Genomic DNA, 57,671 nt, shown 5'->3' on the forward strand with positions numbered 1-57,671 from the left:
TTATCAACGCCGACTTCTTCGAGTACCAAGGCGGACGGTACGACACGCTCCTGTTTCTGATGAACGGCATCGGTGTGGCGGGTAGCATCGATGGACTAACAGCCCTGCTCAACCACTGCAAAACGTTGCTGACCCCAGGCGGCCAACTGCTTTTCGACTCGTCTGACATTGCTTACCTTTATGCCGACGGTACCGTGGATAAACCCACGGGCTACTACGGCGAAATCCAATACCAGTATGCCTACAGGGGTGCACGCAGTGCACCTTTCGGTTGGCTGTTTATCGATCAGGAAACCCTTATCAGCATTGCGCAGCCCTTGGGTTGGGTGGTACAGATCCTTTTTGAAGACGGGCACGACCAATACCTGGCCCGGATGGAGATGATTGAGTGTTAACGTCTGATTTAGTCGATCCACTCGAAGCCAGTATACGGCACCAATACATCCGGCACTTTGATGCCTTTATCCGTTTGGTTGTTTTCCAAAACGGAAGCGACTATCCGGGGCAGTGCCAATGCGCTTCCATTAAGGGTATGGGCCAGTTGCGTTTTGCCACCTTCTTCCTTAAACCGCACTTTGAGCCGGTTGGCCTGGTAGGTTTCGAAATTCGACACCGAAGACACCTCCAGCCAGCGTTGCTGCGCCGCACTCCATACCTCCATATCATAAGTGAGTGCGGAGGTAAAGCCCATATCGCCGCCGCAGAGCCGCAGTACGCGGTACGGCAGCTCAAGTGCCTGCAACAAGGACTGCACGTATAAGCTCATTTCTTCCAGCACGGCATACGATTTATCGGGATGGACAATCTGCACCACCTCTACCTTATCGAACTGGTGCAGGCGGTTGAGCCCGCGCACATGGGCACCGTATGACCCCGCTTCGCGGCGGAAACAGGGGGTATAGGCGGTATGCTTAATCGGGAAATCACTTTCCTTAACGATGGTATCACGGTACATGTTTGTAACGGGCACCTCGGCCGTGGGGATGAGGTACAGGTCGTCCACACCCACGTGGTACATCTGCCCTTCCTTGTCGGGTAGCTGGCCGGTGCCGAAGCCCGAGGCTTCATTGATGAGTATGGGGGGCTGCACTTCCCCATATCCGGCTTTTCCGGCTTGGTCGAGGAAATAATTGATCATGGCACGCTGCAACTGCGAACCTTTGCCTTTATATACCGGGAACCCCGATCCCGTTATTTTGGTGCCCAACTCAAAGTCGATGATATCATACTTGGCCGCCAACTCCCAATGAGGTAACGCACCCTCCGGCAGATCCGGTTGCCGGCCATGCTCCAGCACTACTTCATTGTCATCGGCCCCCACCCCTGCCGGCACCGACTGGTGTGGCAGGTTGGGGATCAGCACCAGCTTTTCGTACAGTTCGGCTTCCACCGCAGCCAGCTCATCGGCCAATTTCTTATGTTGCTCCTTATAGCCGCCCGATTGCGCCTTTGCGGCCTCCGCCTCTTCGCGGTTGCCCTGGCGCATCAGCTCACCGATGCGGCGCGCCGCCGCATTTGCTGCCGCTGCGATCGAGTCGGACTCGGTCTGTACCTGCCTACGGCGTTCATCCAACGCAATCACTGCATCCACTAGCTCCAGCGGCTGGAAGTTGCGGATGGCCAGGCGTTCAATCACTCGGTCGCGGTTTTCGCGGATATAATTAACTTGCAACATATTTTTATTTATTTTGTACCGGCAAAAATAGTAAAAATGCTCTATCTCGTACCCACCCCTGTCGGCAACCTTGAAGATATGACCATGCGGGCCATCCGCGTGCTCAAAGAAGCCGACTTCATCCTCGCCGAAGATACGCGAACGAGCGCTCCGTTGCTGAAGCATTTCGGCATCGCCGGGAAAGTGTTTGCCCACCACCAGCACAACGAACACAAGGCCGTAGCCGAGATCGTCCGCTTCTTGCAAGCCGGCAAAAAGGTGGCGCTGATATCCGACGCGGGCACACCAGCCATCTCCGACCCGGGGTTCCTACTGGTGCGGGAAGTGATCAAACATGGCTTGGAGGTGCAATGCCTGCCGGGTGCAACGGCTTTCGTACCAGCCTTGGTCGCCTCGGGCCTGCCGTGCGACCGGTTCTGCTTCGAGGGTTTTCTCCCGGTAAAGAAAGGACGGCAAACGCGGCTGAAATCCCTCGCCGGGGAAACCCGCACCCTGGTGTTTTATGAGTCGCCCCACCGCCTGATCAAAACACTCGATGAATTCATACAGGTATTCGGCGCAGAGCGCCCGGCCTCGGCCTCACGCGAGATCAGCAAACTGTATGAGGAAACCCGGCGCGGCACCCTACTCGATCTCAAGCTCCATTTCGGCACACACCCGCCCAAAGGCGAGTTCGTGGTCTGCGTACAGGGATACGGTGTGTAACCTACGATTACAGTTGCAAATCCCCGCAACTTTAGCTAAATTTGTGCAAACGAGATATAGGCCGTGTTCAAACCCATTACCATCAAAGATATTGCGCAGGCACTTGATTTATCACCATCAACGGTGTCGCGTGCACTCAGCGACAGCTACGAAATCAATGAAGAAACCAAGAAGCGGGTATTGGATTACGCCGAGCAGCACAACTACCGGCGCAACCCGATGGCGTCCAGCCTGCGCCATGGGCGCAGCTATTCCATCGGTGTGGTGGTATGCGAGGTAGCCAATAGCTTTTTCTCACAGGCGATAGACGGTATCGAATCGGTAGCCTACGGCAAGGGGTACCACGTCATCATCTCGCAGAGCCACGATGCCTACGAGCGCGAGGTGGTGAACATCCAGCACCTGGCCAACCGCGCTGTGGACGGCCTGCTGATTTCCATGTCGGCCGAAACGAAGGATTTCTCCCACATCGTGAAACTGCATGAGCAGGGGCTGCCCATCGTATTTTTCGACCGCATTATCGACACCTTCGAAACACATACCGTTACATCCAACAACAAATCGGGGGCACGGAGCGCGACACTATCGCTCATCGGCCGTGGCTTCAAGAAAATAGCCCATCTCGCCAATGCGCCGCACCTTTCCATCACCTTGGAACGTATGGAGGGGTATGAAGAGGCCTTGGAAAGCAACGGGATACCCCTCGACGAGTCGCTCATCCGCTATTGCCACCACGGCGGCCGTGTGCAGCAGGAAGTGGAAAATGCCGTTAAATACTTCCTCGATCTCGATGAAAAACCAGACGCCATTTTCGTGGCGAGCGACCGGCTGAGCATGGGTTGCCTCAGCGCTTACAATAAATTGGCGCCCGAAGAAGTACGTCCGGCCATCGCCGGCTTCTCCAATTCGGACGTGCTGGACCTTTTCCAGCCCGGCTTCACCTGTGTGCGGCAGCCAGCCTTTGAAATGGGACGGGTAGCCATGGAGATGCTCATCCTGCTGATAGAAAGCCGGTATCCCGTGTACGACTTTGAGAACGTCGTGCTGGATACGGAACTGATCGTACGGTAACCGCCGCCCGGCCTCGCAATTTCGCTTTTTAAACCGTACCTTTGCGCCCATGATTAATGTATCGAATCTTTCGCTCCGCTACGGTAAGCGGGTATTGTTTGAAGACGTCAACCTGAAATTCACCCCCGGCAATTGCTACGGCATCATCGGTGCCAACGGTGCGGGCAAATCCACGTTCCTCAAGATCATCTCGGGCGATGTGGACCCCACGACTGGGTCGGTAAGCTTCACGCCCGGCGAGCGCATGGCGGTACTCAAGCAAGACCACTACGCATTCGATGAGTATTCGGTCCTCGAAACGGTAATGATGGGCCATCAGGAGCTCTATGACATCATGAAAGAAAAGGATGCCATCTACGCCAAGGAAGATTTTTCGGATGCCGACGGCGAGCGCGCCGGTGAGCTGGAGGCCAAATTTGCGGAAATGGACGGCTGGAATGCTGAGAGCGATGCAGCTACATTGCTGAGCAACCTGGGCATCGATGAGAGCCTACATTATAAATTGGTAAAAGAACTGGACGGCAACCAGAAAGTACGCGTACTCCTGGCCCAGGCACTTTTCGGCAACCCAGACATCCTGCTGCTCGACGAGCCCACCAACGACCTGGACATCCACACCATCGCGTGGCTGGAAGACTTTCTGGCGGGCTACGAAGCTATCGTGTTGGTCGTATCCCACGACAGGCACTTCCTCGATTCCGTGTGTACCCATGTAGTCGACATCGACTTCGGCAAGATGACCATCTATACAGGAAACTATACCTTCTGGTACGAATCGAGCCAACTGGCCTTGAAACAACGTGCCGACCAGAATAAGAAGATGGAAGACAAGGTGAAGGAGCTGCAGGAATTCATCCGCAGGTTCAGTGCCAATGCGTCGAAATCGAAGCAAGCCACCAGCCGGAAAAAAGCACTCGAAAAGATCAACCTGGAAGAGATCAAACCTTCCAACCGTAAATACCCGGCCATCATGTTCAACACGATGGCGCGGGAAGCCGGCGACCAGATCCTGCACGTGGAGAAACTCGGTAAAACACTGAATGGGGAACCGCTGTTCAGCGACGTTAATTTCATGGTAAACAAGGGTGACAAAATTGCCATCCTTTCACAAAATAGCCTGGCCACCACAGCGTTATACGACATCCTTACTGGGCGCGACGGCGATTACGCCGGCAGTTTCAAATGGGGGGTCACGATTAGTGTGGCCGATATCCCGATGGATAACAGCCCGTATTTCGAAGGCAAATCGGAGAACCTGATCGACTGGCTTCGCGACTATTCCGCGGGCGACAAAGATGAGCAGTTCATCCGCGGCTTCCTGGGCAAGATGCTCTTTTCAGGGGAAGAGGTACTAAAAAAATGTTCCGTGCTATCCGGTGGTGAGAAAATGCGCTGTATGTTTTCGCGGATGATGCTGCAACAAGCCAATATGTTGCTGTTTGATGAGCCCACCAACCACTTAGACTTGGAGTCCATCACGGCACTCAACAATGGCATGGTCGATTTCCGCGGCAGCATCCTCTTTACCTCGCGCGACCACGAGCTTACGCAGACTGTGGCCAACCGCATCATCGAGCTGACGCCGAACGGCATCATCGACAAGCTGATGAGTTATGACGACTACATCAGCAGCGAGGCGGTGAAAGAGCAACGGGAAGCGATGTACGCCTAACATACCCGCTTTTAGTGCACAAACAACCCGACGGTAAGGAAAATACTGTGCTGGTAAAAGCCGTTGCTGCCCTGAAATCGGGAGTCGAACTGCTGGAAGCCATAGCCGGCGCTGAACAATAAATCCGAGCCATCCACCAGCATGTGCCCGTAGGTGACGCCTGCTTTGGCTACGAACCCCTTGAAATAATCAGCACCGATGCTGGGCGCATAACCCACATTGGCGAGCACACCGAACGTACCTAAGGGCGATACTTGCGCAATGGGGGCCCTGAAATCCGCGAATATCGGCAGTGTGTTGACCCGGCGGGTAGACCGGCTGCCATCTGCCAATGTACCCCGGCCACGGTAAACATCATTACCAATACCAAGCCCAAGATATTTACGGTCGAAAAAATTGCGGCCAAATGCAAATTGGAACTGGTACCCGTGCATCACGGATTGATCGCCGGTGGTGGCCATTCCGAAAATGCCGCCTGCCTGCAACAGCGTATAGGTGCCGCGGCGCTGCCCATGGGCGGAGAAACACATGCACGCCATTACAAATACGGCCAGTAAGGTATATTTCTTCATCATAATTCTTTAATAGAGAATCTTGTAAACCAACTCCTTCAACAGATCGCCCTGCTCCAGGTTGACCGCGTTCAGTCCTTTGGATTTCAAATCATATTCGCGTAGATGGCTCATGATATCAAACGTCTTCCGCCTATTGTAACTACGGGCGGCTATATCATATTCTCTTGTGAAAAACGGATGCACGCCCAGCTCGCGCGACAGTGCTTGGGGCGACTTATCCGGCAAATAATGGTACTTCAGCACTTTGGTGAAATAGCTTCCCATGGCACCCAATACCACAGGCATCGGGTTGCTCCGTGGATTGGCTGCAAAATAATCCACGATACGGAACGCCTTGACTACGTCCCGTTTAGCCAACGCTGTGGTGAGCTCAAAAACATTGAAATCTTTACTGATACCGATGTTGCGCTCGATGTCTTGCACGGCAATCTCCTGTTCTTTGGGCACATTAAGCATGAGCTTGTCGAGCTCATTGACCACTTTCGATAGGTCTGTACCGAGGTATTCGGCAACCATGGCCGCCGCTTGCGGGTGGATGCGCCAGCCCCGGGTGGTTACATAGCTATTTATCCAGGGTGCCACCTTATCGTCATACAGCTTTGGCGACTCCAGCACAACCCCGGCTTTCTCGGCCACTTTATAGACCTTCCGCCGCTTATCGAACTTACCGTGCTTATAGGCCAGCACGAGTACCGTGCTTTTCATCGGATTCTCCAGGTAAGCTACCAGCAGTTCGTCTTCCTTCCATTTCAGGTTCTGCGCCTCCTTGATGATAATCACTTGATAGTCGCTCATCATCGGATAGCGCCGGGCTGCACTCACAATCGTAGCGAAGTCGGTGTCCTTGCCATATAGCACCGTTTGGTCAAACCCCTTCTGCGCCTCTTCAAGCACGTGGGTTTCTACGCAGTCGCTCACCAGATCGATAGCATAAGACTCTTCACCGTGCAGCAGGTATACCGGCACGAGCTTCCGGGCTTTTATATCGGCTATGATTTTATTGGTATCCATTCTTTCGCTATCGATTTAGCACGCGGGCGGTGCGGATTTTACGCAGCTCTGCGTTCCATCCTTTCGCGTTGCCAAATTACACATTTAAACCCTACTTTTGCAAGATGTTCAAACCCATACCGCTCAATTTGCCAGCTTATGCTGCCAACATCCAACGGGACGGCACGAAGCTACTCATATTTGATGAATTGCGGAAGAAACAACTCGTGCTGACACCAGAGGAATGGGTGCGCCAGCATTGGATACACCACCTCATACATGTGAAACGGTATCCCCGTTCGCTGATTAAAATCGAAGGTGGCCTCACACTCAACAACATGCCGAAACGGAGTGATTTGGTGATATACGATACGCAGGGCTCCAAAATACTGTTGGCCGAATTCAAAGCACCCTCGGTCAAGATCACCCAAGCCGCTTTTGAACAGATTGCCCGTTATAATATAGTCTATCGGGTACCGATTTTATTGGTAAGCAATGGCCTGCAGCACTATTACTGCCGTATCCATTTCGAAACCGGGCGCTTCGAATTCCTTGCCGAGCTACCCGATTATGACTGCTGACCCACAGTGATGTGCAATAGGCCAACCGACAGGGTGGCAGTGTATATATGCGGCATTTTGGCAGACAAACAGCAACTATCACTGATGGCGCGATGTTTGTTTAAGGCACAAATACCACGCAGGTATTTAATATTCCAACGAAATCACATATCTTAGCAATATAATAGAACAAAAACCATGAGTATTGATAAAAACGAATTCAGGAAATACGCTATAAAGCACCACCGTATCGGCAGCCATCATGTAGACGGTTTTATCGGTCGGGCAGAACGCAAAATGCCCACATCGCTTACGCCGTATATTATTGAGGAACGACAGATGAATGTTGCCCAGATGGATGTGTTTTCGCGGTTGATGATGGACCGCATTATTTTCATGGGCGACCCGGTGAGTGACCAAGTGGCCAACATCATCCAGGCACAGCTCCTGTTCCTCCAATCGGCAGATGCCCAACGCGACATCCAAATCTACATCAACTCACCGGGAGGCAGCGTATACGCCGGATTGGGTATTTATGACACCATGCAGTATATTACCCCCGACGTGGCTACGATCTGTACCGGTATGGCCGCATCTATGGCGGCTGTACTCCTCTGTGCCGGCGCGAAAGGAAAACGTGCCGCATTGACCCACTCGCGGGTGATGATACACCAACCTTCAGGGGGCGCCCAAGGGGTGGCCGCTGATATGGAGATCAACCTCCGCGAAATGCTGAAATTGAAGAAAGAACTATACGATATCATTGCACTCCATTCGGGCAAAAGTTACGAATGGGTAGAAAAATCGTCAGACCGCGATTATTGGATGGTTGCTGAAGAAGCAAAAGAGCATGGTATGGTGGACGAGGTACTGACATCCAAAAAGGAAAAATAACTATGGCAAAGACAACAAGGGAAGTGACCTGTTCTTTCTGCGGAATCCGGAAGCAAGACGCAATGATGCTCATCGCTGGCGATGGGGCGCATATCTGCGACCGCTGCATCGCCCAAGCCAATGAGATATTGGTCGAGGAGATGAACCTTCGTAAAAGCAAGGCCCTTCAAACGACACTGAAACTCATTCGCCCTATCGAGATCAAGGAGCACCTTGATCAATACGTCATCGGGCAAGACGATGCCAAGAAGGTGATGGCCGTAGCGGTGTACAACCACTATAAGCGACTGAACCAGAAGATGGACAAAGATGAAATCGAGCTAGAAAAATCGAACATCATCATGGTGGGTGAGACCGGAACGGGCAAGACGTTGCTTGCCAAAACCATCGCCAAAATCCTGAATGTTCCATTCTGCATCTGTGATGCCACGGTATTGACGGAGGCGGGGTACGTGGGCGAAGATGTGGAAAGCATACTCACGCGGCTCCTGCAAGCAGCGGATTACGATGTGGCCGCTGCCGAACGTGGGATTATCTACATTGACGAGATTGACAAGATAGCCCGAAAAAGTGACAACCCATCCATCACGCGCGACGTATCCGGAGAAGGTGTACAGCAAGCGCTGCTGAAAATCCTCGAGGGTACGATCGTGAACGTACCACCCCAAGGTGGGCGCAAGCACCCCGACCAAAAGATGATCGCCGTGAACACCAACAACATCCTGTTCATGTGCGGTGGTGCATTCGATGGCATCCAGAAAAAGATCGCTAACCGGCTGCGTACACAAACCATCGGCTACAAGGTAAACGCCGATGAAATGGAAGTGGACGTGAACAACCTATATAAATACATCACGCCGCAGGATCTCAAGAGCTACGGACTCATCCCCGAGCTCATCGGCCGCTTGCCGGTACTCACGTACCTCAACCCGCTCGATAAAGAGACACTGCTGAATATCCTTACCGAACCGAAAAATGCACTGATTAAACAATATCAGAAGCTATTTGAATACGAGGATGTGGAACTTAAGTTTGACGATGACGTCTATCAGTTTATCGTAGATAAAGCCAATGAATTCAAGCTCGGGGCGCGGGGGCTCCGATCTATCTGCGAGGCGATCATGCTAGACGCGATGTTTGAAATCCCATCCGATAAAAACGAGCAGAAAACGCTGTATATCTCGCTCGAATATGCCAAGCATAAGTTCGAGAAGTCGGATCTGAAGAAGCTGAAAGCAGCATAACGTTTCTCCCCCCGCCGCAAACGGGGGGATTTTCATTTTTACGCCCATGGCAAAAGACAAGAATACCCCAGCAGAATCGCCCATCAAACCAGGCTTGAAAAACAAGGAAGATATTGTGGAAAACTGGTTGCCGCGATATACGAACCGGCCGTTGGACGAATTCGGCAACTACATCCTGCTGACAAACTTTTCCAACTACGTAAAACTCTTTTCGGAGATGCACGGCAACGCCCCCATCCTTGGGCTGGATAAGCCGATGCAAAGTGTAACCGCCGAGGGGATTACCATCATTAACTTCGGGATGGGTAGCCCTATGGCAGCTACCATCATGGACCTGCTCTCGGCCATATCGCCAAAAGCGGTACTGTTTCTGGGCAAGGCGGGAGGGTTGAAAAAGAAAAACAAAATCGGTGACCTGGTGTTGCCCATCGCCGCTATCCGTGGCGAGGGTACGTCTAACGACTATTTTCCGCCCGAAGTGCCAGCACTGCCCGCTTTCGCACTGCAGAAAGCAATTTCCACAACCATACGCGACCATTCTCTCGATTACTGGACGGGGACCGTTTATACCACTAACAGGCGCGTGTGGGAACACGACAAAGAATTTAAGAAATACCTCAAAAGCATTCGGGCCATGCTGGTCGATATGGAAACCGCTACCATCTTTTCGGTAGGCTTCGCCAACAAAATACCAACCGGGGCCCTGCTGCTGGTGTCGGATCAACCCATGATACCTGAGGGGGTAAAAACCGCGGAAAGCGACTCAAGCGTCACGGCACAGTTCGTGGAAACCCACCTGACGATTGGCATCGAGTCACTCCGCCAGCTGATCAACAATGGGCTGACCGTAAAGCACCTGAAATTCTAACCCGCGAAACCATCACATCATGTGGCACGACAACATACTGGAAACAATCGGAAATACACCGCTGGTGAAACTCAACCGCATCACCAAGGGCCTAAAGGGCACCATCTTGGTAAAAGTAGAGACCACGAACCCGGGCAACTCCATCAAAGACCGCATGGCGGTGAAAATGATCGAGGATGCCGAGGCAGCGGGACTTCTTAAACCCGGTGGCACCATCATCGAAGGTACGTCGGGCAATACAGGTATGGGCTTAGCGATGGCCGCGGTAATCAAAGGGTACCGCTGTATTTTCACCACAACCGACAAGCAGTCGAAAGAAAAAATCGATGCACTCCGGGCGTTCGGTGCCGAAGTGATTGTCTGCCCCACCAACGTGGAGCCCGAAGATCCCCGCTCCTACTACTCCGTTTCCAGCCGGCTGGAACGCGAGATTCCCAATTCGTGGAAGGCAAACCAGTATGACAATCTCTCCAACATGCAGGCCCATTACGAACAGACGGGACCTGAAATCTGGGAGCAGACCGAAGGGAAAATCACCCACCTGATTGCCGGTGTGGGCACCGGCGGCACCATCAGCGGGGCCGGCAGATACCTTAAGGAAAAAAATCCTGGTATTGTCGTTTGGGGTATCGACTCATACGGGTCGGTGTTTAAAAAATATAAGGAAACGGGTATTTTCGACAAGAGCGAGATATATCCCTACATCACCGAAGGTATCGGCGAAGATTTCCTCCCTAAAAATGTCGATTTCGACATCATTGACCATTTCGAGAAAGTAACCGATAAAGATGCGGCTTTGATGACCAGGGATCTTGCGCGGAAAGAAGGTATCTTTGCCGGCAACTCGGCAGGTGCTGCCGTGGCCGGCCTGCTTCAACTGGGCAGCCATCTCAATGACGACTCGGTGGTGGTAGTCATCCTGCACGACCACGGCTCGCGCTATATGGGCAAGATGTACAACGAAGACTGGCTGCGCGAACGGGGGTTCTTGGAAGATGAGAAGTTGACCGCCCAGACCATCCTCAAGAAGCGTGGCGATGTGCCGCTGGTGATGGCCGATGTGGAACAATCGGTCATCGAGACCTTCAACAGCATGAAGACACTCAACATCTCCCAGATACCGGTAACCCAACAGGGGATGATCATTGGCAAAGTGACCGAATCGGACATCCTCACCGCCTTGTTGGAAAACCCATCGTTGAAATCTGCCCAGGTCCTGGAGATATGCACGGCGCCATTCCCCTTTGTAGAGCTACGCACCTCCATCGACAAGATATCGTCACTCATCCACAAAGACAACCAAGCTGTATTGGTGGAGGACGAATACGGCAAGATTGCCATCATCACCCAGTACGACATCATCAACGCCATTTCTGGATAAAAAAAGTCCTGCCTCGTAGAAAACGAGGCAGGACTTAATACCTGTTGCTTTCTAACCGTGCAGTTTATACGCCTGCTACTAACGTTACTTTAAAGTTGATCTCTTTGCTGATCAGGTCATCGGCTTGGCCGGCATAATTCACGCCCCAATCTTCGCGCGCGATATTGAAATCGGCAGTGGCCTTTACAGCAGTATCGCTAGCTTCCTGGACCTGCGCGTCAAACGTGATATTCTTGGTTACCCCGCGGATGGTGAGGTTGCCCGAAACAATAATATTACCGGCTTCAGCACCGTCTTGTACATTCGTGATCTCAAAGGTAGCATGCGGATGGTTATCCACGTCGAAGAAATCGGCCGACTTCAGGTGCCCTTCCAGCTTGCCTTTGTATTCGCCGTCCAGGTCGTGGTTCGCGATGGTACTGAGGTCGATAACGAAATTACCGCTTACGAGTTTCCCGTTGTCAACAACAAGCGCGCCGGACTCTATTTGCACGTCACCGTGATGTTCGGCACTCACTTTCCTAGCCGTCCAATGCACCATCGACAGTCCGGTATCTACCGTCAACTCGGTGCCGGCTTGAGATGTGGCAGCCTCGGCAACGTCGTCCGATACTTCCGCTCGCTTCCCTTCGGGATTACCTACACACGATGCCAATACCAACGCACCGGCTACCATTAACAATGTTACTTTTTTCATTTTTTTTTAAATTAAGTAATTTAAAGGTTAAACATTTATTCGAGTTATACAGCATATATACTTTTCTTCCAGTTATAGTTATATAGGCAAATCAACAAAGGTGCGCTAAAAATGTTTTCAGTGAAGTTTCGGATCAGCTTGGACACGTTTGATGTCGGCACCGATGGCCCGTAGCCTTTGTTCGATATCCTGATAACCACGCTCGATCTGCTCTATATTGTGGATAACCGATTTCCCCTGTGCGGAGAGCGCCGCGATCAACAATGAGACACCCGCCCGGATGTCGGGAGACGTCATCTCGATGCCGCGGAGCTTGAAAGCGTTATTGAGGCCGATCACAGTGGCCCGGTGTGGATCACAGAGGATGATCTGCGCCCCCATATCTATGAGCTTATCCACAAAAAACAGCCTACTTTCGAACATTTTCTGGTGGATCAGTACGTTCCCCTTAGCCTGCGTGGCCACTACCAACACAATACTCAGCAAATCGGGCGTAAAGCCCGGCCAGGGGGCATCCGCAATGGTGAGTATGGAGCCATCGATAAATGTATCTATCTCATAGGTATCCTGTGGGGGTATGTGAATGTCGTCGCCACGGAGTTCGAACTGTATCCCCAGCTTGGAAAACACCGTTGGGATAATGCCCAGCTCGTGGAAATGTACATCTTTGATGGTCAGGTCCGATCCGGTCATCGCGGCTAGCCCGATAAAAGAACCTACCTCGATCATGTCGGGCAGCATACGGTGCTGGGCGCCTCCCAACCGGTCCACCCCTTCGATGGTGAGTAGGTTTGAGCCGATCCCTGAAATCTTCGCCCCCATACGGTTCAACATCTTACACAGCTGCTGGAGATAAGGCTCGCATGCTGCATTATAGATGGTGGTAGTCCCTTTGGCAAGCACTGCTGCCATCACAATATTGGCCGTACCCGTTACCGAGGCCTCTTCCATGAGGATATAGGTCCCGGTGAGGTTTGTTGCATCGACATTGAAAAAATGCGTGTCGGCATCGTACTGGAAGCGGGCCCCCAATTTTTCAAACCCGAGGAAATGGGCATCCAGCCTGCGGCGGCCTATCTTGTCGCCACCCGGTTTGGGTACGGCGGCACGGCCGAACCTTGCAAGCAGCGGTCCCACAATCATGATGGAACCGCGCAAACCGCTACCTTTCACTTTGAACTCTGGCGACTTGAAATAATCGAGGTTGATATCCTTGGCACGAAACGTATAGGTATCTTTCTGCTGCCGGTTTACCTCTACGCCCAAATCAACCAATAACTCGATAAGCTTGTTGACATCCTTGATATCCGGGATGTTACTGATGGTCATCGTTTCCTCGGTGAGCAGTACCGCCGATAGTATCTGGAGCGCTTCGTTCTTTGCCCCCTGCGGAATAATTTCCCCCTTCAGCGGTTTTCCACCGTGTATTTCGAATGCATTCAATGCTTCTTCTTTTTCTTTTGCGGTTGTTTTTTATTTTTTCCGTTACCGTTTTGCGGGATGCTGCTCCCCCCTTTTGTGCGGCTGCCCGGCGGCGGTGTTTTGAAGTCGAGCTTCGTCAGGACGACGTCAGCAGGCAGTTGCAGTTCGCCATCCGAGAGCTCGCGGAGGTCGGCTATGATAGCCTCATCCTCTACCGAATCTTTATTCCAAGTGAGGTAGGCCATCTTCATGAAATTCGCTATGGAAAGCGTCATGTTCTGCTTCTTTTCCGGGTCCCTCATCATCTTGGCCCGTTCAATCATCCGCTCGATGGTATGGCCATAGTGTTTGTACCGGATGCGGTGCTGCGGGTAGTTGAGCATCTCCGGTTTATGGCGGATGGAACCCTTCTCGGGTACGGGGTACGGAGAGTCCACATCGATTTTAAAGTCGGATATGATGTAGAGGTGGTCCCACAGCTTATGCTTGAAATCAGCCACATCGCGGAGATGGGGATTGAGGAATCCCATCATATCGATGACGACCTGGGCATGGCGGTTGCGCTCTTCCTTGCTGGGCAGCGTGCAGATGTAGTCTACCATGTTTTGCACGTTCCTACCATATTCTGCCAAGATCAGCTTCGGCCGCGTGCTATTGTAATCAAAGTTAATTTCCATAGTTTTTTCGTTCTTATCGCGCTTATCCCACGATACGCAATTTTGCAAATTTAAGCAACAATTGTTTCTGGCCCAATTCTTTGAAGAAAATAGTTGCTTTCACGTCGTTTTTACTCCCTTCCACCTGGATTACCTTCCCGAACCCAAACCGTTCATGCTCAACTTCCATGCCTACTTGCAGGTTGCTGGTGTCGGACGGGACAAACCCTGGCGTGGGCGTATGCGCCTTGGGCAGTAGTGTCCGCGTTTTGGGCATCGTCTTCGGTTTGGGTTTGGTAAAGACATCGCGCTCGCCCCAGGCAGATCGCTCATCTTCAAACGATTCCGCGCTCTCCGCCACCGGCCGCGGCTTGAAATCCAACTCCAAATAAGCCGGGTTGAGCTCATCGAGAAAACGGCTCGGCTCGCAGTTGTTGAGTGTGCCCCAACGGTAGCGTGATGTGGCATAGCTGAGCACGAGCTTTTTCTCGGCGCGGGTTACAGCCACATAGAATAGCCGCCGCTCTTCTTCGAGGTCGCTGCGCGAGTTCAACGAAAGCTGCGAGGGGAAGAGGTTCTCCTCCAGTCCAACGATGAACACGTTGGGAAACTCCAGCCCCTTCGATGAGTGGATGGTCATCAACGACACTGTATCGGCATTAGGGTCTTTGTCGTTATCGTCATTGGTAAGTAGGGCCACATCCTGCATGAATACATCGAGCCCCCTATCTTCGATATCCTCCCGCTCGCTGAACTCCTTGATGCCATTGAGCAGTTCCTGGATATTTTCATACCTGCTAAGGCCTTCCACGGACTTGTCGGCATATAAGTCTTTCAGTATACCCGCATGCTGGGCGATGTGCATAGCGGCATCATAGGCCGTATGGTTCTTGGCCACCACTTGGAAACCTTGGATCATCGTGGCAAACACGCCCACCGGGCCCGCACTCCGTCCATCGAGGTAGGTAGCTGCATTACTGATCACCTCCCATAAGGTCGCCTGCCGCTGGTCGGCGGCGACAAAGATGCGGTCGAGGGTGGTATCGCCGATGCCACGACGCGGATAGTTGATTACCCGTTTCAGGGCCTCTTCATCGTTCGGGTTGAACGTAAGCCGGAAGTAGGCAATCAGGTCTTTGATCTCCTTACGTTGGTAGAAAGAAGTGCCACCGTAAATCTTATATGGGATATTGATTTTTCGGAGGGCTTCTTCCATGGCTCGCGACTGTGCGTTGGTACGGTACAAGATGGCGAAATCGCGGTAGGCACCACCGTGCAAGGCACGTTCCTGGGCGATGGACTCTGCCACAATCTTTCCTTCTTCATTGTCGCTGAACGCGCGGTGCACCTTGATTTTTTCACCGGTTTCATTTTCGGAGAACACATGCTTCTTCAGCTGGTTCTTGTTATTGGCGATGATGCTGTTGGCCGCGTTGACGATATTCTGGGTAGAACGGTAGTTCTGCTCTAATTTAAAGACCTTGAGGTCGGGGTAATCTTTCTCGAAATTGAGGATGTTCTGGATGTTTGCCCCACGGAATGCATAGATGCTCTGCGCATCGTCGCCCACCACACAGATATTCTCGTTGATGGCCGCCAGCTTACGCACGATGAGGTACTGCGAGAAGTTGGTATCCTGATACTCATCTACCATCAGGTATTTAAACTTATGCTGGTATTTGTGGAGCACATCGGGGTATTCCCGGAAAAGCACGTTGGTTTTGAACAGGAGGTCATCGAAATCCATAGCTCCCGCCTTATAACAGCGCTGGGTATAGGCAAGGTATATCTGCCCCAACTGCCCACGGCCGTTGGAGAAGTCGTCGGCCTGGATCTGCTCGTTGCTGTTGTATTCCTGCGCTGAAATAAGGTTGTTTTTAGCGGAGGAAATCCGGTTGTACACGAAGCTTGCGTTGTAAAGCTTGTCATCCAGCTGCATCTCTTTGAGGATACTCCTGATGAGGCTCTTGCTGTCGTCGGTATCGTAGATGGTAAAATTGCGGGGATAGCCGATATGCTCAGCCTCAACACGCAGTATTTTGGCAAACACCGAATGGAAAGTACCCATCCAGATGTTCTTGGCCTCGTCGCCCACCACGCCCGTGATGCGCTGGCGCATCTCTTTTGCCGCCTTATTGGTAAAGGTAAGCACCAAAATATGGAACGGGTCTACGCCGTTACGGACCAAATGGGCTACACGATAGGTGATGACCCGCGTTTTTCCCGACCCTGCACCTGCCACGATCATCACAGGCCCCTCAGTTTGTTCCACGGCAGCCCGCTGCGAAGGGTTTAAACCAGCTAAATAATCCAAAATCCTTTTACGCTAATTATCTTTCTCGATTGCGGTGTAAAGGTACGAAATCTACTGTTAAAATGGCGAATCATCGTTCATGTCGTTCATGCGCGACTGGCGTGTGATGCTTCCCGGCTGGTCGAAGGATGTAGACGGCGCCATACCCGATGAGAACGAGCCGGAGTCGCCGAACGTCGGTCCGCCTCCAAAAGAGAAGTCGTCTTCGAGGTCGGCAAACTTTACGTATTTGCCGATAAACCTAAGCTGAACGGTGCCGGTTTCACCATTCCGGTGCTTGGCGATGATAATTTCGCCGACGCCAGCAGTGGGACGCCCGGCTTCATCTTCGGTGAGGCCATAGTATTCAGGCCGGTAGAGGAACAGCACCATATCGGCATCCTGTTCGATGGAGCCCGACTCCCGCAGGTCGGACAGCATGGGTCGCTTGCTGCCACCGGGGCGGCTTTCCACGGCACGGCTGAGCTGTGAAAGGGCGATGACAGGGATATTCAACTCTTTGGCTACCGACTTCAGTGAGCGGGAGATGCTACCGATTTCCTGCTCGCGGTTGCCCCCCTTTCCGTCGTTCTTACCGTGCATCAGCTGCAGGTAGTCTACAATGACCATCTGGATATCATACTGCGCTTTCAGCCGCCTGCATTTCGCCCGAAACTCAAATATATTGAGGGCCGGGGTATCGTCGATGAGCAACGGCGCCTCTGTAAGGCGCCCGATGCGGGAATGGAGCTGTGTCCATTCGTGGTCGGCCAGATTGCCCTTGCGGAGTTTTTCCTGCTCGATTTCGGTCTCGCCGGCAATCAGCCGGTTTACCAGTTGTACGGACGACATTTCAAGGGAGAATACCGCTACAGGTTTACCGTGGTCTACCGCTGCGTTACGCGCGCAGCTAAGCACGAATGCAGTCTTTCCCATAGCCGGCCGGGCGGCCACGATAACCAGGTCCGAGGGCTGCCAGCCCGACGTCATCCGGTCGAGCTCGGTAAAGCCCGACGGTACCCCTGTGAGGCCGTCAGTGCGGTCGCGCAGCGTTTCCAATGCTTCCACAGCCTCACGCATGATGTCGTCCATCTTGCGCGTATCCCTACGGAGGTTGTTCTGGGCGATATCAAATAGGCTTTTCTCGGCATGGTCCAGCAAGTCGAAGATATCGGTAGTTTCTTCGTAGGCGTTATTGATGATCTCGGTAGAGATTTTGATCAGCTCACGTTGGATGTACTTCTGCGAGATGATACGGGCATGGTATTCGATATTGGCGGCTGAGACGACGCGGTCTGTCAGCTGCGTGATGTAGTAAGCCCCCCCTACCAGTTCCAGGGCCCCCATCCTGCGTAGCTCGGCCGTTACGGTGAGTAGATCGATAGGTGATGTCTTCTGGAACAGGTTATAGATGGCTTCGAAAATCTTCTGATGGGCCTCCACGTAGAAGGTCTCCGGCTTAAGGATATCGATAACCTCGCTGAGCGCATTCTTTTCCAGCATGAGCGCCCCCAATACGGCTTCTTCCAAATCTCCGGCCTGCGGGGGCAGTTTCCCCAATCCACTTACCAAATTATTCAACCGCGTACGGCGCTCAGCATACGAGCCACGGCCGGAAGTGCCTGTTGGATTGGGATTATATTCATTCTGGTTTGTCATTCTTATTTACAACAACGTTTCTCCGTAATCTCTTTAAACTAAAACTATATCGTTGCGGTGGTTTATCACCGGTCGCCATTAAAAAATAGCGTAACAAAAGTATGCAATTTTACCTCCCGCTTCCGCACAAGTTCTGAACAACCTTTTCACATCGTGTTTTTGGCCAGCTCTTTTCCGCTTGAAACACGTACAATTAGCAATATAACTTATTAACACGAATTGTGCAAAAAATGTTAATAAAAGATTATGACCACTGACATCCAACAACATATAAAGATGTTAACAACTTTAACCATTGTTAATGTACCAAAAACCACACCAGTAGAACTTGATTCAAACCACTTTGATTTCGGAACGAATGAGTACCAACTGATTAGCAATTTAGGAGGTCGAAAATACCGAAAAACCATCGCCGCCGCCCCCCTTCACCCGGCTGTCAGATATGCTGCGCAATGGCATAGCCGCTTGCCCACGCCCACTGGAAATTGTAACCACCCAGCCAGCCGGTGACATCCACCCCTTCACCTCCGAAATACAGCCCGGCTACCCGTTTCGCTTCCAATGTTTGTGGCACCAATTCGTGGGTGGCCACCCCACCGCGCATCACTTCGGCTTTATCATACCCTTTGTCGCCGGCGGGTGTCACGGTAAACCGGTGAATGGTATCGTCGATCCGCCTGGCATCCGCCTTGCTCAACGACGCAATCTTGGTAGCAACCGGCAGGAACTTGCCGAGTGATTCCACCAACCGGCGCGAATAAAAATCGCCAAGCAGTTGTCCCACCATCCGGGCTCCCCCGGCCTGCCGCTCACGCTTGATAAGCTCATCGATTGCTTGGTTGGGGAGCAGATCGATAACAATGGACTCGCCCGGCCGCCAGTACGACGACAGTTGGAGTATGGCGGGGCCGCTTAGGCCCCAATGCGTAAAAAGGATATTCTCTTCAAAACTCGCACGCTCGTTATACACGCGGCAGTACACGCTGTTGCCCGACAGGGCCGAAAACCAGCTGGCATCCTTGCCGGTGATGGTAAGTGGTACCAATGCCGGGGCCGTGGGTACCACGTCAAGGCCGAACTGGCGGGCGGTGCGCATCGCGAAATCGCTGGCACCCAGCTTGGCCACGGGCAGCCCGCCGCAGGCCATCACTACGGAGTCTGCGCTAGTGCGCTGTATCCTACCCTCATATTCATACGACACGTCAAAGTGGCCGTTTGCCATTTTCACCACAGATATTACTTTGCTATTCAATCGTATCTGTTGATGCTTCTCCTGTATCAGTTTAACAAATACATCTACTACATCTTTCGCTTTATTGCTTATGGGGAAAAGCTGGCCCAGTGTTTTCTCCTTTCCCGAAATACCGTTTTGTTCGAAAAACCGGATCGTATCGGCCACGGTCCATTGGGTCAAGGCGTGCTGGGCAAAGCTGGGGTTGGCCGATATGAAATTCGCCGCGGAAGTGTACAGGTTGGTATAGTTGCAGCGGCCGCCTCCCGAAATCAATATCTTGGCTCCTGGCCGGTCGTTACGCTCCAACACCAACGTGCGCCGGCCGCGCATACCCGCCTGCACCGCGCACATAAGGCCGCAAGCCCCGCCTCCGATGATGATGGCGTCGTAAGTCATAGCCGTAAGTCGATGGTCCTCCGCTCATCCCAGCTCCGTTGGGCTAGCTCGATGATACGGATCACGTCGCGTGCTTGTTCGGGTTTCACCTGCATTTCGTTCTGGCCGTTGATGGCTTGGTATACATTCTTGTAGAATGCGGGGTAATCACCCTTTTCACTGGCGACATATTCGATGTGTTCCCGGCCGTTTTCCGATATATTGAGTTTCCCCCATATTTCCCGGGGCTCGCGCCCCCAATCCGGGTCGCCCTTAGGTGATTTCCCAGCTTTGAGCGCCGCCTCCTGTGGGTCGATGCCGTATTTCACGAAGGCCCCGCTCTCACCATATAAGGCATACCTTGGCGACGGCTCTTTAACGAGCATGGCGCCTTTGAGCGAAACTTTGAGGCGTGGGTAGTGCAGGATCAACTCGAAATCGTCCACCGCCCGCGCCCCGGTGCGCTGCTTGCGCAGGTCGGCGTTGACAGCCTCTGGCATACCGAATAGCTGGATGGACTGGTCGATGAGGTGGGCACCGAGGTCATAGAGTATACCTGACCCCGGGAGGTCGTCCTCACGCCATGCATTTTCCTTCAGCGTATTGCGGAATCGGTCGTACCGTGCCTCGAAAGAAACCAACCTACCCAGCCGGCCGCTTTCGATTACCTTCTTCACGGTCAAATAATCACTGTTCCACCGTGCATTATGGTGTACGGTAAGTAATCGGTCCTTTTCTTTTGCCAGTGCGATGAGTTCGTCGGCTTGGGCGGAAATAATGGTAAACGGTTTTTCGACCACAACATGTTTACCCCGCTGCAGGGCTGCTTTGGTGAGGGTGTAATGCACATCATTCGAGGTAGCCACCACTACCAAATCAACATCGTCGGCCAGTATAATCTCCTCAACATGCTGTGCTGGCAGCGCCCCGGGGTATCGTTGACTTAATAACTCCCGCTGTTCGGGCCGCCGCGCGGTAACACGGTGCAGCCGCAGGCCGGCCACCGATGTGATTACCGGCGCATGAAACACCTGTCCTGCCGCGCCGAATCCTATCAGGCCTACATTGATTGTTTTGTCCATGATCGTCTGTAATTAGTTACATGCGGTCTGGCACGGCTATACCCAACAACGCCATTGCGCTCGCGATGATGCGAGCGGTAGTAGCAGAGAGATGGAGCCTGAAGTTCCTGACCGCCTCATCCGATGCCTTCAGGATGGTCTCTTCGTGATAAAATTTGTTGTATTGTTTGGCCACTTCATAACCATAATTTGCCACATAGGCCGGACTGAATTCCTTGGCTGCTGCCTCCACGGTAGCGGGATAGTTACTCAACAACTGGATAAGGTCGCGCTCGCTCTCCGTCAGCACCTCGGGCACCACTATTGCTTGCTGTTGTGTGTACCCACCCTTTGTGAGCACCGATTGGATGCGCGCGTGTGTGTATTGGATAAAAGGTCCGGTATGCCCTTGGAAGTCGATAGACTCATTGGGATCGAAGAGGAGCCGCTTTTTAGGCTCCACCTTTAGCAAGAAATATTTAAGCGCCCCCATACCGATGATATCATATAGCGCTGCCTTTTCCGGCTCGGGCAAGCCTTCCGTCTTACCGAGTTCTTCCGTACGCTTCCTCGCGGTTGTCACCATCTCGTCCATCAGGTCGTCTGCATCAACCACCGTGCCTTCGCGGGACTTCATTTTGCCCGACGGCAGGTCGACCATTCCGTACGACAGGTGGAAGAGCCCCTTCGCCCATGGCTTGCCCAGTTTTTCCAAGATGAGGAACAGTACTTTGAAGTGGTAGTCCTGCTCGTTCCCCACCACATAGATAGACTCGTCCATGCCGAAATCATCGTATTTGAGCTGGGCCGTACCCATGTCCTGGGTGATATAGACCGAGGTGCCGTCGCCACGTAGCACCAACTTTTCGTCGAGGCCATCGGCCGTGAGGTCTATCCAAACCGAATTGTCGGGCTTCCGGAAGAAGACACCCTTTTCCAGGCCCTCTTGAATGATATCCTTGCCTAACAAGTAAGTGTCCGACTCATAGTAGTACTTGTCGAAATCGACACCCAGGCGCCCGTAGGTCTGTGCAAACCCATCGTATACCCAGCCATTCATCGTTTTCCACAGTGCGATTACCTCCTCATCGCCTGCCTCCCAGCGTTGCAGCATCTGCTGCGCCTCACGGATTATCGGGGCCTGCTTTTTCGCGTCGTCCTCAGTATGCCCATGCGCCCTCAGCTCATCGATCTCCTTCTTGTATTCCTTATCGAACAGCACATAATATTTACCCACAAGGTGGTCGCCTTTCATGCCGCTGGTGCCGGGGGTCTCACCATTCCCCCAGCGCTGCCAAGCCAGCATCGACTTGCAGATGTGGATACCGCGGTCGTTTACAAGGTTGGCTTTGATCACCTCGTAGCCATAAGCTGCTAGGATCGACGCCACCGAGTACCCCAATAAGTTGTTGCGTATGTGGCCCAGGTGGAGGGGTTTGTTCGTGTTTGGTGATGAGTATTCGACCATGAGTTTATGGCCATTGGCTGGAAATCGGCCAAACTTTTCGTGCATCACCGCTGTTGTAAACAACGAGGTCCAATACGCGTCAGACAAGCTGAGGTTCAAAAACCCCTTGATGGTATTGAATGCGGTAAGCTCGGGCAGCTGCCTGAGTAGGTAAGCGCCGATATCATTTCCGGTTGCTTCGGGCGACTTCCTGGAGAAACGGGTGATCGGGAAAACCACGACGGTGAGTTGCCCATCGAATTCTTTCCGCGTTTCCTGTATGGTTATCTGGTTGTCGGGCAAATCGGCCCCATATATTTCCTTAACTGCTTGCTTCGTATGGTAGGTGAGTTGCTGTTGTATTGTACTTGCCATGTAAGTGTTTAAGCATTAATTTTTTAGCATCGGTATAATGAACAACAAATTTACAGTAGATAACATTTTTTATACTGGTGTATTCATACCGAAAACATATCTTTGCCAAACTTAGACAAACGCCCTATTATATGCAAACGGATGTTAGTCTAATTCGCCGCATTGGCGGCGACAAATTTAGTATTTGGATTAGAAGAAAAACATAAAAGAGATGCAGAGCTATCAGGAGTTTCTTGACCTTAGCGTGGGTTTTCCACAAGATGGGTTTGAAATCATCGATGACGAATTGTACTTCCACGACCTTAACCTGATGGAGATGATCGAGACGTATGGTACGCCGCTCCGGTTTACCTACCTGCCCATCATCAGCAAGAAAATTCAGCAGGCCAAGATTTTATTCCAAACGGCCATCCTGAAGCACAATTACCGGGGTTCGTACAAATACTGCTATTGCACAAAAAGCTCGCACTTCAAGCATGTGGTGGAAGAGGCCCTAAAAAACGACATCCACTTGGAGACCTCATCGGCCTTCGATATGCCGATGATCGACGCGCTGGAGAAAAAGGGCGCGGTGACCAAAGACATCACGGTAATCTGCAACGGGTTCAAAACCTATCAGTACAAGCAGTATATCCTTGATATGTTGCACGACGGCTTCAAGAACATCATTCCCGTATTGGACAACAAAGAGGAGTTCAATATTTACGACGACGAGGTGGAGTTGGACGTACCGTGCAACCTGGGTATCCGGATTGCAGCGGAGGAGCAGCCGGATTCGCCATTTTACACATCGCGCCTGGGTATCCGGATAGAGGATATCCTTGATTTCTACAACAACAAAATCGCTCCGAACCCGGCATTCCGGGTTAAGTTGTTACACTTTTTCATCAACTCGGGGATTTCGGACACTCCATACTACTGGAATGAGCTGGAGAAATACGTCACGCTTTATTGCAAGTTCAAGAAAATCAACCCCGACCTGGATACGCTCGATATCGGTGGTGGCATGCCTTTCAAGGATTCATTGGTTCACGACTTCGACTACGAGTACATGGTCAATGAAATCGTGAACCGCATCAAGCAGATCTGTGCGGTGCATGACGTGATGGAGCCTGATATCATCACCGAGTTTGGCAAATACACGGTGGCCGAGGCATCCGGTATCCTGTACAAGGTAATTGGCCGAAAACAGCAGAACGACCGCGAAAAGTGGCTGATGCTCGATGGATCGTTCATCACCAACCTGCCCGATGTCTGGGCGCTCAACCAGAAGTACGTTCTGGTACCGATCAACAATTGGGATGCTGAATACGAACGTGTGAACCTCGGCGGGATCACTTGCGATGGGCAGGATTACTACAGCCAGGAGGCGCATGTGAACAGTGTATTCATGCCCAAAACACGCAAGCTGCAATACCTGGGTTTCTTCCATACCGGCGCTTACCAGGAAGTACTCAGCGGATATGGTGGCATCCACCATTGCCTGCTACCGTCGCCCAAACATGTGTTGATCCGTCGCAACCGCGACGAAACATTCAACTTTGAGGTGTTCGGTGAGGAGCAGAACAGCAAGCAAGTGCTGAGGTTGTTGGGATACCAGTAGGTTACATGTCGGCCACCGCGTTTATATTTACATTTGAAATACTAAAATAAACGCTTACTTTTGCAACCCATCTGGAGAGGTGTCCGAGTGGCTGAAGGAGCACGCTTGGAAAGCGTGTGTATCGCAAGGTACCGTGGGTTCGAATCCCACTCTCTCCGCCACCCAAAATGAAGCCCGGCAATAGCCGGGTTTTTTCGTTTTCAGGCTTTTGTGAGCTTGCTCAGACAAAAGCAGAAAATGAAAAAGGAAATGAGCGTAGCGAATGGCTTCATTTTGGGTGAAGCCTCCCCCACTCGGGATGGCTGCGGCCTTTGCGTGCGGGGCCGTGCGGCGCAGCCAATCCCTTGACGTCAATCCCAAGTGCGCTTGAGCGAAGCCGGTTAAACAGAAAAAAGAAATGAGCGTAGCGAATGGCTTCATTTTGGGTGAAGCCTCAAATGCGTAAAACGACATTTTGATATTAGGCCTTAATTTCGTCATCTTTGTTCTGTTATGGTTATCGAGCGTACAGACAAAGAAATCATTTTCCGTTTGCCGGTAGACACCGACATCCGAGGTTTGCAACGTATTGTCAATTATTTCAAGTATAAAGAGGCAGTCAAATCAAGCAAGGCGACGGAAGAACAGGCCAACCTGCTTGCTGACGAATCTAAAAAACGCTGGTGGGAAGAGAACAAGCAACGCTTCATTAAGTGAATGTCGTTGTAGACACCAATGAGGCCCAGCCCGCTACGGGCTGGAGCCATCGCATGGGTACAAACACATGACTCTTCGATATTTCTTCGACAGTTGTTCGACTGCTGTTCGAGACTTGTTCGACAATCCTTCGAGAGCGCTTCGACAAGTGTTCGACTGGCCTTCGGGAAGCCTTCGGCAACGCTTCGGGAAAATGCCGAAGCAGTGGCGAACAACTGCCGAACCAATACCTTGCTATATTCAAACCAATCCCGAGCGGTTAATGGACGCTTCGCGCTCCCTCTTCTTACCGGATCGCCTTCGGGATGGCTTGGGTACCTGGTTTGGACTTCGACCGGGCCTATATTGCGCTCCGACTGGACTCCGTTTGGCGCCGCCAGTCTAAGCGCAGTACAAGGCAGCATGGAGCGTAAACTTACCTCCGAAGCCGACCCGAAGCGGTCTCCAGCACGACCCCAGTCCGATCCATACCCTACCCTTTCCCTATTCGAAAGTGCCTTTCTCCCACTATGCATCCGCTTACCCTTCGCTATGGTGCCGCGTTTTGGGCTTTTTACCGAGATATNCGACCCCAGTCCGATCCATACCCTACCCTTTCCCTATTCGAAAGTGCCTTTCTCCCACTATGCATCCGCTTACCCTTCGCTATGGTGCCGCGTTTTGGGCTTTTTACCGAGATATATGCGGGACATATGGGGATAGGCCCCGAAGGAAGAGTAAGGGAAGGTGGGCTGGAGCACGAGATTGGGCAGGCTTTCCCGTGACCGCCGTCAGCAAGGCGTGGTGCTTCCGTTTGCACTTCACCGACAGGCGTACCGGTACCCGAAAGGCTCCGCATCATGGTCGAACCTTCGTGCTGTACTCCGGCCACCCCCTTGCTGCCTCGCTGCTGTAAAACAGCACGCGGAATCCTAGGGGAAAGCCCCCACATCCCCAAGACCACCGCAGCAGTCTGGGAGCGGTCTCGGAGCGGTCCCGAAGCCGTATCCGACACGGCAGTTGTTCTATCGATATATCTATCAGCTACCTTTATACACGTAGTATCCACCGTCTAAAAAGTGAGTACTGATTGGCTTTCTCCGCGGGGTCAGATGAGCATGACCGACCCTTGGCGAAATTTATAGATTGTATTTGCTTGAGGCCATACGAGCCCCATAAGCGTAAATTTTGCTTCATTGATAACTTGATATTTAGGTAAAAAAATAGTCTGAATTAGTTCAATTTCTTTACCTCAATCAGGCAGATTTCTTGATAATATTTTGGTGAAGATTGGACGTGGAGATTGTCCACGCGTTGGATAAAACGCTCCACTGAATATTATAACTCCTTTTTTCAGCCGGAAGATTACAAAGAAGATAATTACTTTTCCGCACAGCTGGAAGACCTATATAACGAAGGCAAGCTCGTCAAACTCGAACCGGACGAAACCAACAAGCTTATCCGTTTCCAGCGAAATCCGGAGTATGACCCGAATGAGTGATAGCGAACATATTTTGATTAACAAGTCATCTTTCGTAAATTTGCTGGTATGAGAATGGTAACATTGGAAATTTTGAATGACAAAGCGATGAACCTTCTGCGTGATTTGGAGCAATTGAAGTTATTGCGTTTCCGTAAAGATTCTCAGCAGTCTTCCAAGCCCGCAAAAAAGACGGTTACTTTCGACGCAATTGCGATCGATACCGTGGGCTTTAAGTTTGACCGAGACGAGGCTAATAAGCGATAAGGTCTTTTTAGATACGAATATTTTGGTCTACTCCTATTCCGTATCAGAAAAGGAAAAGCAAGAAATAGTGCGTAACCTTATTTCCGAAACCGATTCTCACATCAGCACGCAGGTATTAACCGAACTGACCAACACACTCACCCGGAAATTTAAATTACCCTTAAATAGTGCAATAAAGGCAATTGATGAATGTTGCGCAAATAACCATGTTTTTGTAAACAATCCAGAAACGATAAAAGGCGCAATCAATATAGCGGACAGATATGGCTTTTCTTTTTATGATAGCCTTATTATCAGTGCTGCACTTGAGTCAGACTGTAAAGTATTGTACTCAGAAGATTTGCATAACGGGCAGATTATAGAAAAGAAACTTAAAATACAGAACCCTTTTCTGTAGACTTATAACCATCATGTGAACGAATGCCAAATTCTGGCAAATTACGATCAACCCAATCAACGCATCACCCAAAACCGCATTGTGCAGCACTAAAATCGAAGAATATCATTGGAGTGGCGATACGCCATCCGTGTCGGAGTATATCGTTATTAGGCCTACTTGCTCATCCACTGCCGCGGGCGACGTGCTTTTCAATCGGATACTTGCCATTTGTACGTTTCTCAGCACGTTGCCATCCACTGTACCGGATATAAGGAACACATAAGGGAAACTCGAATTGCCTCCGCTCCCGCCCATTCCATAGCGGTGGCGGCAGATCGTGAAGTTGTTGCCGGAGCCTATAATAAAAGGTGCCGTCTGCTCACTTTCCCCCTGGAAGTATCCTGTGAAACCCACAAACAGCCCTCCCCCGTTGTCGGCGTATGCAACGTTCAGCGTAAAACCTTTCTCGCTAACATAGCCTATCGCACTACTCGTGTTGCTATTGATGTGATCCGAAGTATTATTGCTGTTATCCGTCCGCCATGGCGCCAATAGATAGTCGCCGGCGACATGAGGTGGATTATCCCCTGTATACAGCTTAAATCCCATGGCTACCGCCTCATCCAGGTAGGCCTGTGGCACGATATCCGTCAGCTTTTTGTTATTCCCGTTATCTATTTCACCTTTGTCCTTTTTGCAGGCCACCATCAGTACGATAGACAGTCCTAATAATAATGCTGTAGTTTTCATATACCTTTTTTATCAGTTTTTTGCAAATATGATATCGTTAATCCCATCTCTTCCCGGCTCAATGCTCTTGTCTCATCCAATGAGTTGATAGGTCCGGAGGTATGTATTTTACCTACTATCGGAGAAAAACGAAAAGGTCATCAAGGAATGGTTGATGAATTGATAAAAATCCTTATTTCCGGGCTGCAAGCAACGGCTGACAGCCCGGAACCAAGTGTCTACAGCTCCACCGTAATCGCCGAAGCACCGAGATTTCCCAACGCCTGTTGTATGGCGGCTATCATCTCATCGGGCCCGCAGACATAGAACTGCTGGTTGAAATCGCGGATTTTCTCCTTCAGGTAAGCTTCATCAATACGGCCATGGTCATAACCCGCGGCGTTTTCGGCAGTGATGGTGTTGATGAAGTTTTCGCCCAACATATCCGTAAACTCGTCTTTGAGGATGATATCCGCCACGGTTTTGTTGGAGCACAGCAGCTTATTCGCTCCGATAGTCTTATCTTCATGGAGCTGCCGGAAAATGGCGATGAATGGCGTGACACCGGCCCCACCGGCAATAAAGGTTCCCTCACCTTTATATTGGATAGCCCCCCACACATCATGCAGGATCAGCTCATCCCCCGGCTCCAGCAGCCCCAACTGATGGGTAACATCTTGGTGCTCATCATATATCTTGATGGTAAACTCCAGGAAATCCCACGCGTTGAGCGAGGTGAAGGTAAAGGGGTTGCGCTTATCCAGCCAGCCCTCCTTATTGATTGTTACCTCGGTGGCCTGTCCGGGGATAAACGAATAACCACTCGGTTTTTCTAAGCGGAACCGTTTTACATCGTGTGTATCCTGTTCAACGGACAGGATCTTAACAATATGTTTTTCTTCCATGTCTTGTAGTTAAATTGTGTCTCTTGAATAATGAGGCGGCGTTTCTTAATTGTATCGGCAATATACAATTTTTTTCAGCGGATACAACCAAAAACACACCTTATTCCAATCAAACGTATTAACCGTCAATCATTGTACGGAAAGTAAGATTTATCCGTGGCCTTGTTATTTTCTTCGTCGGTGGTAACCGGTGGAGCCAATGGGTCTGTGTGGTACCTTTCATCACCAACAGGCTCCCATGTGCTAAAACGAGTTCGATTTTCTCTTTGCTCCGCTTATGTTTAAACGCAAATTTCCGTTCCGCGCCGAAACTCAACGAGCCGATTGCGCCATTTCTTTTTAGGTCTGCTTCGCCATCGCTATGCCAAGCCATCCCTTCTTCTCCCGAGTGGTACAGGTTGAGTAAGCAGGAGTTGAAACACTCGCCCGTCTCCTTTTCTATCAATACTTTCAATTCCAGCAAATCCGCCGTCCACGGCAATGCGCGTTTCGTGGTGTTGGAATAGGTATATTCATAGGGTTTATCGCCATACCATGCCACCTTCCGCTTGGTGATAATCTTCTTCCCGAAAATAACAGCCTCATCATTATTCCACTCAATCGTTCCGAGCAATCGGTTGAAGTAGTGGTCTGCTTGCAGCTCGGGCAATAGCCTGCCATAATAATTGACGGTTCCGTCGTACGGAAGCCAATTGCTATGTTTATCGAAGGCTTGGTTAAACAAATCCATACCGTTCCTATGCCCCCGGATGCTGCCATGGTGCCCGGTAAGGCCTTTTCAACAGTGCGGTGGCCTCCGGATCGCCGATACATACTTTTTGCTTCGGATCGTATGAAAGGGGGCGGTTCAATTGCATCGACAGATTGGCGAGTATGCAGCTGGCCGACGATATGTGTCCTTCTTCCACATCGGCCACCGGCAAATGGCCGTTCTCGATGGCGGATAGCAGGTTCAGCATGTGCTGCCGCGTGGCTGGGGCGGTATGCAGCTCGATGCGCGGCTCTTCTAAGTCCTCCGGGAATTCTTCCCGTTCGTACACCACGTCCCTCGTTATCCGGTCGCCGTTACCCACGGGGATAAACTCATACTTCATCACACTTCCTTTCAGCGTTCCCTTATCGCCATAGATGATAAATGCCCAGGGATATTCGGGGTCCGTGGGGGTTCCCCAGGTACGGTGCTGCCATACGCAATTCAACTCATCGTATTCGAAAACGGCAGTCTGGGTATCGGCAATGGTAGACTTCCCCCCTTTCTGCACGTAGATGCCACCGGTGGCGCTGACCCGCTTCGGCCAGCCGAGCTTCAGCAGCCACCGCACCGTATCGAACATATGCACGCACATATCTCCTGTAATGCCGTTACCGTATTCCATGAAGGTCCGCCACCAGCTTCCGTGCGGCAAACCGTCGTAGGGCCTCAGGGGTGCCGGGCCCGTCCACATGTCGTAGTCCAGGAAATCGGGAACAGGCTCCACGGGCGGGTTGCCGTTCCGCCGCATGTGGTAATAGCAGCACATCTCCACATGAGAGACCTTGCCCAGCATCCCGCTATCAATTATCCGCTCTTTCGCATCGATCAGGTGGGGCGTACTCCGCCGCTGCGTGCCTACCTGCACTTTCCGGTTATACCGACGTGCCGCACTGACGATAGCCTCGCCCTCCAACACATCTACGCTAACAGGCTTCTGCAGGTAGAGGTGGGCTCCGGCCGCCAAGGCGTCGATAGCCTGCCGTGCATGCCAGTGGTCGGGTGTACCGATAAGGACAAGGTCGAAACGGTGATCGGCCAGCATCTTCCGGTAGTCAGCATACAATGCCGGCACCTTGCCCGACACTTGGCGTTTGCTGACCAGTTTCCCGGCTTCTTCCAGATGGTTCCTATCCACATCGCAAATGGCTACCACCTCTACCTCCCGCACCTGGATAAGTCTGAAGAGATCGCTCTTCCCATACCACCCCGCTCCGATCAGGCCAACCCGGATTGTTTTATCAGGCGCATAGCCGGCAACCGCTACCCGGTGCTGCAGTGCTGATAATGTGAGTGCCGCGCCGGTACCTTGTATGAATTTTCGACGGTTCAGTTGGAAATTTGCCATAATCAATCTGGTTTATTCATCTGGTAACAAAAAACGAAGATAATCATTTCCCATAAAAAAACCCCGGCCCACTTATCGAAAAATGGGGCGGGGATTTAATCATCTTCCCGGGAAAAGATGTCGTCCCCATGGGATTGGGGACTATCAACCTAAACCTAGGCCGAATATAAGCATAATATCTTCCCGTTCCAAAGGTTTTCTACAGAAAATGATATTTGTTATTCCAGTACCTTCAAACTAGTCTCTATAATATGGATGCAGGCATCCAACTGATCTTTGGTGATGACCAATGGCGGTGCGAAACGGATTTTATCCCCATGTGTTGGCTTTGCCAGCATCCCGTTCTCTTTAAGCGCCAGGCAAAGCTGCCACGCCGCATCGGGGTCATGGTGGTCGATAACGATGGCATTGAGTAATCCTTTGCCCCTGATTTCCTTGATAGCCGGGTGATTCAGTGCCCGTACCTGATCCCGGAAATAGCTCCCCAATTCAGCGGCCCGTTCTGTGAGTTTTTCCTCCTTGATCACTTCTAGGGATGCAATGGCCACTTTGCAGGCCAGGGGGTTCCCACCGTAGGTCGAGCCGTGTTCACCGGGCTTGATGCATAGCATCACATCATCGTCGGCCAGTACTGCCGATATGGGCAAGGTACCGCCACTCAATGCCTTGCCTAAGATCAGGATATCGGGTCGCACACCTTCATGGTCGCACGCCAGCATTTTGCCCGTCCGGGCCAATCCGGTCTGTATTTCATCGCCGATGAATAGCACGTTGGCTTGCCGGCACAACGCGTATGCGCTGGCCAAGTAGCCATCGTCCGGCACATATACACCTGCTTCGCCCTGGATAGGCTCAACCAGGAATCCGGCAACATCTGGATCCGCCAGCGCCTCCTCCAACGCGGCCAAATCATTGTATGGGATCACTTTGTAACCCGGCATAAACGGACCGAAACCATCGCGCGATGACGGGTCGGTACTAAAGGAGACGACGTTGAGCGTGCGCCCGTGGAAGTTGCCCGCTACCGTAATGATCTTGGCACGGTTGGCACCGATGCCCTTCTTGTCGTACCCCCAACGGCGTGCCAGCTTGAGCCCGGTTTCAACCGCCTCAACACCACTATTCATTGGCAATACTTTGTCGTAACCGAAATATGCGGTGATGTATTCGGCATACTCACCCAACAGATCGCTATGGAATGCGCGTGATGTCAGCGTAAGCTTTTGTGCCTGCTCAATCAACGCCCCTATGATCTTGGGGTGGCAATGTCCCTGGTTTACGGCCGAATACCCCGACAGAAAGTCGTAATAACGCTTACCGTCCACGTCCCACAGGTACACCCCCTCTCCCCGTTCCAATACAACGGGCAACGGATGGTAATTGTGGGCGCTGTATTGCAGTTCTTTATCAATAAATTCTTGTGTTTTGGATGATGAAGTTGTTTCTATTAATGACATGTTCCAAAGTTAACATACTTTCGCCAAATTGTCGCATACTGCACCCGACAAATCTATTTACATCTTTTACCGTCATCTTATTGTCGTTTTTTCATTGAATCAAAGCAATTTCGGGTTTCAATAGTTATTTTTGCTGACAGTGTTAGTTTTTAATCACACCGTTAGAAATGGGAATAGCAGAACGTAAGCAGCGCCAGCTCGAAGAAGTGCGGGCCACCATCCTCGAACAATCGTGGCAGATTGTTGAAGAGGAAGGTTGGGAGGCGCTGTCTATCCGCAAAATAGCCGACGCTATCGAATACAGTACGCCGGTGGTTTACAAGCATTTCGAAAGCAAGGATGCCATACTCGAAGCGTTCTCGCGCGAGGGCTATTCGCGGCTGGCCGATGCTTTAACGGAAGCACAGGCGTCACAAACTTCACCTGCCCGCCGACTGGAAGCCATTTCGGAAGCTTACTGGCAATTCGCACAGGAGCACCCCAAACATTACCAGATCATGTATGGCCTTGGGATCCCTACCTGCCAGATGATTCGCGATATCCCCGAGATCGGGCAGGTGAGCGCGCTGCTGCATTCGGCTATTGACGACGCTGTCAAATCGGCGGCGGACCATGAAGTAGATATCCACCTGAAAGCGACCACCTTTTGGTCGATACTACACGGCCTTGTAGCTATGACCATGATTGCGGCCCCGGGCGGACCGCAAATGGCACGCCGTACGCTCGACGACGCCGTACAAGGGTTCATCAAGGCGTTGCTCACCTGAAATCGAAACAATATTTATTTTTTATCTTTTCGTATAACTTTAGAATAGAACACATGCAATTACTAGATGCGCTGAACTGGCGTTATGCCACCAAAAAAATGAACGGGGAGCCGGTCCCACAGGACAAGGTCGACAAAATCCTGGATGCCGCACAATTGGCGCCGACCTCATCGGGCCTCCAGCCGTTCAAAATCATCGTGGTTACCAACCGCGAGGTAAAAGCGAAAATCCACCCGATAGCAAACAATCAAAGCCAGATCATCGATAGCTCACATCTGCTGGTGTTTGCTGCGTGGGACAACTACACGCCGGAGCGGATTGATAGCGTATTTGCCCATACCGCCGCAGAGCGCGGGGTACCGGCTGACACATTCGAAGGGTATAGCAACCGCCTCAAAAGCATGTTCGGGAGCCGCACGGCAACACAGAATTTCGAGCATGCGGCACGCCAGGCTTACATTTCGTTCGGGCTCGCCATTGCTGCCGCGGCGGAACTACAGGTAGATGCCACACCGATGGAAGGGTTTGACAATGCTGCGCTCGACGAGTTGCTGGGCCTGCCACAACAGGGACTGAAAAGTGTAACGCTGTTACCACTGGGCTACCGCGACTCCGAGAACGATTGGCTGGTAAACCAAAAAAAGGTACGTATGCCGAAGTCGTTATTCTTATCGCAGATTGCATGACGCATCAGTCAATTCACTTTTTTACGGGCTGTAAAGAAACAATAAACGTTTACAGCTGTAATACAAGAATATCATGGCAACAAAACGAACATTAGGGAAATCCGATTTACAAGTTGCGCCGATTGCTTTCGGCGGCAACGTATTTGGCTGGACACTAGACCAGCAACAATCATTTCATATACTGGATGCCTTCGTAGATGCAGGCTTCAACTTTATCGATACGGCCGACACGTACTCAACTTGGGTACCCGGCAACAAAGGGGGCGAGTCGGAGACCATCATCGGTCAATGGCTAAAACAGCGCGGCAAACGCGATGACCTGGTCATCGCAACGAAATTAGGAGGTGATATGGGCAATGGGAACAAGGGACTCAGTGCCGGCTATATTCACAAAGCCGTCGACGCCTCATTGAAGCGATTGCAAACGGATTATATCGACCTGTACCAAAGCCACTATGACGATCCCGACACGCCGGTGGATGAAACGATGGAAGCTTTCAATGCATTAGTCAAAAGCGGGAAAGTGCGCTACCTCGGTGCGTCCAACCTGTCGGCCGACCGCATCATCCAGTCAAATCGGTTTGCGGCCGAGAACGGACTGCAGGGCTACATCGGCCTGCAACCACTTTATAACCTGTACGAACGGGAAACATTCGAAACCGAATACCTCCCTGCTGTAGAGGCAGAAGGCTTGGCCGCCATCACCTATTACGCGTTGGCCAGCGGCTTCTTAAGCGGCAAATACCGTGGCGAAGCCGACTTCGGTAAAAGTCCCCGCGGTGCCGGCATGAAAAAATACCTCAATGAACGGGGCTTCCGCATCCTGAAAGCGCTCGACCGTGTTTCGGCCGAAACGGGTGCCCCGGCGGCACAGCTCGCGCTGGCATGGCAACTGCATAAGCCGGCCGTAACCACGCCTATCGCCAGCGCAACGAACGAGAAGCAGCTCCAGGACTTGGTCGCTTCAGCAAACCTCAAGCTGACCAGCGAACAAGTGGCCTTATTGGATGAAGCAAGTGCATATTGACAGAAAAATTAAAAAACAACATCAAATAAAATGAAGATCGAAATTTGGTCGGACATCATGTGCCCCTTTTGCTATATCGGCAAGAAGCACCTGGAAAAAGCACTAGCTCAGTTCGATGATGCCGATGCCATCGAAACGGTATGGAAGAGCTACCAGCTTGACCCCCACATCCCGCGTGAGCACCACTATAAAAACACCCTCCAATACTTGGCCGAGACCAAAGGGATGAGTTTGGTGGAGGCAGAGCAAATGACGGCCGGTGTGGCACAGACAGGTACCCGGGCCGGTGTGGTGCTCGATTTCGAACGGGCCGTCGTGGCCAATTCGTTCGATGCACACCGCTTAATACACCTTGCGCAAACCAAAGGGGTTGCCAACGCGATGAAAGAAAGCCTATTTCAGGCACATTTTACCGACGGCAAAGACATCAATAGCCCCGATGTGCTCATAGCCCTGGGCAAGGCGGTGGGTTTAGCTGAGGCAGACATCACCGGAGTACTGGAGAGCGACCGTTATGCCGACGAGGTGGCCCGGGACATCAGCGAGGCCCGAAACATCGGTGTGCGGGGTGTACCTTTCTTTGTATTCAACCGCAAGTACGCCGTATCGGGGGCCCAGCCACCGGAGGTGTTTCTGCAAACATTGGAGAAGTCGTTTACCGAATGGCGGGCTGAAAACCCAAAGATAGTACTCACCGTCAAAGACGGGCCCACCTGCGGCCCAGATGGCCGCTGCGAGTGACCTTCCGAAGTGTCCAACGTGATAAAACACCGGAAATCTGCAGGATTTAAAAACAATTTTCTACCTTTGGTTGTATATAAGCTGTAAATCAAAATCTTTTATCCACTATGGCAACCACCAACAGAAGGAAATTTTTAAAAACAACCCTCGGCTTTTCGGCAGCTACAGTTGCTACGACAGCAATAGGGGTCAATCCGTTAAATGCACTGGTAGGATGCGCATCACCCAACTCCTCCGGCGGCTCGTCGGGAGGAGGTGATGTACTCCAATTTTCACAAGAACCACTCGGTTACGATTATAATGCCCTGGAGCCGAACATTGATGCTCGCACGATGGAAATCCATTACACCAAGCATCATACCGGATACATCGATAAGGTGAACGAGGCACTCAAAGCAGACGAGGTAAGTTATACGACCGCGGAAGAGCTATTCGCCAACATATCAAAACTCTCCACCACCATCCGTAACAACGGTGGCGGCGCATGGAACCATACGTTTTTCTGGAAAGCCATGCGGGCCCCGGCAGACGGAAACGCTCCCGCAGGAGCGCTGTTAGATGCGATTAACGGTGCATTCGGCTCGTTCGACCAGTTTAAGGAAGAATTTGCCAATGCAGGTGCCACCCGTTTCGGGTCGGGCTGGGCCTGGCTGGTGAGTGACAACGGCACGTTGAAAATCGGCTCCACCCCCAACCAGGATAATCCGCTGATGGATGATGCGGAATTCAAAGGCAAGCCCCTACTGGGCATCGACGTCTGGGAGCATGCGTATTACCTCCATTACCAGAACAAACGCGGCGACTACATCAATAACTGGTGGAACGTGGTCAATTGGGACTTCGTAGCCGAGCAATTGAACGGCTAGCAGGTAACGATGGCGCAGAAATAACCATCATCGGTCTGCGCCGTCGTTATTCACCGTCAGACGACTTGGCCACAGGCGACCAGTTTGCGGGGTCTGCACGCCAAGCTTCCAGCAGCTCGATATCCGTATTACGGATATAGTTATGCTTTGCCGCAACTTCGACCAACACGTCGTAGTTACAGAGGCTGATGGTGCGGCATTTGGCTTCGGCAAAATTGGTCTCCGCTTCGGCAAATCCATAGGTAAATATAGAAACCAATCCTACAACGTTACACTCAGCATCACGCAATGCCTTTACAGCCTTAAGGCTGCTTTTCCCAGTAGAAATCAGGTCTTCAATGACCACCACCCGTTGGCCACTTACCACTTCCCCCTCGATCTGATTTTGCCGGCCATGGTCTTTGGAGCTGCTCCGCACGTATGTAAACGGCAGCCCGAGGTCTTGGGCCACCAATACCCCTTGCGGGATACCGGCCGTGGCTACTCCCGATATCATTTCCACAGCGCCGAACTCCTCCTGTATCAATTCAGAAAGTTTCTGGCGGATGTAGGTACGTATAGGTGGGTGAGATAAAGCTACACGGTTATCGCAATAAATAGGCGACTTCCAACCCGAAGCCCATGTAAAAGGATTTTTGGGTTGTAATTTAATTGCTTTAATTTGCAACAATGATTCGGCAACTTTTTGTGCAACCTCATTCATATCATTCATGGCGCAAATCTATAAAATTTATATGAACCAATCGGCCCTTGTTCTGGCAGATTTCCCACTCGAAAACCACCCTAACACCCAACCAATTGACCATCAACGGCTTGATATAGAAAAACTTTTCAAACAGGCTCAAACAGACAAGTCTCCCATCACCTATTTCGTCCAATTGGAAGACCCGGGCGACTATTTCAGCCGTATTAAGAAGACGCTCAAAATAATCAAAGCCGCCGGAGGTGTGGTAAAGAACGGAGCTGGCGATTACCTTTTCATTTACCGGCTGAAAAAATGGGATTTGCCCAAGGGTAAGGTGGATCCGGGAGAGTCCATGAAGAAAGCGGCCGTACGCGAAGTGGAGGAAGAATGCGGCATATCGATTGATTATCTTGGGCAAAAACTCGCTACGTCATACCATACGTACCAGATTAAGGGTGAAGTCGTACTCAAAAAAACCAATTGGTATGAAATGGGTGTGAATAAAGTACCGAAACTCAAACCCCAGCGAGAAGAGAATATCACGGATGCGATTTGGCTTCCAAAGGATAAATTCAATAAAATCCGAAAAAATACTTACCCGCTCATCATCGAGGTGCTGGACACGATTTCCCCGACAGTGGACGTGGATTAGCTCCGGCCATCGACTGCCTTCAGCACGGCTTTCGGGACCAATTGGCTAACGTCACCATTATTCACCATAATCTCGCGGACGATTGTTGAGGATATATGTGACAGCCCGCTACTGCTCACCAGAAACACCGATTCGATATCGGGAGCCAGGGCGGCATTATTCAGGGCGATGGCCTTTTCAAATTCGAAATCACCCACATTGCGCATACCGCGGAGGATGAAATGCCCCCCGACCTGGCGGCAGAAATCAACTGTCAGTCCATCAAAGTGGACAACTTCCACGACACCCTGGTAGGGAGAGAACACCGATTTCACGATGGCTAACCGCTCCTCCGGAGTGAAAAAGCCTTTTTTTGTGGTATTCGTACCGATGGCCACATAGATTTTATCAAAAAGCAACTTGCCGCGCTCCACGATATCCACGTGTGCGTTCGTAATCGGGTCGAAAGAACCGGGGAATACAGCTATTTTCATGTGATTTCCTTTTGTCCAAAAATAGCATATTGTAAACTGAATGGCAAATGAAACCGATTCAACGTTTTAGCAGCCGCGCCACGAACATGGTGTCGGCTTTATTGCGGTAGCCTTGCAGCAGCTCAGCTTGTTGTACGTGGAGTCCATGCGTATCCCGCAAATAATCGATGACCCCCTCATTCTCTTCGGCAAACACCGAGCAGGTGATGTAGACAAGAGGCTTGCCCGGTTTGAGGTACTTTACGGCGTTCGAGGCCAGCTGCTTTTGCAATGCAGCAAATCGCGCTATCGATCCGCTATCGAATGCCGAAAGCATCTCGGGCGTGCGGCCCCACGTGCCCGAGCCGGTGCAGGGGGCATCGAGGATAATGCCATCAAACCGTTCATCGCCCAGCACCGTTGCGGGGTCATCGGTAAGGTCGATGACCCGCTGCCTATATGACGTTATACCTGCTATCTCGAAGCGCTCGTCGAGATTCCGCAGGATGCTGAGGCGCGTATCAGACACCAGCAGGTTGATGCCCGCGCACTGGTCGAGCAGCAAGAGCGACTTGCCACCCGCCCCGGCGCATGCATCCCACCACCGCTCCCCGGCAGCGGCCTCAAAATACGCACCCGTCTGCTGGGACGAATAATCCTGCACCTCATATTTACCCCGGATGTCCGCAATCCGGTCTAATGCCGTACCGTTGGGCAGCGCGATGGCATAGGGAGCCACTTGCCGGTAGTTTGTCCCAGAGCCATCCAATGCCGCAACCACCTCATCCCGGTAAGGGGGCCGTATCCGGATATACAGATCGGGCTGCACAAAGAGACTTTCGATAAACAACCGGTGGTCGATACCCACCGACAGGAACTGATGAAACGGGAACACATCTGCCAATCGGAAACTGGTATTTGCTTCCAGTACCGAGATTTTCTCCTGAAGGCTAGCCCCTATGTGTGCCGCGAGGCCGGGCAAAAGAGCCGTGGGCAGCGTACTTTCGTCGCTGCATAGGAAATCGGCCATGGCAAGCCGCACGGCTATTTCTTCTGCTGCTGCGGCAGCTCCCAGGCGGAAGTAATGGTATACCAGCCGGGAGGCCATACGGCGGTCTCTGCTCCCCATCTGCCGGTTACGCTTGTAAAAGCCCGTAAGGAAGCGGGCCAATGGCGTCCCTTTTTCTTCCGCATATTCGCGAAGCAGGCGCTCAACCGTACGAACTTGCTGCCCTACCCTCTTTTCCAAGTCCATAGAGAATGTTTACTTTACCGGCCGGAAACCACTGCTGCCATATTGCAAAATGGAAATGGCACTGTTTACATATCCCCAAGCAGGGTTAAATTCCCACTTAAAGGCATTGTGCAACCCATCATATCCGGTATCTTCCAGGTGTAGCCGGTAATCTGCACCGTATTCCGCCAGGAGGCTACCGAAATAATACGCAGCATCGTAGCCCTTGTATGCAAATTCGGTGGGGGCTATGCCAAATTCTGTGCGGTACTGCTGATCGAAACGCCTTACATCCTGGCTGTTGCGGTCTACATAATACGACGAGGTAATCCGGGTATGGAGGTCAGCCAGTCCATCTTCTACATCAAAGGCTAACCTCGACCAGTTGGGATGGCCAAACAAATGGATATCGTAAGACAATTCATCCTGTAGCCGCCGCAACTGCGCCAAAATAGGCGATATTTCATACTTGTTGGTAGTTGCCAGTACCACCAGGTTTTTGCCCGCCAGGTGCACACGGCTTTCGAGGTCTGCCTCGTCTTCCACCTCCACCACCGGAATGCTACCATTCTTAAAGCGGCGGATTTCCGTTTTCAGGAGAGGCAACAGCTGCCTGCTCGCATCGTCGGGTGTTTTGTAGAATATCACCGCATCACCTTTCCGGTATTGGTCGGCGATGTGTGCTGCCAGCGCACGCACGTGTATCGGCAGCGGTGCCGTGACGGTCACAAGGTTGGCCAAATTGAATTCCGACGGCATACTAGCCGCCAGTGGCGATACCTGCAATGCCTGGTCGAGCCGGGCATTGAAGCCGAATACCTGTATCTCTTTCGGATATACCGGCCCTACCACCAGAGCGGCCTCTTGCACTTCCTCTAGTTTTGCAATACGTGCATTTTCGCCGGCATCATCGCGGGTGTCGAGCACGTGGAGCTTGAAATTAGTACCTTCACCAGACAGTGCCTCAAGTCCAAGCTCAAACCCCTGGTAGAAATCCAGTGCGAGAGCCGACCGTTTGATATCCGCAGCACTGGGCGCGTGCGGATTAGCTTTATCGAGCTGGAACGGCAAGAGGAGCGCTATCTGCTTCACGTCTACCACCTCGGCTTCCTCAGTCTCCTTCACCGCGTCGTCTTTCTCCGTGGGTGTTTCCGTTTTAGTGGGTACATTACTTCCGGGGCTCCGCAGCACCCGTACTTTTGGCGTACATGCTGCCAGCAGCGCCAGTACCGCTAAACCTATTACAATTTTATTCCCACTCAATAGTAGCTGGAGGTTTCGAACTAATATCATATACAACCCTATTTATCCCCTTTACGTGATTGATTATCTCGTTTGATATCTTCGCCAGCAGCTCATAAGGTAAATGCACCCAATCGGCTGTCATCCCGTCGAGGGAGCTGACGGCACGGAGCGCGACCACATGTTCATAAGTACGCTCGTCGCCCATCACGCCTACCGACTGTATGGGGAGGAAAATCGTACCGGCCTGCCACACCTTATCATACCATCCCGATTCTCTCAGGTTCCGGACATAGATATCGTCAGCTTCTTGCAAAATCCGTACCTTTTCGGAGGTGATTTCTCCCAGGATGCGGATGGCCAGGCCCGGGCCCGGGAAAGGGTGGCGCCCGAGGATACTGGGTGCGATGCCCAGCGCTTTCCCTACGCGGCGTACCTCATCTTTGAAAAGTGCCTTCAGCGGTTCCACCACCTTTAATTTCATGAAGTCAGGCAGTCCGCCCACGTTGTGGTGCGACTTGATCGTGGCCGAGGGGCCGTTCACCGAAATCGACTCGATCACATCCGGGTAGATGGTACCCTGGCCTAGCCATTTCACCTCCACCCCCGCTGGCAATTCCGCCTGCACGGCGTGCGCTGCTGCGTCAAATTCGTCGATGAATGCGGCACCGATGATTTTCCGCTTTTTCTCGGGCTCGCTCACGCCAGCCAGCTTCTGGTAGAATCGATCGCTCGCATTTATACCTTTGATGTTCAGCCCAATATGCCGGTACGACTCCAGTACTTGTTCAAACTCATTTTTACGCAACAACCCATGGTCCACAAAAACACAATGCAGGTTATCACCAATGGCCTGGTGCAACAATACCGCTGCCACCGTAGAGTCGACCCCGCCTGAGAGGGCCATGATCACATGGTCATCGCCCAGCTGTTCTTTCAGCGTTGACACGGTTGTTTCCACGAACGCATCAGCCGTCCACGAAGGCGTGCACCCACAGATATCGATAACGAAATTTTTCAGCAACGTCGTTCCATCCGTACTGTGTGTGACCTCGGGGTGGAACTGGATGCCATACGTTTGGGTACCCTTGATGTGGTACGCGGCTACATCCACCTTATCGGTGCTGGCAATGATCTCAAAATGCGATGGGATCGTGGATATGGTGTCGCCATGCGACATCCATACTTGGGAGCCGGCCGGGATATCCGCCAACAGTGCACTCTCATGATTGACATATTGGAGGTTAGCGCGGCCATATTCACGGATGGTGGAAGCCACCACCGCTCCGCCCGAGTGCTGCGCGATATATTGTGCGCCATAGCACACACCCAAGAGCGGGAACCGCTTTTGGATAGACTCGAAATCGATCTGCGGCGCGCCATCCTGGCGCACGGAATAGGGGCTTCCCGAAAAGATAATGCCCTTTACCGAGGTGTCAAACTCCGGAATATGGGTATATGGATATATTTCACAATATACGTTCAACTCCCGCACCCGCCGCGCAATCAGTTGGGTATACTGGGAGCCGAAATCAAGGATAACGATTTTTTCTGGCATGGCGCAAAGGTACGTATAAGATACGAAATCTACCCATTTTTTCGTTCCGACCACTCGCCGGCGTGCTTGATATCCCACTCATCCGCATTGAACACGGGGTCTTTGCCCCGGGCTCTTTGCTGGCGGTAATCTTTCAGCGCCTTCAAGGCCGGCTTTCGCAGCAGTATGATGGCAATCAGGTTGAGCCACGCCATCAGCCCCACACCGATATCACCTATGGTCCAGGCCAGCTCGGCTGTCTTGACGGTTCCGTAGTAGGTAGCGAAAAGGATCAGGGCTCGAAGCGCCCAGACGGCCCACCGCTGCTTGCCCCGCTTATCGAGGTAGCTGAGATTGGTCTCAGCCATGTAATAATAGGCCATGATGGTGGTGAAGACAAAGAAGAACAGTGCCAGCGCCACAAAGCCCGCCCCAATGCTGGGGAAATGGTGGGCCACCGCATACTGGGTATATCCCGACCCTATTTCGACACCGGGGAGCTGCTCAACGAGGTACCCACCCTCAGGGTTCTGGACGTTATACTTTCCGGTAAATAAAATCATCAATGCCGTCGCCGTACACACAAACAAGGTATCCACATATACCGAAAACGCCTGCACCAGCCCCTGTTTGGCCGGGTGGCTTACCTCAGCGGCCGCAGCAGCGTGGGGGGCAGTACCCTGGCCGGCCTCGTTCGAGTATATACCGCGTTTCACACCCCATGATATTGCCATGCCGAGCATACCGCCGAAGGCAGGCTCGAAATCAAAAGCTGCCCTGAAGATCAGCCCGAACACCTCCGGGATATCCTTATAGTTGAGTGCGATGATAATCAGTGCCATCAGGATGTAACCCCCTGCCATGAAGGGCACCACCACTTCGGCCACTTTTGCAATACGCTTCACACCGCCGATGATGATCAGGCCCAGCAACACCACCAGTCCAATCCCTGTGTACTCCACCGGCACGTCGAACGCATTTTGTACCCCGATGGCAATGCTATTGCTTTGCACGCCCGGCAGGAAAAGCGCCGTACTTAGTATTGTGGCCACGGCAAAAACCACGGCATACCATTTCACCCCCAATCCCTTTTCGATATAGAACGCGGGACCGCCGCGGTACTCACCGTTGTTCACTTCCTTGTAAATCTGTCCCAGCGTCGCTTCTACGTAGGCCGAGGCCGCCCCGAGGAATGCGATGAGCCACATCCAAAATACCGCTCCCGGCCCGCCCATGGCGATGGCTGTAGCCACGCCCGCGATATTACCGGTGCCGATACGGCCCGACAATGCCATCGAGAAAGCCTGGAAGGAAGAAACACCCTTGGCCGATGAACCACCCCCGAACAGCAGTTTCACCATGTCTTTCAGATACCTTACCTGCAAAAAACCTGTTGCAAACGAAAAATAAACACCGACACCGATACACAGCACAACGAGCGCGTTGCTCCACACCACGTCGTTAATAGCTTTAAAAAACTGTTCCATAACGTCTTACAACCGATACGGTTGCCTGTTCAATTGTTTTAATGGTTAGTAAATCATTCACTGGCCGCAAAATAGGGAATTCTGCAGGATTCGCAATGGCATTTCACACCGATTGCCGAGAAAGTCAAAAAAAAACACCTATCGCTAGGTGTTTTTTTATTAACCAATAAGAAACGGCAAGTTTCCTATGTTTACAGTTTGCTGTTTGCGTCTATGGCATTCAATTCTTCGAACGCCTGCGTCAAGCGCTTCACGAAGCTCTCCTCACCCTTGCGCAGCCAAACGCGCGGGTCGTAGTATTTTTTGTTTGGCGAGTCGGGACCCTCGGGGTTTCCGATCTGGCCTTGCAGATACCCTTCGTTGGCTTGGTAGTATTTACGTACCCCATCCCAGAAAGCCCACTGCATGTCGGTGTCGAGGTTCATTTTCACCGCACCATAAGAAATCGCTTCGGTGATCTCTTCGGGAGCCGATCCGGAGCCACCGTGGAAAACAAAATTGACCGGTTTCTCAGCCGACAGGCCAAATTTCTCGCGGATATATTCCTGCGAATTGTGGAGGATAACGGGTTGCAACTTCACATTGCCCGGTTTATATACGCCATGCACGTTTCCAAAAGCTGCAGCCACGGTAAATTTGTCGCTCACTTTCTTCAGTTCCTCATACGCATAAGCTACTTCTTCCGGCTGGGTATATAACTTGGAGCTATCCAGGTCGGTATTGTCTACCCCATCCTCTTCCCCGCCGGTTACACCAAGCTCGATTTCAATGGTCATACCGAGTGGTTTCATCCGTTCGAGGTACTTCTTAGAAACTGCTATATTTTCCTCGATAGGCTCTTCGGACAAGTCGAGCATATGGGAGGAAAACAATGGTTTGCCGTGCTGCTTGAAGAACTGCTCACCATGGTCTAGCATACCGTCGATCCACGGCAACAGCTTCTTGGCGGCATGGTCTGTATGGAGTATAACAGCTACGCCGTAATGCTCGGCCAACAGGTGTACGTGGTGGGCGGCGGATACCGCACCGAGGATGCACGCCTTCAGGCCGTCGTTGTTCATCGACTTGCCGGCGTAGAATTGTGCACCGCCGTTAGACAGTTGGATAATCACGGGTGAATTAACCGCTTTGGCGGTTTCCATCACCGCATTTATAGAATCCGTGCCAATGATATTGACCGCGGGAAGGGCAAACTTATGTGTTTTAGCGATCTCAAATAACTCCTGTACTGCATCGCCTGTGACAACCCCTTTAAAATCTTTCAAACTCATGGTATTCTTTTTATTACGTTGTTTTAGGCCCCGAAAGTAGGGATAATTTTTGAGAAATCGTAATTCCTACTCCATCGTAATTCGCGTAAACGTATACATATCTTCGGCAGCCGGAGATGTTCTGCTCAGAACAGATCCGACGGGTTAATCGTCAAAAATTCTTCCCACGGGATACCTGATTTGCCAACCAATAACATCTTATCCGGCGCTACTGCTTTGCGGAACGCCGGCATATTAATGCCCGTTTGCGTGTTGCCGCTTTTCACCTCGACACCGATTACCCTTCCTCGGCGTTCCAAAACGAAATCCACTTCGTATCCACCCTCCCGCCAATAAGAAAGCTGCCACCCGTCGGTGAAAGCCCCGTTTATCAAGTGTGCCCCGATGGCAGACTCAACAATATGTCCCCATTCATCCGGCTGCTGGCGTATTTCATCAAACTGCTCATCGCGCTGCGCGCTGATTAACGCGGTGTTGTGCACCTGAAATTTGGGACTCGATGAACGCTTCCGCACCAATTTTGAATCATATTTCTCCAGCCCGCTGAGCAAACCAGCGGTATTCAGCAACCCGAGATAGTGTGCCAATGTTGTTGTATTACCAGCATCTACCAACTGGCCGAGCATTTTGGTATATGCCACGATTTTCCCCGAATAAACGTACCCCAATTCAAACAGGCGCTTCATTAATGCCGGCTTATCCACCCGGGTCAACATCAGGATATCGCGGGATATGCTCGTTTCAATCAATGAATCGTGCACATAACGTTTCCACCGATTTTCATCATCGATCAGCGTGGCCGCGCCGGGATACGCACCAAACCAACAGTAAGTAGGGGCATCCCAGCCAAACGCATCCCGCATTTCGGCAAAAGACCAATGCCCCAGATAGGAGGTCTCGAACCTTCCCGCGAGCGACTCGGTCAGTCCCTGCTGCAGCAACAGCCGCGACGAGCCTAATAGTATCACTTTAATGTTTCGCTGCTCCCTACTGTCCGTATCCCAAAGGAGCTTGACGGTCTCGCTCCAGTTTTGTATTTTCTGTATTTCATCAATAACCAGCAGAAATTCAGGCGCTGCGCGTTGTTCAAACATTAGTCGTGCCGCCTCCCACTGCTGTTCGAGCCAAGCGCCCCCGGCGGCAGGAACCGCGTCTGCCGTCGCAAAATGAAACGGATAGCCATAAGCATCCGTTAGTTGATTTACCAGCGTCGTTTTACCGACTTGCCGAGGCCCCATAATCACCTGTATGAATCTTCTAGGCTCTTCTATACGACTCTTAATATCCTTTAAATAAGGTCTTTCGTACATAATTTCAAATTTACTCAACACAATGAGCAAATTTACTCAATATATTGAGTAAACCAAATATTTGGTTAACGAATGTTAAAACCAATGGATATAAGCGAGCCTGCTGTTACCTTTACCGCACCATGTATGAAAGCCGTCGTTTCATATCGTTGTATTTACTGTTTGCCTGCGGTTTGCTACCCATCGTGGCGCAGGCGCAGTACCTTGGTGGTGTGGCGCGCGACCGTGAAACGGGGCAGGCCATCCGGGCGGCCAGCATCACCATAGGCAATCTCCGCACCTCTACCGATGCGTCGGGGCGTTTCGGCATCACCGGTTTCATCAGCTTCCCCGCTACCCTCTCCGTTTCGCACATCGGCTATGAGCCGGTATCCCTTACCCTTTACTCGGCCCCCGACACGCTGCTTTACCTTTCATTGCTAAGCAAAACCATCGGCCTCGCCGAGGTCCGTATACTCGGCAAGCGCAACTCCGTGAAAGACTCCCTTTGGATGCGTGAGGAATATGCCGATCAGTTCAACTTCAAACCGGTGAAGCCGTGGCAGGCGCTCACGCTCGCACCCGTGGGCATCGGCATCAACCTCAATGTACTATTTGCTTCGTTCTCGCGCGAGCAGAAACGGGCCAAAATACTGAAGGCCGCACTCATCCGCGATGAGCACGAAGATTACGTGGACCGCCGGTACACGAAAGCGCTCATCCAAGCGCAAACGGATATCCCTGACGCCGAATTGGATGTCTTCCACTGGTTTTTCCGGCCCACATACGAACAATTGCTTGGGTTTTCAGACTACGACCTGCTCATGTATATACGTGACAAATACCAGGATTTCAGCACGCGTAGGGAAGCTTACCCGGCGAGGGTGCCGGGGCTTGTTGGGGGACCATGAGCAATTTTAAATGCCCTATAAAGCAGATTTATTTGAATTGTGCCCTTCATTTGCAAACCAGAGCAATAACCTTTATCTTTGTTAGGCAACATAAATGCGATGACGACACTGACCGTAAATATCGATGACCAAGGTACTGAACAGCGAGTCAGGGCCCTACTAGATAAGTTAGGATTAAATTATTCCATCCATGCAGACAATTCTTCCAAATGGTGGGAAGATGAATTAATAGTAAAGGAGTTGGATAAGCGTTCGGCTGACTTAACATCCGGGAGAGATTCAGGCGTACCCTTTGCTGAAATAAAGAAACGATTGTTATCCAGATAACCCATCAACCGCCTAAGCCTTGCCGAATACCGTTATTATATCATCAGCCGCTGAAAAAGAATTACAGGATTCTTTTGAATGGTATGAAGAACAACGCCTCGGACTAGGCGAACGATTCCTTAACCAAATTGACGCTGCGGTAATGACTGTTGGCAACAACCCTCAACTATTTCCTGTAAAAGTTGGCACCTACCGTCAATACGTTGTGTCTACCTTCCCTTTCGTCATCGTTTATGAATATATACCAGAAAACCAATTGGTATACATTCTACATATCTTCCACACCAGTCGGCATCCTAAGAAGAAGCTTAGGACATAACGTTGTCACCATCGAATACCACCTTTGCCATATCCATGACTCACAAACTAAAAAATCCTATGGGTTACGAAACAATATACGCAGCCACCAACGCCGAATGGCGCAAGTGGCTTCGCGAAAACCACGAAACGAAACAAGGCATATGGCTCATCCAATACAAAAAGCACTCCGGTAAGCCCACCATCAGTTGGACCGAGGCGGTCGATGGGGCCCTGTGCTTCGGTTGGATAGACAGCATTGAAACGGCAAACCTTAAAACCATGTGTGACTTCACCGCCCAACTAGAAAAGAGATCATCCGGTGCATCTCATTCCTCAATGCCTAGGTCAGCATCCAACCTTGGGTTAATGCAGCCTCACGCCTACTTCCTTCGCCCAAATGGTGTAATCACGCTGCATGCTTTCAACAACATGGGGGTAGTTCCCGCTCAGATCGTGCATTTCGACGGGATCCGCTGCCAAATCGAACAACTCGTATCCGCCACTGCTCCCTCCAACCAGTTTCCAGTCGCCCTGCCTTATTGCCCACTTGCCAAGATGTTCCCAATATAATGTCCGTTTTCCGGTATCAGCACCCGAAAAGGCGGGCATCAACGAAATCCCCCTTGATGGTACAACATCACGTCCCTCCCGTTGCATCGGATAATCCGCACCGGCAATTGCCGTACAGGTGGCCATGATATCGACGATATGCCCAACGGCATCGGTCAATGTACCGGGATGTTTTATAACCGCGGGCCAATGCGCAATCAGCGGTGTGAGTATTCCACCTTCGTGGGTCCACGACTTGTATTTCCGGTAAGGCGTATTGGAAACATTGGCCCAAGGCTCATCATAAGCGACATAAGATCCCCGTTCACCAACCTTGCTGCCTTCCTGGTTCAGCTTCCGTCCATCGATGTTTTCGGCACATCCGCCATTGTCGGAAAGGAAAAGGATCAATGTGTTATCAAGTTTGCCCTGGCGCTCCAAGGTTTCTACAACTTTACCGATGCCCTGGTCCATTCGGTCGACCATCGCGGCGTAAACTTCCATGCGGTCCGCCCAATCGCCGTGATCGGCAATGCTATCCCAAGCAGGGATACCCGATGTACGGGGAGACAAGGGGTAGTGCTGGTCGATGATACCGAGCTGTTTCATCCGTTCGTAACGCTGTTCCCGGATGGTATCCCAACCCGCGTCAAATCGGCCTTTATACCGCGCAATATCTTCCTCATGCGCATGGAGGGGCCAATGGGGGGCTGTATACGCGAGGTACATGAAAAAGGGTTGATCGGGGTCTTCCCCTTCATGCTTTTCAAGAAAAGCAATCGCCGTGTCCGTGAATGCGTCTGTCATGTAAAACCCCTCCGCAGGTGGGAACCAAGGTTCGTCATCGTGCACCATCTGTCGTACACGGGGCTCTTCGACTAGCTCAAAATAGCTGCTTGCACCACTGATCAAACCGAAATAGCGGTCAAATCCACGTTGCCGCGGCCAATGTTCGGGGCGCTCGCCTACGTGCCATTTTCCCGACATGTACGTGCTATAGCCAGCTTGTTTCAGCACTTCTGCGATGGTCACGCAATCTTGGTCAAGATAGCCTTGGTACGGCCCCGGCTTTGGCTCGCTATGCACATCCGAGACCATCCCTCCCATGCCCGCCTCGTGGGGATACACGCCGGTAAGCAGGGATGCGCGCGTGGGACAGCACCGGGCTGCGTTATAGAACGTTCGGAACCGTAATCCCTCGGCCGCCAGCTGGTCCAGGTTGGGAGTGGCGGCCTCCCCGCCATAGCACCCCAGATCGGAATACCCCATATCGTCGGCAAGGATGATCACAATATTCGGACGATCAGCGGGCGCCTGTTGGCCAAAGACCGGATTGGCCAACGCCAATCCGGTAAAATAGATCATCATCGAAGCTATCAACTGTTTTTCCCTATTCATATATGTAGTGTTTAATCCGTTATTTCTGTGAGCGGAGGCAGGTTGTTCTCTGCACCCGGATACCCTTTGTTCTGATTGATCACGCCCAACGTATTGGTGTTGATAACGTCTGCAGGAACCGGAAATAAGACATGATAGGGACTTATACGACATTCTGATGACCCCCACCGAACATGATCCCGATAGAAATTGTTGGTCGCCATAACGCGGTCATACCAAAAGTTATGCTCACTGAACGTTTCCAACGAATAACCGTCAATTCCTTCGGCAGCCATGATATAGGAAACCCGGACCAACTCCGATTTCCGATGTTCTTCCGCAAATAGTTCCCGTGCCCTTTCATCCAATATAGCCTCAATAGACATCGCGCCGCTGGCTACAGGTGCCGCCCCGGCACGACTGCGCACGGCATTCAGATCGGTCGCTGCCAAATCAAGTTTCCCTAACCAATAATAGGCCTCTGCCCGCAACAGATACGTTTCGGCAGAACGGAACACATACCAATCACCATTCCCCCCGTTGGGCACCTGTTCGGTCGTGGCTTGCGGAACGTAGGTTATGTAATAGGGAAATGAGTGGTAATGCTGGAAAGTATCAGCCAAAGCACCGAAGTTTCGTGGATCGATCGGCTTCCCGAAGTCGACGGAAGCGGGGTTGTTATATATTAACTCTTCCTGGAAAACCCAGTTGCCGTCTTTTCGTCGAAGGTCGTCCTTGTCAGTCCAGATATCATACAGATAATAATTAGAAGGGCGAAGGTTGGAATTGCCGCGCCCAAGGGTATCATACACCGCACCGCGATCAATAGTCCCCCGGCCAGCTTGGCTATCCCTTACCCGCGCATTCCACCACGCCGGATGATAATTGCGCATCGTATACAACCCATCCGTGCGCACCTCATCCGGAAGATCGTTCCGGTCTAGCGTACCCAAGATGGTTTCTGTATTGGCGGAGTTATGGACATTCTGCGGGCGGTGTAAATCCCAGAACAGGTTCCTGCCCGGTGTGGTAGCCACAACAGCGCCGAACCGCGCTTGCATCAATGGGTGCTTGCCGATTACGGCGGTGGCTACTTCTACCGCCTTTTCATATTGTCTGTTCGCGAGATAGACTTTGGCCAACAAATGTTGCCCAGCGGCCTGGCTGGGTGCCCCGGGGTGGTGGTTACGGGTAGCCATTGCACGGCAAACTCCAGTTCTTGCTGCATACGATCCAAAATTGACCAGCGCGAATGGGTGTAAAAGTCCAGTTTAGCATCCAGAAACTCCTGCCCGATATAGGGCACGTCGCCAAATTGGTGGATGAGCAGATAATACCAATAAGCGCGGTGGAAATAGGCTTCCGCCAGGATAGCATTCCTGTCGGACTCATTTTCCCATGTGATATTGTCGATGCGGGAAATCACGGCATTTACTACGCGAATAGGGCGGTATCCCCATTGGAAATTATCCAATACGTAGTAGTTCCCATCCGAGCTTGGGGTGAGCTGTAGGTTCATGTTGCGGATGCCGTTGTCATTGAGTGGCCCCGCTACACCCAGTTCAGTGAATATGCCCTCGGAGACAACCGTTCTCAGCTCGCTGTAAAACGAATTGCGCAGGTTTTTCCGGGCCGTAACCAGCAATGATTCATAACCGTTTTTGTTGACAAGCAGGTTTTCAGGTGCGTAGAAAGAAAGTGGCTCGGGCTTAAGCCAATCTGTCGTGCACGACGACAGCATTACACTTGCCAATAGAATAGCTATATATGATGTATTGAATTTCATGATCTTTTATTTTATGCCTAGTTAAAAAGACGCGTTCAATCCGAGGGTGAAAATCCTGGGCATGGGACTACTTCCAGATTCGGGGTCCCACCCTGTCCAAGAGGTTACCGTTAATAGATTGCGGGCGCTCACAAAAAACCGAAGCCGGTCGACCGACACCCGGTTTAGCAAGTCTGCCGGAACACGGTACCCCACCGAGGCATCCTGTATGCGCAAAAAGCTCCGCGGCTCATAGATATTGATCCCCCCTTCAAAGAGTCTGTAATTGACGTTAAGCCGGGGATAGCTGTTCGATCGGTTTTCCGAGGTCCAATAGGGAATATCCAACGCATTCGAACGATCGTAGGTGTTTGAGTTGGGATGATTGAAATCGCCCCTTGCACCGATGTGCCCAAGGTCGGCCCGAAGAAAAATGCTGGCGTCGAATTGTTTCAGGAACGTAATATCGTTCCGCCAACCAAACGTATACCGCGGTTCTTTCCACCCTAAAAACTGCTTGTCATCGAACTGCCCATAGGCACCATCATCGTTTACATCCGCTGCGCGGTACTCTCCGGGGCGTAGCCCGTATACCGCCGCGTCTTCGGCATCTTCCTCCTGCCAAATGCCAAGAATCCGGTAATCCCAAACACGGTCTATCGCTTCGCCCGGAAACCAGCCGTTTGCGTAATCCGGGGCTTCGTGGTAGGTCGTCTTCCCATCCACCGTTTCTTCCACCATATCGCCCCACAGCCGATCGATCCGGTTGCGGTTGAGCGAAAACACCAGGTCACTGCTCCATGTAATCCGTTCGTTCTTCAACAATTGGCCATTTATAGTCGCATTGATCCCCCGATTGGAAAGTTTGCCCAGATTGGCGGTCACGAACTCGTACCCCATGACCCGCGGTAACTTCCGATCGAGCAGGAGGTCGAGGGTGGTTCCCCGGTACGCATCCACCGTTGCCGATAGCCTGCCGTCTAGCGTAGTTAAATCGAAGCCGATGTTGTACGCCTCGGTTCCCTCCCACTTCAAGTTGGGATTGGCCATTGAGCTGTTGGTGAGGCCCACGACCACGCTGGTGCCGTCGAAATACGGGTTGGGAGACAGGTTGGATAGCGCTGAATAGGTGGGTATGTCCCGGTTTCCGTTAATGCCCCAAGAAAAGCGCAGCTTGAGGTCATCAACCCACGATGCGTGGAAGAAACGTTCCTCCGATAGCCGCCATGCGAATGCCGTCGACGGAAAAACACCCCGTGGATGGTTCTGGCCGAAGGCTGAAAACCCATCCCGACGCCATGACAAGGTAAGCAGGTAACGCTCGTCAAAGTTATAATTCAACCGAAACATTAGGGCGTCGCCGGTATGTAACATATCATCGTTGAGGATAGACGGGTTAATACCGTATTGCAATCCGTGCCAAGTGAGGCTGCCATTCGGACCGAAATTTTCATTTTCCTGCCGCGATCGCTGTATCTGAAGTTTTTCCGCGTTGGCTAGGAACGTAAAATCAAAACCATGCTGGCCGAATGTCTTATTCCATGATACGATGTTATCGATCATCCATTCGTATCCGTGCCCGTCCACTCTTGATCCGTAGCCATTCTGCCTATCCCTACCTCCTTGGATGGTGGTAGTAGGCCAGAAATTATAGTCTTTTGTAATATCCAACCTATTCTGGAACGAAAATCGGTATTTAAAGCCGAACGGTAGCTTAAACTCCGCGTAAAGCGTGGCAAACAAGCGGTTATTCCGCACATATTGGTCCTTGTAATACGCATCAAGAAATGGGTTGGGAAATAAGGGGTCCTCATGCGGGTATTGAAGGAGGGCACCGCTCTCGTCCTTAAACCGGCCGTAGGGGCTGAGTGCGGTTATTCCGCCGGCGGCTACCGAACTGCCATCCTGGCTTGCGAATTGGGAGTTCAGTCCCACCTTAAGAAAATTGGCCACCTGTCCTTCCAAATTCAGTCGCGTGCGCCATGTCTTGAGGCGCTGGCCGTAGACGATACCTTCGTTATCGGTATAGCCGGTCGAAAGGTAATAGTTGACCCGCGCGCCTTTTCCGGCAAGGGCAACGTCATAGTTCTGCCGCAAGCCTTGCTGCATCCGCATATCGTACCAATCGGTTACACGGCCTTGCTGGTAACTCTCAATCTCAGCGTCGTTGAGGCGGATCCGGTTTGCCCATTCCAGCATATCGTCGGCATTGGGATTATTGCTATATGCACGCCAATCCGCTAACGACACGCCATCAGGAAGCTGATCGGGCCTTGCATAAAAACCCAGGTTATCGCTGGGCGCCATTTGGTTCATCAGGTCTTCCCTGAACTGTAGGAAGCCCTGTGCGTCGAAAGGTTTATAATCATGTGATACCGATGCTAGGCCGGTCATTGCAGAAAGGGTGATAGTTGGCACCTCGCTTTTGCCCCGCTTGGTGGTAACGATGATTACGCCGGACGCGGCGCGTGCCCCGTATACCGCCGCTGCGCTGGCATCCTGCAACACATCGATATTGGCGATATCGAAGGGATTGATATCCTGCAGGGAACCGTTGTAGATCACACCGTCTAACACGATAAGTGGAGAAGACCCCGCTTTTAATGAATTACGCCCGCGGATTTCCAAAGATCCCCCGCCGCCGGCTCCAGTTCCTTGGGTGGACGAAATGCCGGCCACCGTTCCGCTGAAATATTCCGACACACTGGTGGCCGACTGTGTTTCAAACTTTGCGCCATCAATCCGGGTAATCGCGCCCGTCAGGTCACGCTTTCGCTGCGTGCCATACCCCACCACGACCACCTCATCCAAGTCGCTCACGGATTCGGCCAATGCCACATCAACGGTAGAGCGGCCGCCAACAACCTGCTCATTACTAACATACCCAATAATTGTGAATACCAAGACGATGTCGTCGCCATGGGCGCTCATTTCATAATTACCTTCACGATCCGTCAACACCCCGTTTTTCGTGTTCTTTTGGGTAACCGTGACCGACTGCAGCGGATTTCCCCCTTCATCGGTAACCTTACCTCTTATTACCCGCTGTTGAAGGCGGACATTTTTAATATCGGCCACCCCGGTTAACATGTTTTTAAGTGCCAACGTCCGCTCGTTCGATGACATGACCAAGATATTTTTCCCTTCAATGGTATAGGTGAGCGCCTGCGGTTCCAGTATCTGATCCAGAAACCGATTGAGCGCCATGCCATTGGCACGGATCGTTATGGGCTTTGATCGGTTGATCAGTTGGTCGCTATACACCACCCAATAACCTGTCTGCTTCTCAATGGTTTCAAAAACCTGTTTAAGTGATTGTCTATTAGCACGCAAGGTAACGGTTTGAGACCATGATGCCGCACTCAAGTGCAAGCACCCGATTAGCAGTAAAAATGTGGTCGTTTTCAATACTCGAGACAATTGGTTACTCACCGTCCGCTTGCGAAAAGCACGGGCGAGCAATTCATATTTTTTCATTAGATTTGTACGTTTGGATAGTTTAAAATCCGGTTATTACTCCCTGGTTATTATTGGCTTATCCGAACTTATCGGGGAGGTGATTGCAGCATCTCCCCGTGTTGTTCCTGCTGCTCGGTAAATTATTCACTCATATAGCGCTCCTTTCATTTATGGTGTGCATGTTTTGCATCGTTATTATACGTTATTCTTGAACCATCAATTTACCATTTACCAACGTAACGTCAACACCTGATCCCTCAAAAAAATTAAGGACACTCTTTAGGCTCACATTTCTAGACATCTTGCCCGAAAATGTTTGCGTGGGCGCATCGCCTTTGAAGACCACCTCGATATCGTACCAGCGGGTCATTTGCTTAATCACGTCGGCAAATGGTGTACTCTTGAAATGGAAATATCCTTCTTTCCAAGCAGTAAATGGCCCCACATCCACATCAGCGATGGTTATGTTTCCCGCCTCGGCCACACTTTGCTGCCCCGCCTTCAGCACAACGGGCGCGTATCCGTCGCCCTCCACCGGCGTTATGCGCACACTTCCTTCAACCAACGTCGTCTTCACACTGGCGTCCTCGGCATATGCACTAAGATTGAATTGGGTTCCCAGCACTTCCACGGTTTGTGCTGTCGTTTTTACCAAAAATGGAATCCCCTTGTTTTCAGTTCGTAAATGTGCAACATCAAAGTACGCTTCGCCCGACAATTCGACTACCCGCCTATGGTGGTCAAACCGGATGGGGTATCGCAACACACTACCCGAATTGAGCCACACGTCGGTGCCGTCCGGGAGCGTTACCTGGTAGGTACCGCCCTTGGGGGTGACTAGCTCCATCCATTGCACCGCGCCTTCCCGTTGGTCCGCTATCGCTAAATCAGTCAACGGATCACCATCTTTATAGGTAATCTCGTTACCAGCCAGCACAATCCCCGATTGGTCCTCCTTCAATACCATCTTCCTTCCATCGGCCAGCGTAAGAACCGCCTTGTTTCCGCCGGGTTGGATATCTTCAGCAGCTACCTGGGCAACCTCGGTTTGCAGCTGGCTTTGCTGATCATACAATAAGAACCCAACACCCACAAACGCTATAAAGACCGCTGCTGCAGCATAAGGCAGCCACCTAAGTCGTTTCGACCGGATACGGGACGAACCATGGTTATATACTTGGTTTAAGATGCGGGCCTGTACATCATCATCCAATACCACAGGCGCTGTTCCGCTTTCGAGCTTTTCTGACAATAATTGCTTAATAACCGGTTCGAAAGACGGATCCTCCACATACCCCCAAAACTCCTCCTCGTCTACGGCGGATAGCTTCCCCTCCAGATATTGGGCAATTAACTGACGAATACGCTGGTGATCGTGTCCCATTGATGCTTTTTTAGATTTGACACATCAGACGATCCACATGGGGGTATACGGAATGGACAAAGATTGCAACAAGCTTGCTATCAGGCAATTTATTTAAACAATACCGCAATGAAAACAGCATATAAGATGCCGTGTTTCCTGAAATGGTCACGGATTTTCCGCAATGCATCTTTCATATAGGCATGAACGGTTTGTCGGGAGATACCCAATTCATCGGAGGCTTCCTGATAGGTTAACCCCCGTTGGTGACACAGTTGATATACATTCTTCTGTTGGGTTGATAGTGTCTGAATAGCATCTTCCAATACCTCGTTGACGTCGTTGTAGTCCAACTGTTGGGCGGTCGAATCATCGGTATCGTCAAAACCAGCTGAAAGCAGCGATGCGTGCCTGCTCTCCATCGCCAATTTCCGAAGCACATTATAACAATGGTTGCGTACGATCCGATTGAGGTATGCCCCGAAATTATCGATCTTTTCCAGTGACTCCCGATCGACCCATATTTTCAGGAAGACGTCTTGGACCACTTCTTCGGCAAGCTCGTCCGAGCGGGTAATGCGCCTACCGAAAGCATAGACGAACGGGTGATACGATTTGAAAAGCGCACCGAAAGCGGACTGATCCCCTCGCGAAATACGACGGAGCAATTCATTTTCATCGATGTTCTTCTCTATTTTCAAAGCTTTAAATGGACTAGCTATTATGTCAAAACTAAGGATAAAATTGAACAATAACAATCATTTGGAACCAGCGATAAGTGAGGCTTCATGCTTAGATCTTGCGGAGATATATGCATAATAGCAAACGGGAGCCGCTAACCGCCGCTCCCGTTTGCTATGGCGTCAGAACAGGTTCCGTGCCCGGCGAATTGATCTTCCCGTCATTCCAAGATCAGATTCACATCATTCTCCCGCTGGTTGCGCCAAACAACCAGTTGCAAGCGCCCTTTCCACTTATTGGAAGCCTCCACTTTCAGCAAATCGACCATATCATCGGTATCCGTTCCCTCACACGCCAAAATAACGTCGCCGGCCTGCAACCCGGCCCGCGCCACCCGCGAGCCTACTAAAACATCTACGAGCAGCACGCCCCTTATCCGGTCCAAACCAGCGGCGGATTGTTCGCCAAGGTTCTCGACAGGCTTCACCGTTGCCCCATGCCATTCCACTGCTTCACCCGGCGCGAAGGTACCCGCAGCGGCCAACGGCGATATCA

Annotated in this window: 53 protein-coding genes and 1 tRNA gene (2 of these 54 only partly in view); 23 read left to right on the plus strand and 31 right to left on the minus strand. The window is 51.5% G+C overall.

Translation table 11 applies throughout. From position 1 onward, the window contains the following. Window positions 1–395, plus strand: partial view of a class I SAM-dependent methyltransferase gene (locus NGM62_RS02650; protein WP_262245642.1) — the 3' portion only. The gene continues 307 nt to the left of window position 1, outside the view; only the last 395 of its 702 coding nucleotides appear in the window; the start codon falls outside the window, past its left edge; it ends in the stop codon at window positions 393–395. A gap of 8 nt (window positions 396–403) precedes the next feature. Here NGM62_RS02650 and serS read toward each other — a convergent pair whose 3' ends face one another. Then, on the minus strand, window positions 404–1,675 hold the full coding sequence (gene serS, locus NGM62_RS02655) for a serine--tRNA ligase (protein ID WP_262245643.1): 1,272 nt from the start codon (window positions 1,673–1,675) through the stop codon (window positions 404–406). A gap of 36 nt (window positions 1,676–1,711) precedes the next feature. Between serS and rsmI the strand changes: the two genes are divergently transcribed. The 3 genes from rsmI (at window position 1,712) to NGM62_RS02670 (ending at window position 5,123) form a co-directional block, all read left to right on the plus strand. After that, entirely contained in the window at window positions 1,712–2,380 is a 669-nt protein-coding gene (rsmI, locus tag NGM62_RS02660; RefSeq protein WP_262245644.1) for a 16S rRNA (cytidine(1402)-2'-O)-methyltransferase, read from the plus strand. 63 nt (window positions 2,381–2,443) lie between these two features. Then, on the plus strand, window positions 2,444–3,451 hold the full coding sequence (locus NGM62_RS02665) for a LacI family DNA-binding transcriptional regulator (protein ID WP_262245645.1): 1,008 nt from the start codon (window positions 2,444–2,446) through the stop codon (window positions 3,449–3,451). A gap of 49 nt (window positions 3,452–3,500) precedes the next feature. Further along, a complete protein-coding gene (locus NGM62_RS02670) occupies window positions 3,501–5,123 on the plus strand; it encodes an ABC-F family ATP-binding cassette domain-containing protein (protein ID WP_262245646.1) in 1,623 nt (540 codons plus the stop codon). An 11-nt stretch (window positions 5,124–5,134) separates the two neighbouring features. Here NGM62_RS02670 and NGM62_RS02675 read toward each other — a convergent pair whose 3' ends face one another. Both NGM62_RS02675 and holA read right to left on the minus strand, forming a co-directional pair. After that, window positions 5,135–5,698, minus strand: a complete 564-nt coding sequence (locus tag NGM62_RS02675; RefSeq protein WP_262245647.1) for a hypothetical protein — start codon at window positions 5,696–5,698, stop codon at window positions 5,135–5,137. A 6-nt stretch (window positions 5,699–5,704) separates the two neighbouring features. Continuing rightward, window positions 5,705–6,709 carry a DNA polymerase III subunit delta gene (holA, locus tag NGM62_RS02680; protein ID WP_262245648.1) on the minus strand — a complete coding sequence of 335 codons (1,005 nt, stop codon included), beginning with the start codon at window positions 6,707–6,709 and terminating at the stop codon, window positions 5,705–5,707. A gap of 104 nt (window positions 6,710–6,813) precedes the next feature. Here holA and NGM62_RS02685 point away from each other — a divergent pair, with 104 nt between their 5' ends. The 5 genes from NGM62_RS02685 to NGM62_RS02705 all read left to right on the plus strand — a co-directional run bounded on the left by NGM62_RS02685 (window position 6,814) and on the right by NGM62_RS02705 (window position 11,635). Further along, window positions 6,814–7,269 (plus strand): type I restriction enzyme HsdR N-terminal domain-containing protein, encoded by a 456-nt coding sequence (locus tag NGM62_RS02685; protein ID WP_262245649.1) that lies wholly within the window; start codon window positions 6,814–6,816, stop codon window positions 7,267–7,269. Between the two features lie 177 nt (window positions 7,270–7,446). Further along, window positions 7,447–8,142, plus strand: coding sequence for an ATP-dependent Clp protease proteolytic subunit (locus NGM62_RS02690; protein WP_262245650.1), 696 nt, complete (start codon window positions 7,447–7,449; stop codon window positions 8,140–8,142). Between the two features lie 2 nt (window positions 8,143–8,144). Next, window positions 8,145–9,386 carry an ATP-dependent Clp protease ATP-binding subunit ClpX gene (clpX, locus tag NGM62_RS02695; protein WP_262245651.1) on the plus strand — a complete coding sequence of 414 codons (1,242 nt, stop codon included), beginning with the start codon at window positions 8,145–8,147 and terminating at the stop codon, window positions 9,384–9,386. 46 nt (window positions 9,387–9,432) lie between these two features. Continuing rightward, window positions 9,433–10,254, plus strand: a complete 822-nt coding sequence (locus tag NGM62_RS02700) for an AMP nucleosidase (RefSeq protein WP_262245652.1) — start codon at window positions 9,433–9,435, stop codon at window positions 10,252–10,254. 19 nt (window positions 10,255–10,273) lie between these two features. After that, window positions 10,274–11,635, plus strand: a complete 1,362-nt coding sequence (locus tag NGM62_RS02705) for a pyridoxal-phosphate dependent enzyme (protein WP_262245653.1) — start codon at window positions 10,274–10,276, stop codon at window positions 11,633–11,635. A 64-nt stretch (window positions 11,636–11,699) separates the two neighbouring features. Here the strand turns inward: NGM62_RS02705 and NGM62_RS02710 are convergent, their stop codons facing one another. The 8 genes from NGM62_RS02710 to argS all read right to left on the minus strand — a co-directional run bounded on the left by NGM62_RS02710 (window position 11,700) and on the right by argS (window position 22,854). After that, a complete protein-coding gene (locus tag NGM62_RS02710) occupies window positions 11,700–12,332 on the minus strand; it encodes a YceI family protein (protein ID WP_262245654.1) in 633 nt (210 codons plus the stop codon). Window positions 12,333–12,449: 117 nt separating this feature from the next. Then, window positions 12,450–13,775, minus strand: a complete 1,326-nt coding sequence (gene murA / locus NGM62_RS02715) for a UDP-N-acetylglucosamine 1-carboxyvinyltransferase (protein WP_262245655.1) — start codon at window positions 13,773–13,775, stop codon at window positions 12,450–12,452. Continuing rightward, window positions 13,772–14,431, minus strand: coding sequence for a DUF4290 domain-containing protein (locus NGM62_RS02720; RefSeq protein WP_390936268.1), 660 nt, complete (start codon window positions 14,429–14,431; stop codon window positions 13,772–13,774). The genes murA and NGM62_RS02720 overlap by 4 nt, the downstream gene beginning before the upstream one ends. A 22-nt stretch (window positions 14,432–14,453) precedes the next feature. After that, the gene (locus NGM62_RS02725; protein ID WP_262245656.1) at window positions 14,454–16,724 is read right to left on the minus strand and encodes an ATP-dependent helicase; all 2,271 of its coding nucleotides are present in this window, start codon (window positions 16,722–16,724) and stop codon (window positions 14,454–14,456) included. Between the two features lie 57 nt (window positions 16,725–16,781). Beyond that, a complete protein-coding gene (dnaB, locus tag NGM62_RS02730; RefSeq protein WP_262245657.1) occupies window positions 16,782–18,362 on the minus strand; it encodes a replicative DNA helicase in 1,581 nt (526 codons plus the stop codon). A gap of 436 nt (window positions 18,363–18,798) precedes the next feature. Next, complete coding sequence (locus NGM62_RS02735; protein ID WP_262245658.1) at window positions 18,799–19,992, minus strand: BaiN/RdsA family NAD(P)/FAD-dependent oxidoreductase; 1,194 nt, start codon at window positions 19,990–19,992, stop codon at window positions 18,799–18,801. Beyond that, window positions 19,989–21,053: an oxidoreductase gene (locus NGM62_RS02740; RefSeq protein ID WP_262245659.1), complete on the minus strand. Its 1,065-nt coding sequence runs from the start codon at window positions 21,051–21,053 to the stop codon at window positions 19,989–19,991. Before NGM62_RS02740 ends, NGM62_RS02735 begins: the two co-directional genes overlap by 4 nt. Before the next feature lie 16 nt (window positions 21,054–21,069). Next, window positions 21,070–22,854 carry an arginine--tRNA ligase gene (gene argS / locus NGM62_RS02745; protein ID WP_262245660.1) on the minus strand — a complete coding sequence of 595 codons (1,785 nt, stop codon included), beginning with the start codon at window positions 22,852–22,854 and terminating at the stop codon, window positions 21,070–21,072. Window positions 22,855–23,065: 211 nt separating this feature from the next. Between argS and NGM62_RS02750 the strand changes: the two genes are divergently transcribed. The 6 genes from NGM62_RS02750 (at window position 23,066) to NGM62_RS02775 (ending at window position 27,276) form a co-directional block, all read left to right on the plus strand. After that, complete coding sequence (locus NGM62_RS02750) at window positions 23,066–24,457, plus strand: arginine decarboxylase (RefSeq protein ID WP_262245661.1); 1,392 nt, start codon at window positions 23,066–23,068, stop codon at window positions 24,455–24,457. A gap of 73 nt (window positions 24,458–24,530) precedes the next feature. Further along, window positions 24,531–24,618 (plus strand) — tRNA-Ser (locus NGM62_RS02755). Window positions 24,619–24,949: 331 nt separating this feature from the next. After that, a complete protein-coding gene (locus NGM62_RS02760) occupies window positions 24,950–25,153 on the plus strand; it encodes a hypothetical protein (protein WP_262245662.1) in 204 nt (67 codons plus the stop codon). Window positions 25,154–26,435: 1,282 nt separating this feature from the next. After that, the gene (locus NGM62_RS02765) at window positions 26,436–26,633 is read left to right on the plus strand and encodes a hypothetical protein (protein WP_262245663.1); all 198 of its coding nucleotides are present in this window, start codon (window positions 26,436–26,438) and stop codon (window positions 26,631–26,633) included. Between the two features lie 48 nt (window positions 26,634–26,681). Then, window positions 26,682–26,879: a hypothetical protein gene (locus NGM62_RS02770; RefSeq protein ID WP_262245664.1), complete on the plus strand. Its 198-nt coding sequence runs from the start codon at window positions 26,682–26,684 to the stop codon at window positions 26,877–26,879. Further along, on the plus strand, window positions 26,851–27,276 hold the full coding sequence (locus tag NGM62_RS02775) for a PIN domain-containing protein (RefSeq protein WP_262245665.1): 426 nt from the start codon (window positions 26,851–26,853) through the stop codon (window positions 27,274–27,276). Before NGM62_RS02770 ends, NGM62_RS02775 begins: the two co-directional genes overlap by 29 nt. A gap of 105 nt (window positions 27,277–27,381) precedes the next feature. Here the strand turns inward: NGM62_RS02775 and NGM62_RS02780 are convergent, their stop codons facing one another. The 5 genes from NGM62_RS02780 to rocD form a co-directional block, all read right to left on the minus strand. Next, window positions 27,382–28,008 carry a hypothetical protein gene (locus NGM62_RS02780; protein ID WP_262245666.1) on the minus strand — a complete coding sequence of 209 codons (627 nt, stop codon included), beginning with the start codon at window positions 28,006–28,008 and terminating at the stop codon, window positions 27,382–27,384. A 218-nt stretch (window positions 28,009–28,226) separates the two neighbouring features. Then, entirely contained in the window at window positions 28,227–28,892 is a 666-nt protein-coding gene (locus NGM62_RS02785; protein WP_262245667.1) for a flavodoxin reductase, read from the minus strand. A gap of 118 nt (window positions 28,893–29,010) precedes the next feature. After that, entirely contained in the window at window positions 29,011–29,622 is a 612-nt protein-coding gene (locus NGM62_RS02790) for an alpha-ketoglutarate-dependent dioxygenase AlkB family protein (protein WP_262245668.1), read from the minus strand. A 7-nt stretch (window positions 29,623–29,629) separates the two neighbouring features. After that, the gene (locus NGM62_RS02795) at window positions 29,630–30,991 is read right to left on the minus strand and encodes a Gfo/Idh/MocA family protein (protein ID WP_262245669.1); all 1,362 of its coding nucleotides are present in this window, start codon (window positions 30,989–30,991) and stop codon (window positions 29,630–29,632) included. 218 nt (window positions 30,992–31,209) lie between these two features. Beyond that, window positions 31,210–32,448 carry an ornithine--oxo-acid transaminase gene (gene rocD, locus NGM62_RS02800; protein ID WP_262245670.1) on the minus strand — a complete coding sequence of 413 codons (1,239 nt, stop codon included), beginning with the start codon at window positions 32,446–32,448 and terminating at the stop codon, window positions 31,210–31,212. Between the two features lie 167 nt (window positions 32,449–32,615). Between rocD and NGM62_RS02805 the strand changes: the two genes are divergently transcribed. The 5 genes from NGM62_RS02805 (at window position 32,616) to NGM62_RS02825 (ending at window position 36,535) form a co-directional block, all read left to right on the plus strand. Continuing rightward, window positions 32,616–33,215 (plus strand): TetR/AcrR family transcriptional regulator, encoded by a 600-nt coding sequence (locus NGM62_RS02805; protein ID WP_262245671.1) that lies wholly within the window; start codon window positions 32,616–32,618, stop codon window positions 33,213–33,215. A gap of 53 nt (window positions 33,216–33,268) precedes the next feature. Then, window positions 33,269–33,901, plus strand: a complete 633-nt coding sequence (locus tag NGM62_RS02810; protein ID WP_262245672.1) for an NAD(P)H-dependent oxidoreductase — start codon at window positions 33,269–33,271, stop codon at window positions 33,899–33,901. Window positions 33,902–33,974: 73 nt separating this feature from the next. After that, the gene (locus tag NGM62_RS02815) at window positions 33,975–34,928 is read left to right on the plus strand and encodes an aldo/keto reductase (protein WP_262245673.1); all 954 of its coding nucleotides are present in this window, start codon (window positions 33,975–33,977) and stop codon (window positions 34,926–34,928) included. 30 nt (window positions 34,929–34,958) lie between these two features. Then, window positions 34,959–35,669, plus strand: coding sequence for a DsbA family oxidoreductase (locus tag NGM62_RS02820; protein ID WP_262245674.1), 711 nt, complete (start codon window positions 34,959–34,961; stop codon window positions 35,667–35,669). 107 nt (window positions 35,670–35,776) lie between these two features. Continuing rightward, window positions 35,777–36,535: a superoxide dismutase gene (locus tag NGM62_RS02825; RefSeq protein WP_262245675.1), complete on the plus strand. Its 759-nt coding sequence runs from the start codon at window positions 35,777–35,779 to the stop codon at window positions 36,533–36,535. A 46-nt stretch (window positions 36,536–36,581) separates the two neighbouring features. On the opposite strand, the gene pyrE is transcribed toward NGM62_RS02825, so the two are convergent. After that, window positions 36,582–37,247, minus strand: coding sequence for an orotate phosphoribosyltransferase (gene pyrE, locus NGM62_RS02830; protein ID WP_262245676.1), 666 nt, complete (start codon window positions 37,245–37,247; stop codon window positions 36,582–36,584). A gap of 22 nt (window positions 37,248–37,269) precedes the next feature. Here pyrE and NGM62_RS02835 point away from each other — a divergent pair, with 22 nt between their 5' ends. After that, window positions 37,270–37,872, plus strand: coding sequence for an NUDIX hydrolase (locus NGM62_RS02835; RefSeq protein ID WP_262245677.1), 603 nt, complete (start codon window positions 37,270–37,272; stop codon window positions 37,870–37,872). Here the strand turns inward: NGM62_RS02835 and coaD are convergent. The 7 genes from coaD to NGM62_RS02870 all read right to left on the minus strand — a co-directional run bounded on the left by coaD (window position 37,869) and on the right by NGM62_RS02870 (window position 46,333). Next, window positions 37,869–38,345, minus strand: a complete 477-nt coding sequence (coaD, locus tag NGM62_RS02840; RefSeq protein WP_262245678.1) for a pantetheine-phosphate adenylyltransferase — start codon at window positions 38,343–38,345, stop codon at window positions 37,869–37,871. The two genes, NGM62_RS02835 and coaD, sit on opposite strands and share 4 nt — an antisense overlap. Window positions 38,346–38,403: 58 nt before the next feature. Then, window positions 38,404–39,579, minus strand: a complete 1,176-nt coding sequence (locus NGM62_RS02845) for an RsmB/NOP family class I SAM-dependent RNA methyltransferase (RefSeq protein WP_262245679.1) — start codon at window positions 39,577–39,579, stop codon at window positions 38,404–38,406. 9 nt (window positions 39,580–39,588) lie between these two features. Continuing rightward, window positions 39,589–40,851, minus strand: a complete 1,263-nt coding sequence (locus tag NGM62_RS02850; RefSeq protein ID WP_262245680.1) for an ABC transporter substrate-binding protein — start codon at window positions 40,849–40,851, stop codon at window positions 39,589–39,591. Beyond that, window positions 40,808–42,358 (minus strand): glutamine-hydrolyzing GMP synthase, encoded by a 1,551-nt coding sequence (gene guaA / locus NGM62_RS02855; protein WP_262245681.1) that lies wholly within the window; start codon window positions 42,356–42,358, stop codon window positions 40,808–40,810. The genes NGM62_RS02850 and guaA overlap by 44 nt, the downstream gene beginning before the upstream one ends. Before the next feature lie 29 nt (window positions 42,359–42,387). Beyond that, entirely contained in the window at window positions 42,388–43,824 is a 1,437-nt protein-coding gene (locus NGM62_RS02860) for an alanine/glycine:cation symporter family protein (protein ID WP_262245682.1), read from the minus strand. A 191-nt stretch (window positions 43,825–44,015) separates the two neighbouring features. Continuing rightward, window positions 44,016–45,095, minus strand: a complete 1,080-nt coding sequence (fbaA, locus tag NGM62_RS02865; RefSeq protein WP_262245683.1) for a class II fructose-bisphosphate aldolase — start codon at window positions 45,093–45,095, stop codon at window positions 44,016–44,018. A gap of 125 nt (window positions 45,096–45,220) precedes the next feature. Beyond that, the gene (locus NGM62_RS02870; RefSeq protein ID WP_262245684.1) at window positions 45,221–46,333 is read right to left on the minus strand and encodes an ATP-binding protein; all 1,113 of its coding nucleotides are present in this window, start codon (window positions 46,331–46,333) and stop codon (window positions 45,221–45,223) included. Window positions 46,334–46,527: 194 nt separating this feature from the next. Between NGM62_RS02870 and NGM62_RS02875 the strand changes: the two genes are divergently transcribed. Both NGM62_RS02875 and NGM62_RS22155 read left to right on the plus strand, forming a co-directional pair. Beyond that, window positions 46,528–47,295, plus strand: coding sequence for a carboxypeptidase-like regulatory domain-containing protein (locus NGM62_RS02875; RefSeq protein ID WP_262245685.1), 768 nt, complete (start codon window positions 46,528–46,530; stop codon window positions 47,293–47,295). Between the two features lie 346 nt (window positions 47,296–47,641). Next, on the plus strand, window positions 47,642–47,941 hold the full coding sequence (locus tag NGM62_RS22155) for a type II toxin-antitoxin system RelE/ParE family toxin (protein ID WP_390936284.1): 300 nt from the start codon (window positions 47,642–47,644) through the stop codon (window positions 47,939–47,941). Window positions 47,942–48,285: 344 nt separating this feature from the next. On the opposite strand, the gene NGM62_RS02880 is transcribed toward NGM62_RS22155, so the two are convergent. The 7 genes from NGM62_RS02880 to NGM62_RS02910 all read right to left on the minus strand — a co-directional run. Continuing rightward, window positions 48,286–49,869 carry an arylsulfatase gene (locus NGM62_RS02880; RefSeq protein WP_262245686.1) on the minus strand — a complete coding sequence of 528 codons (1,584 nt, stop codon included), beginning with the start codon at window positions 49,867–49,869 and terminating at the stop codon, window positions 48,286–48,288. An 11-nt stretch (window positions 49,870–49,880) separates the two neighbouring features. After that, window positions 49,881–51,047, minus strand: coding sequence for a RagB/SusD family nutrient uptake outer membrane protein (locus NGM62_RS02885; protein WP_262245687.1), 1,167 nt, complete (start codon window positions 51,045–51,047; stop codon window positions 49,881–49,883). After that, a complete protein-coding gene (locus NGM62_RS02890) occupies window positions 50,945–51,634 on the minus strand; it encodes a RagB/SusD family nutrient uptake outer membrane protein (protein WP_262245688.1) in 690 nt (229 codons plus the stop codon). The genes NGM62_RS02885 and NGM62_RS02890 overlap by 103 nt, the downstream gene beginning before the upstream one ends. Before the next feature lie 21 nt (window positions 51,635–51,655). Beyond that, window positions 51,656–55,090, minus strand: a complete 3,435-nt coding sequence (locus NGM62_RS02895; protein ID WP_262245689.1) for a SusC/RagA family TonB-linked outer membrane protein — start codon at window positions 55,088–55,090, stop codon at window positions 51,656–51,658. A 184-nt stretch (window positions 55,091–55,274) separates the two neighbouring features. Next, complete coding sequence (locus NGM62_RS02900) at window positions 55,275–56,456, minus strand: FecR family protein (RefSeq protein WP_262245690.1); 1,182 nt, start codon at window positions 56,454–56,456, stop codon at window positions 55,275–55,277. An 89-nt stretch (window positions 56,457–56,545) separates the two neighbouring features. After that, window positions 56,546–57,136: an RNA polymerase sigma factor gene (locus NGM62_RS02905; RefSeq protein WP_262245691.1), complete on the minus strand. Its 591-nt coding sequence runs from the start codon at window positions 57,134–57,136 to the stop codon at window positions 56,546–56,548. A 200-nt stretch (window positions 57,137–57,336) separates the two neighbouring features. Further along, on the minus strand, window positions 57,337–57,671 hold the end of the coding sequence (locus NGM62_RS02910; RefSeq protein ID WP_262245692.1) for a peptide-binding protein. It continues 2,041 nt past the right edge of the window; only the last 335 of its 2,376 coding nucleotides appear in the window; its start codon lies off the right edge, out of view; its stop codon occupies window positions 57,337–57,339.

Origin of the sequence: Parapedobacter soli, assembly GCF_025460835.1 — a bacterium.
Classification (GTDB): Bacteria; Bacteroidota; Bacteroidia; order Sphingobacteriales; family Sphingobacteriaceae; genus Parapedobacter; species Parapedobacter soli.

What these genes read in the sequence shown, in the direction of transcription:
- serS (WP_262245643.1), bottom strand. Translation starts at nt 1,675, where the DNA reads ATGTTGCAAGTTAATTATATCCGCGAAAACCGCGACCGAGTGATTGAA.
- rsmI (WP_262245644.1), top strand. Translation starts at nt 1,712, where the DNA reads ATGCTCTATCTCGTACCCACCCCTGTCGGCAACCTTGAAGATATGACC.
- NGM62_RS02670 (WP_262245646.1), top strand. Translation starts at nt 3,501, where the DNA reads ATGATTAATGTATCGAATCTTTCGCTCCGCTACGGTAAGCGGGTATTG.
- NGM62_RS02675 (WP_262245647.1), bottom strand. Translation starts at nt 5,698, where the DNA reads ATGATGAAGAAATATACCTTACTGGCCGTATTTGTAATGGCGTGCATG.
- holA (WP_262245648.1), bottom strand. Translation starts at nt 6,709, where the DNA reads ATGGATACCAATAAAATCATAGCCGATATAAAAGCCCGGAAGCTCGTG.
- NGM62_RS02685 (WP_262245649.1), top strand. Translation starts at nt 6,814, where the DNA reads ATGTTCAAACCCATACCGCTCAATTTGCCAGCTTATGCTGCCAACATC.
- NGM62_RS02690 (WP_262245650.1), top strand. Translation starts at nt 7,447, where the DNA reads ATGAGTATTGATAAAAACGAATTCAGGAAATACGCTATAAAGCACCAC.
- clpX (WP_262245651.1), top strand. Translation starts at nt 8,145, where the DNA reads ATGGCAAAGACAACAAGGGAAGTGACCTGTTCTTTCTGCGGAATCCGG.
- NGM62_RS02700 (WP_262245652.1), top strand. Translation starts at nt 9,433, where the DNA reads ATGGCAAAAGACAAGAATACCCCAGCAGAATCGCCCATCAAACCAGGC.
- NGM62_RS02705 (WP_262245653.1), top strand. Translation starts at nt 10,274, where the DNA reads ATGTGGCACGACAACATACTGGAAACAATCGGAAATACACCGCTGGTG.
- NGM62_RS02710 (WP_262245654.1), bottom strand. Translation starts at nt 12,332, where the DNA reads ATGAAAAAAGTAACATTGTTAATGGTAGCCGGTGCGTTGGTATTGGCA.
- NGM62_RS02720 (WP_390936268.1), bottom strand. Translation starts at nt 14,431, where the DNA reads ATGGAAATTAACTTTGATTACAATAGCACGCGGCCGAAGCTGATCTTG.
- dnaB (WP_262245657.1), bottom strand. Translation starts at nt 18,362, where the DNA reads ATGACAAACCAGAATGAATATAATCCCAATCCAACAGGCACTTCCGGC.
- NGM62_RS02735 (WP_262245658.1), bottom strand. Translation starts at nt 19,992, where the DNA reads ATGACTTACGACGCCATCATCATCGGAGGCGGGGCTTGCGGCCTTATG.
- NGM62_RS02740 (WP_262245659.1), bottom strand. Translation starts at nt 21,053, where the DNA reads ATGGACAAAACAATCAATGTAGGCCTGATAGGATTCGGCGCGGCAGGA.
- argS (WP_262245660.1), bottom strand. Translation starts at nt 22,854, where the DNA reads ATGGCAAGTACAATACAACAGCAACTCACCTACCATACGAAGCAAGCA.
- NGM62_RS02750 (WP_262245661.1), top strand. Translation starts at nt 23,066, where the DNA reads ATGCAGAGCTATCAGGAGTTTCTTGACCTTAGCGTGGGTTTTCCACAA.
- NGM62_RS02760 (WP_262245662.1), top strand. Translation starts at nt 24,950, where the DNA reads ATGGTTATCGAGCGTACAGACAAAGAAATCATTTTCCGTTTGCCGGTA.
- NGM62_RS02770 (WP_262245664.1), top strand. Translation starts at nt 26,682, where the DNA reads ATGAGAATGGTAACATTGGAAATTTTGAATGACAAAGCGATGAACCTT.
- NGM62_RS02780 (WP_262245666.1), bottom strand. Translation starts at nt 28,008, where the DNA reads ATGAAAACTACAGCATTATTATTAGGACTGTCTATCGTACTGATGGTG.
- NGM62_RS02785 (WP_262245667.1), bottom strand. Translation starts at nt 28,892, where the DNA reads ATGGAAGAAAAACATATTGTTAAGATCCTGTCCGTTGAACAGGATACA.
- NGM62_RS02790 (WP_262245668.1), bottom strand. Translation starts at nt 29,622, where the DNA reads ATGGATTTGTTTAACCAAGCCTTCGATAAACATAGCAATTGGCTTCCG.
- NGM62_RS02795 (WP_262245669.1), bottom strand. Translation starts at nt 30,991, where the DNA reads ATGGCAAATTTCCAACTGAACCGTCGAAAATTCATACAAGGTACCGGC.
- rocD (WP_262245670.1), bottom strand. Translation starts at nt 32,448, where the DNA reads ATGTCATTAATAGAAACAACTTCATCATCCAAAACACAAGAATTTATT.
- NGM62_RS02805 (WP_262245671.1), top strand. Translation starts at nt 32,616, where the DNA reads ATGGGAATAGCAGAACGTAAGCAGCGCCAGCTCGAAGAAGTGCGGGCC.
- NGM62_RS02810 (WP_262245672.1), top strand. Translation starts at nt 33,269, where the DNA reads ATGCAATTACTAGATGCGCTGAACTGGCGTTATGCCACCAAAAAAATG.
- NGM62_RS02815 (WP_262245673.1), top strand. Translation starts at nt 33,975, where the DNA reads ATGGCAACAAAACGAACATTAGGGAAATCCGATTTACAAGTTGCGCCG.
- NGM62_RS02820 (WP_262245674.1), top strand. Translation starts at nt 34,959, where the DNA reads ATGAAGATCGAAATTTGGTCGGACATCATGTGCCCCTTTTGCTATATC.
- NGM62_RS02825 (WP_262245675.1), top strand. Translation starts at nt 35,777, where the DNA reads ATGGCAACCACCAACAGAAGGAAATTTTTAAAAACAACCCTCGGCTTT.
- pyrE (WP_262245676.1), bottom strand. Translation starts at nt 37,247, where the DNA reads ATGAATGATATGAATGAGGTTGCACAAAAAGTTGCCGAATCATTGTTG.
- NGM62_RS02835 (WP_262245677.1), top strand. Translation starts at nt 37,270, where the DNA reads ATGAACCAATCGGCCCTTGTTCTGGCAGATTTCCCACTCGAAAACCAC.
- coaD (WP_262245678.1), bottom strand. Translation starts at nt 38,345, where the DNA reads ATGAAAATAGCTGTATTCCCCGGTTCTTTCGACCCGATTACGAACGCA.
- NGM62_RS02845 (WP_262245679.1), bottom strand. Translation starts at nt 39,579, where the DNA reads ATGGACTTGGAAAAGAGGGTAGGGCAGCAAGTTCGTACGGTTGAGCGC.
- NGM62_RS02850 (WP_262245680.1), bottom strand. Translation starts at nt 40,851, where the DNA reads ATGATATTAGTTCGAAACCTCCAGCTACTATTGAGTGGGAATAAAATT.
- guaA (WP_262245681.1), bottom strand. Translation starts at nt 42,358, where the DNA reads ATGCCAGAAAAAATCGTTATCCTTGATTTCGGCTCCCAGTATACCCAA.
- NGM62_RS02860 (WP_262245682.1), bottom strand. Translation starts at nt 43,824, where the DNA reads ATGGAACAGTTTTTTAAAGCTATTAACGACGTGGTGTGGAGCAACGCG.
- fbaA (WP_262245683.1), bottom strand. Translation starts at nt 45,095, where the DNA reads ATGAGTTTGAAAGATTTTAAAGGGGTTGTCACAGGCGATGCAGTACAG.
- NGM62_RS02870 (WP_262245684.1), bottom strand. Translation starts at nt 46,333, where the DNA reads ATGGGGCCTCGGCAAGTCGGTAAAACGACGCTGGTAAATCAACTAACG.
- NGM62_RS02875 (WP_262245685.1), top strand. Translation starts at nt 46,528, where the DNA reads ATGTATGAAAGCCGTCGTTTCATATCGTTGTATTTACTGTTTGCCTGC.
- NGM62_RS02880 (WP_262245686.1), bottom strand. Translation starts at nt 49,869, where the DNA reads ATGAATAGGGAAAAACAGTTGATAGCTTCGATGATGATCTATTTTACC.
- NGM62_RS02885 (WP_262245687.1), bottom strand. Translation starts at nt 51,047, where the DNA reads ATGGCTACCCGTAACCACCACCCCGGGGCACCCAGCCAGGCCGCTGGG.
- NGM62_RS02890 (WP_262245688.1), bottom strand. Translation starts at nt 51,634, where the DNA reads ATGAAATTCAATACATCATATATAGCTATTCTATTGGCAAGTGTAATG.
- NGM62_RS02895 (WP_262245689.1), bottom strand. Translation starts at nt 55,090, where the DNA reads ATGAAAAAATATGAATTGCTCGCCCGTGCTTTTCGCAAGCGGACGGTG.
- NGM62_RS02900 (WP_262245690.1), bottom strand. Translation starts at nt 56,456, where the DNA reads ATGGGACACGATCACCAGCGTATTCGTCAGTTAATTGCCCAATATCTG.